Annotated in this window: 56 protein-coding genes, 1 other RNA gene and 1 riboswitch (2 of these 58 cut by a window edge); of the genes, 28 read left to right on the plus strand and 29 right to left on the minus strand. The window is 61.7% G+C overall.

The annotated features are described in order from the left end of the window. Positions 1-116, minus strand: partial view of a pyridoxine 5'-phosphate synthase gene (locus FHX06_RS02325; RefSeq protein ID WP_183877946.1) — the 5' portion only. The gene continues 637 nt to the left of window position 1, outside the view; the window shows 116 of its 753 coding nt (coding positions 1-116); the start codon lies at positions 114-116; its stop codon lies off the left edge, out of view. Positions 117-565: 449 nt separating this feature from the next. Between FHX06_RS02325 and FHX06_RS02330 the strand changes: the two genes are divergently transcribed. Continuing rightward, positions 566-1258, plus strand: coding sequence for a MerR family transcriptional regulator (locus tag FHX06_RS02330; RefSeq protein ID WP_018115643.1), 693 nt, complete (start codon positions 566-568; stop codon positions 1256-1258). Between the two features lie 74 nt (positions 1259-1332). On the opposite strand, the gene FHX06_RS02335 is transcribed toward FHX06_RS02330, so the two are convergent. After that, the gene (locus tag FHX06_RS02335) at positions 1333-2460 is read right to left on the minus strand and encodes an ATP-dependent RecD-like DNA helicase (RefSeq protein WP_007817773.1); all 1128 of its coding nucleotides are present in this window, start codon (positions 2458-2460) and stop codon (positions 1333-1335) included. Between the two features lie 59 nt (positions 2461-2519). Next, on the minus strand, positions 2520-3827 hold the full coding sequence (locus tag FHX06_RS02340; protein WP_183877948.1) for a bifunctional folylpolyglutamate synthase/dihydrofolate synthase: 1308 nt from the start codon (positions 3825-3827) through the stop codon (positions 2520-2522). Between the two features lie 30 nt (positions 3828-3857). Next, positions 3858-3938: riboswitch (ZMP/ZTP riboswitch) on the minus strand. Positions 3939-4109: 171 nt separating this feature from the next. Between FHX06_RS02340 and FHX06_RS02345 the strand changes: the two genes are divergently transcribed. The 4 genes from FHX06_RS02345 (at position 4110) to FHX06_RS02360 (ending at position 6921) form a co-directional block, all read left to right on the plus strand. Beyond that, entirely contained in the window at positions 4110-5141 is a 1032-nt protein-coding gene (locus tag FHX06_RS02345; protein ID WP_112546775.1) for a sensor domain-containing diguanylate cyclase, read from the plus strand. A gap of 91 nt (positions 5142-5232) precedes the next feature. Continuing rightward, a complete protein-coding gene (locus FHX06_RS02350) occupies positions 5233-5613 on the plus strand; it encodes a hypothetical protein (protein WP_112546774.1) in 381 nt (126 codons plus the stop codon). A gap of 10 nt (positions 5614-5623) precedes the next feature. Then, entirely contained in the window at positions 5624-6139 is a 516-nt protein-coding gene (locus tag FHX06_RS02355; RefSeq protein ID WP_183877950.1) for an RNA polymerase sigma factor, read from the plus strand. Continuing rightward, a complete protein-coding gene (locus FHX06_RS02360) occupies positions 6136-6921 on the plus strand; it encodes an anti-sigma factor family protein (RefSeq protein WP_183877951.1) in 786 nt (261 codons plus the stop codon). The genes FHX06_RS02355 and FHX06_RS02360 overlap by 4 nt, the downstream gene beginning before the upstream one ends. 21 nt (positions 6922-6942) lie before the next feature. Here FHX06_RS02360 and FHX06_RS02365 read toward each other — a convergent pair whose 3' ends face one another. The 3 genes from FHX06_RS02365 to nthA are packed head-to-tail and all read right to left on the minus strand — an operon-like array spanning position 6943 to position 8631. Then, entirely contained in the window at positions 6943-7314 is a 372-nt protein-coding gene (locus tag FHX06_RS02365; protein WP_112969300.1) for a nitrile hydratase accessory protein, read from the minus strand. Then, on the minus strand, positions 7301-7960 hold the full coding sequence (gene nthB / locus FHX06_RS02370; protein WP_183877953.1) for a nitrile hydratase subunit beta: 660 nt from the start codon (positions 7958-7960) through the stop codon (positions 7301-7303). The genes FHX06_RS02365 and nthB overlap by 14 nt, the downstream gene beginning before the upstream one ends. Continuing rightward, positions 7957-8631 carry a nitrile hydratase subunit alpha gene (gene nthA / locus FHX06_RS02375; protein WP_183877955.1) on the minus strand — a complete coding sequence of 225 codons (675 nt, stop codon included), beginning with the start codon at positions 8629-8631 and terminating at the stop codon, positions 7957-7959. Before nthA ends, nthB begins: the two co-directional genes overlap by 4 nt. 256 nt (positions 8632-8887) lie before the next feature. Here nthA and FHX06_RS02380 point away from each other — a divergent pair, with 256 nt between their 5' ends. The 3 genes from FHX06_RS02380 to FHX06_RS02390 all read left to right on the plus strand — a co-directional run bounded on the left by FHX06_RS02380 (position 8888) and on the right by FHX06_RS02390 (position 11422). Further along, the gene (locus FHX06_RS02380; protein ID WP_112969297.1) at positions 8888-9580 is read left to right on the plus strand and encodes a hypothetical protein; all 693 of its coding nucleotides are present in this window, start codon (positions 8888-8890) and stop codon (positions 9578-9580) included. An 88-nt stretch (positions 9581-9668) separates the two neighbouring features. Then, on the plus strand, positions 9669-10952 hold the full coding sequence (locus tag FHX06_RS02385) for an SDR family oxidoreductase (RefSeq protein ID WP_183877956.1): 1284 nt from the start codon (positions 9669-9671) through the stop codon (positions 10950-10952). Further along, positions 10952-11422, plus strand: a complete 471-nt coding sequence (locus FHX06_RS02390; protein WP_183877958.1) for a DUF2269 family protein — start codon at positions 10952-10954, stop codon at positions 11420-11422. Before FHX06_RS02385 ends, FHX06_RS02390 begins: the two co-directional genes overlap by 1 nt. On the opposite strand, the gene FHX06_RS02395 is transcribed toward FHX06_RS02390, so the two are convergent. Then, complete coding sequence (locus FHX06_RS02395; protein WP_018115656.1) at positions 11414-12007, minus strand: LysE family translocator; 594 nt, start codon at positions 12005-12007, stop codon at positions 11414-11416. The two genes, FHX06_RS02390 and FHX06_RS02395, sit on opposite strands and share 9 nt — an antisense overlap. Positions 12008-12160: 153 nt before the next feature. Here FHX06_RS02395 and FHX06_RS02400 point away from each other — a divergent pair, with 153 nt between their 5' ends. Beyond that, a complete protein-coding gene (locus FHX06_RS02400; RefSeq protein ID WP_183877960.1) occupies positions 12161-13006 on the plus strand; it encodes an aldo/keto reductase in 846 nt (281 codons plus the stop codon). An 81-nt stretch (positions 13007-13087) separates the two neighbouring features. Here the strand turns inward: FHX06_RS02400 and ilvN are convergent, their stop codons facing one another. Beyond that, positions 13088-13660: an acetolactate synthase small subunit gene (ilvN, locus tag FHX06_RS02405; RefSeq protein ID WP_018115658.1), complete on the minus strand. Its 573-nt coding sequence runs from the start codon at positions 13658-13660 to the stop codon at positions 13088-13090. A gap of 27 nt (positions 13661-13687) precedes the next feature. Then, entirely contained in the window at positions 13688-15481 is a 1794-nt protein-coding gene (locus FHX06_RS02410; RefSeq protein WP_183877962.1) for an acetolactate synthase 3 large subunit, read from the minus strand. Positions 15482-15821: 340 nt separating this feature from the next. Here FHX06_RS02410 and FHX06_RS02415 point away from each other — a divergent pair, with 340 nt between their 5' ends. After that, entirely contained in the window at positions 15822-17852 is a 2031-nt protein-coding gene (locus tag FHX06_RS02415; protein ID WP_018115660.1) for an ATP-binding protein, read from the plus strand. A gap of 127 nt (positions 17853-17979) precedes the next feature. On the opposite strand, the gene miaA is transcribed toward FHX06_RS02415, so the two are convergent. Then, on the minus strand, positions 17980-18876 hold the full coding sequence (gene miaA, locus FHX06_RS02420; RefSeq protein WP_183877964.1) for a tRNA (adenosine(37)-N6)-dimethylallyltransferase MiaA: 897 nt from the start codon (positions 18874-18876) through the stop codon (positions 17980-17982). Between miaA and serB the strand changes: the two genes are divergently transcribed. Continuing rightward, positions 18875-19765, plus strand: coding sequence for a phosphoserine phosphatase SerB (gene serB / locus FHX06_RS02425; RefSeq protein ID WP_183877966.1), 891 nt, complete (start codon positions 18875-18877; stop codon positions 19763-19765). The genes miaA and serB overlap by 2 nt on opposite strands. Before the next feature lie 79 nt (positions 19766-19844). Here the strand turns inward: serB and FHX06_RS02430 are convergent, their stop codons facing one another. From FHX06_RS02430 to FHX06_RS02455, 6 genes are all read right to left on the minus strand, one after another. Then, positions 19845-21614 carry a Do family serine endopeptidase gene (locus FHX06_RS02430; protein WP_112969289.1) on the minus strand — a complete coding sequence of 590 codons (1770 nt, stop codon included), beginning with the start codon at positions 21612-21614 and terminating at the stop codon, positions 19845-19847. A 103-nt stretch (positions 21615-21717) separates the two neighbouring features. Next, positions 21718-21903 (minus strand): DUF2065 family protein, encoded by a 186-nt coding sequence (locus FHX06_RS02435; RefSeq protein ID WP_183877968.1) that lies wholly within the window; start codon positions 21901-21903, stop codon positions 21718-21720. Between the two features lie 11 nt (positions 21904-21914). Next, positions 21915-22877 (minus strand): protease modulator HflC, encoded by a 963-nt coding sequence (hflC, locus tag FHX06_RS02440; protein ID WP_018115665.1) that lies wholly within the window; start codon positions 22875-22877, stop codon positions 21915-21917. 3 nt (positions 22878-22880) lie between these two features. After that, positions 22881-23978 (minus strand): FtsH protease activity modulator HflK, encoded by a 1098-nt coding sequence (gene hflK, locus FHX06_RS02445; protein WP_183877970.1) that lies wholly within the window; start codon positions 23976-23978, stop codon positions 22881-22883. A 144-nt stretch (positions 23979-24122) separates the two neighbouring features. Then, on the minus strand, positions 24123-24644 hold the full coding sequence (locus tag FHX06_RS02450; RefSeq protein WP_018115667.1) for a dihydrofolate reductase: 522 nt from the start codon (positions 24642-24644) through the stop codon (positions 24123-24125). A 107-nt stretch (positions 24645-24751) separates the two neighbouring features. Continuing rightward, positions 24752-25546 carry a thymidylate synthase gene (locus FHX06_RS02455; RefSeq protein ID WP_112541303.1) on the minus strand — a complete coding sequence of 265 codons (795 nt, stop codon included), beginning with the start codon at positions 25544-25546 and terminating at the stop codon, positions 24752-24754. A gap of 114 nt (positions 25547-25660) precedes the next feature. Here FHX06_RS02455 and ssrA point away from each other — a divergent pair. The 4 genes from ssrA to FHX06_RS02475 all read left to right on the plus strand — a co-directional run bounded on the left by ssrA (position 25661) and on the right by FHX06_RS02475 (position 27226). Continuing rightward, positions 25661-26037: a transfer-messenger RNA gene (gene ssrA, locus FHX06_RS02460) on the plus strand. A 130-nt stretch (positions 26038-26167) separates the two neighbouring features. Then, positions 26168-26680 carry an SspB family protein gene (locus tag FHX06_RS02465; protein ID WP_018115669.1) on the plus strand — a complete coding sequence of 171 codons (513 nt, stop codon included), beginning with the start codon at positions 26168-26170 and terminating at the stop codon, positions 26678-26680. Positions 26681-26731: 51 nt separating this feature from the next. Further along, positions 26732-26920 (plus strand): DUF4169 family protein, encoded by a 189-nt coding sequence (locus FHX06_RS02470; RefSeq protein WP_018115670.1) that lies wholly within the window; start codon positions 26732-26734, stop codon positions 26918-26920. A gap of 84 nt (positions 26921-27004) precedes the next feature. After that, on the plus strand, positions 27005-27226 hold the full coding sequence (locus FHX06_RS02475; protein WP_018115671.1) for a ribbon-helix-helix domain-containing protein: 222 nt from the start codon (positions 27005-27007) through the stop codon (positions 27224-27226). Positions 27227-27252: 26 nt separating this feature from the next. Here FHX06_RS02475 and FHX06_RS02480 read toward each other — a convergent pair whose 3' ends face one another. The 3 genes from FHX06_RS02480 to FHX06_RS02490 all read right to left on the minus strand — a co-directional run bounded on the left by FHX06_RS02480 (position 27253) and on the right by FHX06_RS02490 (position 33616). After that, positions 27253-30960 carry an AsmA family protein gene (locus FHX06_RS02480; RefSeq protein WP_183877972.1) on the minus strand — a complete coding sequence of 1236 codons (3708 nt, stop codon included), beginning with the start codon at positions 30958-30960 and terminating at the stop codon, positions 27253-27255. A gap of 89 nt (positions 30961-31049) precedes the next feature. Continuing rightward, positions 31050-32462: an FAD-binding oxidoreductase gene (locus tag FHX06_RS02485; protein ID WP_018115673.1), complete on the minus strand. Its 1413-nt coding sequence runs from the start codon at positions 32460-32462 to the stop codon at positions 31050-31052. 101 nt (positions 32463-32563) lie between these two features. Then, positions 32564-33616: an aldo/keto reductase gene (locus tag FHX06_RS02490; RefSeq protein ID WP_113210702.1), complete on the minus strand. Its 1053-nt coding sequence runs from the start codon at positions 33614-33616 to the stop codon at positions 32564-32566. 91 nt (positions 33617-33707) lie between these two features. On the opposite strand from FHX06_RS02490, the gene FHX06_RS02495 reads away from it, so the two are divergent. Together FHX06_RS02495 and FHX06_RS02500 are read left to right on the plus strand one after the other, a co-directional pair. Next, positions 33708-34610 carry a LysR family transcriptional regulator gene (locus tag FHX06_RS02495; protein ID WP_113210703.1) on the plus strand — a complete coding sequence of 301 codons (903 nt, stop codon included), beginning with the start codon at positions 33708-33710 and terminating at the stop codon, positions 34608-34610. Positions 34611-34759: 149 nt separating this feature from the next. Next, positions 34760-35854 carry an AbrB family transcriptional regulator gene (locus FHX06_RS02500; protein ID WP_183877974.1) on the plus strand — a complete coding sequence of 365 codons (1095 nt, stop codon included), beginning with the start codon at positions 34760-34762 and terminating at the stop codon, positions 35852-35854. Between the two features lie 31 nt (positions 35855-35885). Here FHX06_RS02500 and FHX06_RS02505 read toward each other — a convergent pair whose 3' ends face one another. Continuing rightward, a complete protein-coding gene (locus tag FHX06_RS02505; RefSeq protein ID WP_113210704.1) occupies positions 35886-36284 on the minus strand; it encodes a VOC family protein in 399 nt (132 codons plus the stop codon). Positions 36285-36371: 87 nt separating this feature from the next. Here FHX06_RS02505 and FHX06_RS02510 point away from each other — a divergent pair, with 87 nt between their 5' ends. Both FHX06_RS02510 and FHX06_RS02515 read left to right on the plus strand, forming a co-directional pair. Continuing rightward, positions 36372-37079 carry a helix-turn-helix transcriptional regulator gene (locus tag FHX06_RS02510; protein ID WP_113210705.1) on the plus strand — a complete coding sequence of 236 codons (708 nt, stop codon included), beginning with the start codon at positions 36372-36374 and terminating at the stop codon, positions 37077-37079. Positions 37080-37230: 151 nt separating this feature from the next. Beyond that, on the plus strand, positions 37231-38151 hold the full coding sequence (locus tag FHX06_RS02515; protein WP_113210706.1) for a LysR family transcriptional regulator: 921 nt from the start codon (positions 37231-37233) through the stop codon (positions 38149-38151). 1 nt (position 38152) lies between these two features. Here FHX06_RS02515 and FHX06_RS02520 read toward each other — a convergent pair whose 3' ends face one another. Both FHX06_RS02520 and FHX06_RS02525 read right to left on the minus strand, forming a co-directional pair. Further along, complete coding sequence (locus FHX06_RS02520) at positions 38153-39106, minus strand: NmrA/HSCARG family protein (protein WP_113205635.1); 954 nt, start codon at positions 39104-39106, stop codon at positions 38153-38155. 188 nt (positions 39107-39294) lie between these two features. After that, positions 39295-40182 (minus strand): AraC family transcriptional regulator, encoded by an 888-nt coding sequence (locus FHX06_RS02525; RefSeq protein ID WP_183877976.1) that lies wholly within the window; start codon positions 40180-40182, stop codon positions 39295-39297. A gap of 32 nt (positions 40183-40214) precedes the next feature. Between FHX06_RS02525 and FHX06_RS02530 the strand changes: the two genes are divergently transcribed. Then, positions 40215-40622 carry a DUF2000 family protein gene (locus FHX06_RS02530; RefSeq protein WP_113115170.1) on the plus strand — a complete coding sequence of 136 codons (408 nt, stop codon included), beginning with the start codon at positions 40215-40217 and terminating at the stop codon, positions 40620-40622. A gap of 68 nt (positions 40623-40690) precedes the next feature. On the opposite strand, the gene FHX06_RS02535 is transcribed toward FHX06_RS02530, so the two are convergent. Continuing rightward, a complete protein-coding gene (locus FHX06_RS02535) occupies positions 40691-41356 on the minus strand; it encodes an OmpA family protein (RefSeq protein ID WP_018115683.1) in 666 nt (221 codons plus the stop codon). A 160-nt stretch (positions 41357-41516) separates the two neighbouring features. Then, a complete protein-coding gene (locus FHX06_RS02540; protein ID WP_018115684.1) occupies positions 41517-41927 on the minus strand; it encodes a winged helix-turn-helix transcriptional regulator in 411 nt (136 codons plus the stop codon). A gap of 77 nt (positions 41928-42004) precedes the next feature. Between FHX06_RS02540 and FHX06_RS02545 the strand changes: the two genes are divergently transcribed. Next, the gene (locus FHX06_RS02545; RefSeq protein ID WP_018115685.1) at positions 42005-42592 is read left to right on the plus strand and encodes an NADPH-dependent FMN reductase; all 588 of its coding nucleotides are present in this window, start codon (positions 42005-42007) and stop codon (positions 42590-42592) included. Positions 42593-42653: 61 nt separating this feature from the next. Here the strand turns inward: FHX06_RS02545 and FHX06_RS02550 are convergent, their stop codons facing one another. The 5 genes from FHX06_RS02550 to FHX06_RS02570 all read right to left on the minus strand — a co-directional run bounded on the left by FHX06_RS02550 (position 42654) and on the right by FHX06_RS02570 (position 50008). Next, positions 42654-43652, minus strand: coding sequence for a flagellin (locus FHX06_RS02550; protein WP_113204758.1), 999 nt, complete (start codon positions 43650-43652; stop codon positions 42654-42656). Positions 43653-43935: 283 nt separating this feature from the next. Next, positions 43936-47088: an efflux RND transporter permease subunit gene (locus tag FHX06_RS02555; protein ID WP_183877978.1), complete on the minus strand. Its 3153-nt coding sequence runs from the start codon at positions 47086-47088 to the stop codon at positions 43936-43938. After that, on the minus strand, positions 47085-48299 hold the full coding sequence (locus tag FHX06_RS02560; protein WP_113115172.1) for an efflux RND transporter periplasmic adaptor subunit: 1215 nt from the start codon (positions 48297-48299) through the stop codon (positions 47085-47087). The genes FHX06_RS02555 and FHX06_RS02560 overlap by 4 nt, the downstream gene beginning before the upstream one ends. 247 nt (positions 48300-48546) lie before the next feature. Then, positions 48547-49365 (minus strand): helix-turn-helix transcriptional regulator, encoded by an 819-nt coding sequence (locus tag FHX06_RS02565; RefSeq protein WP_246715468.1) that lies wholly within the window; start codon positions 49363-49365, stop codon positions 48547-48549. 160 nt (positions 49366-49525) lie between these two features. Then, complete coding sequence (locus FHX06_RS02570) at positions 49526-50008, minus strand: VOC family protein (RefSeq protein WP_018115690.1); 483 nt, start codon at positions 50006-50008, stop codon at positions 49526-49528. Between the two features lie 328 nt (positions 50009-50336). On the opposite strand from FHX06_RS02570, the gene FHX06_RS02575 reads away from it, so the two are divergent. The 7 genes from FHX06_RS02575 to FHX06_RS02605 form a co-directional block, all read left to right on the plus strand. Then, positions 50337-51026 (plus strand): hydrolase, encoded by a 690-nt coding sequence (locus tag FHX06_RS02575; RefSeq protein ID WP_183877980.1) that lies wholly within the window; start codon positions 50337-50339, stop codon positions 51024-51026. A 69-nt stretch (positions 51027-51095) separates the two neighbouring features. After that, positions 51096-51365 (plus strand): XapX domain-containing protein, encoded by a 270-nt coding sequence (locus tag FHX06_RS02580; protein ID WP_018115692.1) that lies wholly within the window; start codon positions 51096-51098, stop codon positions 51363-51365. A gap of 27 nt (positions 51366-51392) precedes the next feature. Continuing rightward, positions 51393-53279 carry an amidohydrolase gene (locus FHX06_RS02585; protein WP_183877982.1) on the plus strand — a complete coding sequence of 629 codons (1887 nt, stop codon included), beginning with the start codon at positions 51393-51395 and terminating at the stop codon, positions 53277-53279. A gap of 10 nt (positions 53280-53289) precedes the next feature. Further along, entirely contained in the window at positions 53290-53718 is a 429-nt protein-coding gene (locus FHX06_RS02590) for a DoxX family protein (RefSeq protein WP_183877984.1), read from the plus strand. Positions 53719-53845: 127 nt separating this feature from the next. Then, a complete protein-coding gene (locus tag FHX06_RS02595) occupies positions 53846-54667 on the plus strand; it encodes an alpha/beta fold hydrolase (protein WP_029868989.1) in 822 nt (273 codons plus the stop codon). A 38-nt stretch (positions 54668-54705) separates the two neighbouring features. Next, positions 54706-55587, plus strand: a complete 882-nt coding sequence (locus FHX06_RS02600; protein ID WP_183877986.1) for a glyoxalase — start codon at positions 54706-54708, stop codon at positions 55585-55587. 30 nt (positions 55588-55617) lie between these two features. Continuing rightward, a protein-coding gene (locus FHX06_RS02605) for a YoaK family protein (RefSeq protein WP_112541282.1) crosses the window boundary here: on the plus strand, positions 55618-55902 show its start. 393 nt of this gene lie beyond the right edge of the window; 285 of the gene's 678 nt are visible here — the first part of the coding sequence; its start codon is at positions 55618-55620; the stop codon falls past the right edge of the window.

The raw sequence follows: 55902 nt of genomic DNA on the forward strand, positions 1-55902 counted from the left end.
GAAGCGCCGGCCTGTAACGCGATGCGCCCGAGCCCTTCCACGCTTGGCCAGGGCAGGTCGCGCCGGTTGCGCAGCATGGCGATTGCATTGAGGTTCACGGAGAGTTTGGCGGGCATGGCGATATCCGTCTGGGGTGGGGACTGGCCCTGCTTTTAAGCCAAGGCGGCAGCGAAGGCCAATCAGATTCGCGTATGCATTCATGCCTGGCCTTGATGGCCACGCCTCCCATGACGACCGGCATCATCAGCGTACCGGAAACAGTAATTTCCGTTCCCTTCGAAGATCATTCGTGAATGGCGGAAAACACTGTGGTTCCTCTATACCACACACCGGAGCAAGAGGTGGACCGGGATGCCCTGACATTGCTATCCCATTTAAAAACGGTTATTTTTAGCACTTACAAAAGAAACCGTCCGCGCATAAAGTGGGCGCTGCGTAAACGAGTCAAGTACGCCGAGTACTGCTTCTTCCAACGATAAGAACGCTAGAGGAAACCCCACTCGCCGCGCTCCGGAAGCAACTGGCAAAGCCGCATGAGGTGCAACTACCTGCCCCAGGAGGGTTCATGCCAGACGGTTCCAAACGTTTGTTTGCTGCCGCCGGTATTGCTTCGGAGGCCCGGTCGAAATACCGGTTCCTGCCTTCGGCTGCTTTGCCGCCGGATATTCCACAAGGTCCCGTTGCCATCGCCGATATGGCGAACGCTTTCGGCGTCACGCACAGGACATTGCATTTCTACGAAGAGAAGGGCCTGATTTCCGCAAACCGCATCGGCCTGATGCGCGTTTACGATCAGGATGACGTCATGCGCATGGCGGTCATCACCGTTTGCCGCGAAACCGGCATGCCGATCGCGGTCATCCAGGAGCTGATGGAGGTCCTGCGCAGCGCAGTCTCACAGGAAGAGGCCGAGTCGATCTTCCGCGAGGCCCTTTCCCAGCGCAAGCGCGAGCTGACGGCCGAGATGTCGACCTTGCACCGGCAGTTGCAGCAAGTCAGCGATCTTCTCGAATATGACAGCAGTCTCGACTTGCCGCCGATCAACGACAACAGGGATCCGGCAAGCCTGACCGATCAGGAGCGCCAGTGCCTGGAGCTGATGTCAGAGGGCTATTCGACGCAGCGCATTGCCCGCGCCCTCGACCTCAAGCATGAGGAAGCGCGCGGACTGGAAGCCAACATCATTCTGAAATTCCATGCCAACAACCGCTTCCAGGCCATCGCCAAGGCGGTTCTCCTCGGCATCGTTCAGGCTTGATTCTCCCCACACCGGCTGCGGCCGCCACCGCATCCCGCACGACCGTGATCGCGAAACTTTAGGGAACGCCAAGTTTAGCGGACAATTGTCAGTGTTTCTGCTGCACGTGTAATCGCGGTGTAAAGCCAGCGCTCGCGCGTATCGCGGAAAGCCCAGCTTTCGTCGAACAGCACGACATTGTTCCACTGCGAACCCTGTGCCTTGTGCACCGTCAGCGCATAGCCGTAATCGAACTCGTCATAGCGCTTGCGTGTGTTCCAGGGAATCTCGCCTTCCACATTCTCGAAGGCCTGTTTCAGGAGCTTGATCTTGGCAGCCCCCCGATCCATGTCGTCATCTTCGGGGCGCACCAGCAGATTGATGCCCGGCTTGGTCGTTTCCTTGGATGAGGTCATGACCTGCCAGAGCGAGCCGTTGAGCAGGCCCTTTGCCGGGTCGTTGCGCAGGCAGACCAGCTTGTCGCCGGTCTGTGGATGTTCGGTCGTAAAACCCTTGAGTTCGCGCAGGCGCTGGTTATAGCGCCGCCGCGTCTTGTTTGTGCCGACAAGCACCTGATCGGCATCCATCACCAGCGGCTGCGTCACCTCGTTCTTCGAGATCACCTGCGCCTTGCCGTAGTCGCCATACATGATCTCGTTGCCCTCACGCACCTGCATGGCGAGCTTGATGATCGGATTGTCGCGCGCCTGCCGGTGGATGTCCGTCAACAGATAATCCGGTTCCTGGTTTGTGAAGAAGCCGCCACCCGTGACCGGCGGCAGCTGGCCGGGATCACCGAGCACCAGGATCGGCGTGCCGAAGCTCATCAGGTCCTTGCCGAGCGCCTCGTCCACCATCGAGCATTCGTCGACGATGATCAGGGCAGCCTTGGCAACCGGGCTCTGGCGGTTGATGGAAAACATCGGCGCGATCGAAGTCTTGCCGGTTTCCTCGTCCTCCACCTCTTCCTCGCCGCGCGGCCGATAGATCAGCGAGTGGATGGTCTTGGCATTTGACGCCCCGCGCGAGCGCAGTACCTGTGCGGCCTTGCCGGTGAATGCAGCAAACAGCACATCGCCATCCACATGCTCGGCAAAATGCTTGGCAAGCGTCGTCTTGCCCGTTCCGGCATAGCCGAACAGACGGAAGAGCGGCGACCTTCCCTCCTTCAGCCAGTTCGAAACGGCCTTCAGGGCTTCATCCTGTTGCGGGGCGAATTGCATGGAAGCGACTTGGCAGGATTCGCCTCGCATAGGCAAGGCGGAATTTTCCCTGAGGCGAGCTAGCTCTTCACCGCCTCGTTGATGACCCGCTCGCGCAGCAGGCCGACGAGATAGAGCGATCCCGTCAGGATTACCCAGGCGCCGGAGCTGGCTGCCCGTTCGAGCGCCTTTTCATAGGCAGTCTGCGGATCCTCGATCACGTCGCTCGCGAGACCGATCTGACCGGCAAGCCTCTGCAATTCGGCAGGAGAACGGAAACGATCGGAGACCGAGGTGAAGATCGGCGAGACACCATGGCGGCCCATCACCTCGAGAAGCCCCGCTGCATCCTTGTCGGCCGCGATCGCCACGACAGCAATGCCAGATCCGGCAAATCCTTCCATGCCGGAGAGATCGTCGAGCACCGCTTCGAGATTGAACGGCACATGTGCCCCGTCGAGCGCAACGGCAACATTGCTGGCCGCGGCACGGCCCGGGACAGGCACGGTAAATCGCTCCAGCCGCCCCGGCAGCTGCGATTCCCGCTCGGCCTCGGCATCAACAAGCCATCCGCCGACCGCTTTGCCCTCGCGCGCCCTGACGCCGAGTTCACCGAGCACATCGAGCGCGGCACCCGCGACTGCGGCATTGCGCCGGGCAATCGTTGACGCTTGCGAAAGATCCGGCCGGATCAGACGCGCATCGATCTCGGCCGCCCGCCTGGCTATCACCGCCCCCGCCTCGTCATCCGCTTCAAGCGGTGTCACGACAGTCGTATGCGGCTTGATGATGCCGGCCTTTTCGAAGGCAATCGCCGCCCGCGTCTTGCCCAAAATCTCCGTATGTTCGAGGCCGATATTGGTGACGATCGAAACATCGCTGTCGACGATATTGGTCGAATCCAGCCGGCCGCCGAGCCCTGTCTCGACAACGGCCCATTGAACGCCCGCATCGCGAAAAATCAGGAAACCCGCCGCTGTCAGTATGTCGAACCATGTTGCAGCCTCGGCTGCCGTCCCTTCCGTCCTTGCTTGCCTGAGCGCATCAAGGCCCAGGAACAGCGCCCCGGCGAGCACGGCCTCCTCGACCGGCTGGCCGTTGACGCTGACGCGCTCGGAAATATGCTCCACATGGGGCGAGGCATAGCGCCCGACGGAAATGCCGGCATGGCGTAGCCCGGCTTCCAGCAGCGCGCAAGTCGAGCTTTTGCCCTTGGTGCCCGCCACGTGGATCGAGCGGAAGGCGCGGTGCGGATTGCCGAGACGCGCCGAGAGATCGAGGATCGGTTCAAGCCCGACGCGCATTTCGCCGCGCGGGCGTTGTTCCCAATTGGTGAGCTGATCAAGTTGCGAAAGGGCTTCGATAAGGCGGGGATTCTGGTTCTGCATGGGGCATGGCACAGGTTACAGGAGTTACTATCTTGGTGCCCAGGCGAGCGGCAGCGTCAGCCTGCGCTTCCCGATGGTTCTCCATCTGTCTCGCCAGTCACGCAGGCAAACCGACACTAGAACCTTTCCATCGCCCTGCCTAGCCTCGCTAGCGTCATCGGCATCGCCCGCCGCGACGCCGCCCGCGGCAACTGCCAGTTAACGCTGGCGAATTTTAGCCCTTGCCGAGATTTTCAATTGGGCCATCTCTATCCCCTGTCTTTGACAGAGACGGAGATCCGAGTGGGGCAGACGATCCGAATTCCAGTCAACGAACCGCAGCGACTGCTTGCCGTGCGCTCGCTGAGCGCCATCAGCAGCAGCCCGACGCCGGAGCTTGCAGCACTTGCCGAGCTCGCCAAGAATGCATTCGCAATGCCCTATGCCGCCGTCAACATCGTCGATGAGGACTGGCTGCGCATTGCCGGCGAAGCGGGCATGCAGCTTTCCGAATGCCCGCGCGACCTTTCCTTCTGCACCCGCGTCGTCTTCGCCAACGACATGGTCGTCGTTCCCGATTTGGAACAGGATGCGGAACTCAGCACCGCACCCTACGTGACAGGCCCGCCGCATTTCCGTTTTTATGCCGGTGCACCTCTGGAACTTGAAAGCGACCTGGCAATCGGCGCGTTCTGCATCCTCGATCAGAAGCCGCGGCTCTTCACCGAACAGGAGGCCGCCAATCTTCGCCGTTTCGCCCGTGTGGCCAGCGCGCTTCTGCGGCTGCAGAAGGCGAATTTCGTCATGGGCCTTGCCGAAAACAGCCTGCGCACCGCCGCCATGACCGATCCGCTGACAGGCTTCCTCAACCGATCGGCGCTCGATGCCATCGTCGACCGGGCGCTGGAAGCAGCCCTTGCCTCCGGCCAGACCTTCGGCGCCCTCTATCTCGACATGGACGGCTTCAAGTCGATCAACGATACGCTCGGTCATCATATCGGCGATGAAGTGCTGCGCGAAGCGGCAAGCCGCATTCGCTCGGTCATCCGCTCCGGCGATATCGTCATCCGCATGGGCGGCGACGAATTCGCGATCTTCGTTCCGAACCCGCCGAACACCGAAGCGCTTGTTGCCGTCTCCGAACGTCTTCTCGCGACCTTCCGCAGCCCCTTTACCATCGAAGGAAACATCATCCGCGCCCGCCTGAGCATCGGTGCGGCACTTGCTCCGCTGGGCGGCCGCCGCCGCGCCGAATTGCTGCGTAACGTCGATAACGCCCTCTATCGCGCCAAGGCGGCCGGACGGGACTGCCATGTTGTTTTCAATCCGAACTGACGTTTGAAAAACAGACGGGAATAAAACCAAGCCCTGACGTGTCTCATGTCCGGTATCGCAAAAATGCGTGCCTAACCCGAGGAGAGAGACCATGAAGTCCGTGAAATTCCTGTCCGTGCTTGCAGTCGTCGCTGCCACCGCCACTGCAGCCTTCGCCGCCCCCGCCGTCACCGAGGTCGAAACGGCCAAGGGCAAGGTCCTCGCCGGCGAAAAGGGCATGACGCTCTACACCTACAAGAAGGACGAAAAGGGCGTCTCGAATTGCTACGACAAGTGCGCAACCAACTGGCCGCCTTTCCTCGCTGCTAGCGATGCCAAGGCCGATGGTGCATACTCGCTCGTCGAGCGCAAGGATGGAAAGAAGCAGTGGGCCAAGGACGGCATGCCGCTCTATTACTGGGTGAAGGACACGAAGTCCGGCGATATCACCGGCGATGGCGTCGGCGGTTCCTGGGATGTCGCAAAGCCCTGATGAGGCCAGCGTGAAGACGCCCCCACCCGATACGTTCGAGGGCCAGATCCTGGCCCTCCTCCCCTCGCTCCGCCGCTATTCCCGCAGCCTCACCCGCTCGGATGCCGAAGGCGAGGATCTGCTTCAGGATTGCGTGGAAAAGGTCCTGGCCCGGCGCGGCCAGTGGCGCGGCATCAACATGCGCGGCTGGGTCCTGACGATTATGACCAACCTTTACCGCAACGCCCGCCGCGCAAGCCCCCGCGACCGGCTGGTCGAACTCGATGCCGCCGAGGATATCGCCAATTCCGATACTCAGGCCGATCCGCTGGAGCGCCTGCGGCTGGAACAGGCTCTCGACAGCCTGTCGGAGGACTACCGCTCCGTACTGATGCTCGTGGTCATCGAGGGCTACAGCTACAGCGAAGTCGCCGCCATGCTGGAGATCCCGATCGGCACCGTCATGTCGCGCCTGTCGCGCGCACGCCAGCGCATGAGCGAACATATGAAAGCCGACAACGTGATTACGCTTCGGAGACCGAAATGAACGAAACCAATCGAGCCGTGACCGAAGCGGACCTGCACGCCTACGCCGACGGGCAATTGCCGGAGGCTGCCCGCGCCCGCGTGGAAGCCTACCTCGCGGAAAACCCGGAGGAGGCGGCCATGGTCGCCGGTTGGCAGACGCAGAATGCCGGCATCAAGTCGCTGTTTGCAGGTTATGAGAAGAGCCGCGATGCCGATCTCCGGATGGTGACATCGGTAGTTCAGCCAACCTCTCCCTGGAAGATACGCTCGGCATTCGCCGCAGCCGCCGTGATCCTCTTTGCGCTTGGCGCCGTCAGCGACCGCTTCATCCCGCCGCTCTTTGAGCGCCCACCGCTGCAGCTTGCCGAATCCGAGACCCTGCCGAAGCAGGCCGAAACCGCCTTCCTTGTCTATGCGAGCGAAGTGCGCCACCCGGTCGAAGTCTTCGCCAATGAGGAAGCCCATCTGGCGACCTGGCTCGGCAAGCGTCTGGCGATCCCCGATCTCAAGGTTCCGGACCTGAAATCCCTCGGCTTCCACCTTGTCGGTGGTCGCCTGCTACCGGTCGACGACAGGCCGGGCGCCATGTTCATGTACGAGGATCAGGGCGGCGAGCGCCTGACGGTCATCGTCGGCCGCAATAAGGAAAACAGGACGACGAGCTTCCGCTTCGCCTCGGCCAAGGATGTGGAAACCTTCTACTGGATCGACGGCGAACTCGGCTATGCGGTGACGGGCGAAATCTCCCGCGACATGCTGCGCAAGGTGGCAGAGGAATGTTATAGGCAGTTCCCATCCTGAGCTGGGAACTGCATCTGAAACTCAGCGCAGCGGATCGTTCGCAAGCTCGATCGGCTTGCCGTGCGGCGTTGCTTCCGCTGCCCTTTGCCAGCTCTTCTGCAGGTCGAGGATCACGGCGGCATCCGCAACGCCACGGCTGACGAGCAGTTCAGAAAGAGCAGCCACCCAGCAGTCGAAATAGTCGCTGCCGTCTTCGGCGCGGCCGGGTTTGTGCAACTCCTTCGACAGGGTCTCAGCCCATTCGTTCCAGGCAAACAGCCCCTTCTCATGCAGATGCACGGTCATGGCAAAGGCCTCCGCAGCCCAGGGCTCCGGGAAAACCGGATCGCCTTCCGGTGACTTCGGCAGGCTGGGCGATTGGGCCAGTTGAGACGGCACCTCACACACGCTCAAGATAGCTCTCCCACGCATCGATCGAGACCGTCAGCGACGGGTCTGCCCCCTCGCCCCAGATCTCGCCACCATCGAAGACCACGGTATAGAGCCATTGCGGGTTCTCGCCCTTGCCATGCGCATTGTCATCAGGGAAAACGAAGGAGCCCTGCACCGCCTCGATGGTGCCGGTCTTGGCGCGGGCATAACGCGGCAGCCGGGTATGGGTGGCCGGATTGAAATTCTTGGTCTTTACAGTTTCGCCGACGACGAAGAGCGGCGCCGCCTCGACAGGCCGGTCGCAAGGCCCGCCCTTGCCGAGCACGCCGGCGACCATGTCGGCCTTCAGCACTCGCTTCGGCACCGAGCCATCCTGCAGCTTCGAGCCGGACAGCAATTCTTCGCGGTTCGCAAAGCCATGGCGCTCCAGAAGCATGTCGATGCCGCGGATCCAGATCTCGTAATAGCTTGCCGCAAGATAATCGGCCGGCGGAATGCTTTCGCGCGCATGCCGGCTCTCGTCGATCGTCCAGGCACCGAACGCGCCACAGGAGAGCGTGATGCCGAGCGCCCGCTTCTCCCATTCGGCATGGAAATAGGGTTCGTTGACTTCCGGCGCGACGGGGCCAAAGCCCATCTGGCCACCGAGATCGTGTGGGCCGTTCATCGGGCCACTTCCCGGTTGCCGGCGCCCGAAATTTTCGGGCTTCCCGCAATTGCAGTGCCGATCATCGCATCGCGGCTGACGAGATCGGCAAGCGCCTCCTCATCCATGCCCTCCGTTCCCTCGGGCCGCTCGGGGATGACGAGATAACGCAGCTCCGCCGTCGAATCCCAGACGCGAACCTTCTTGCTCTCAGGCAGCGTCACCCCGAATTCAGCCAGCACGCCGCGTGGATCGATGACGGCACGCGAGCGATAGGCGGGAGCCTTGTACCAAACCGGCGGCAGGCCGAGCACCGACCACGGATAGCAGGAGCAAAGCGTGCAGACGACGAGGTTATGCGTGTCAGCCGTATTGAAGACGGCGCGCATGTGCTCGCCCTGCCGACCAGTATAACCGAGGCTCGCAATCGCAGCCGTCGCGTCCCGCTTCAGCCATTCGGCAAAGTCGGGATTGCTCCAGGCTTTCGCAACAACACGCGCACCATTGCGCGGCCCGACCTTTGTCTCATAGGTTTCGACAATCGCATCGATCGCCGCCGGATCGATCAGCCCCTTCTCCGTCAGCAGCGATTCCAGCGCTTTTACACGCGCCTGCATGTCCGAATAATGGTTGTCGTGGTGATGATCATGGTGATCGTGGTCATGATCTGCGTGGTCGTCTCTGTGCCGCATGGCGCTCTCCAGGCTAGAGCGCTCGATCTTATGCGGCGATCGGAGGACCGCCAAGCGCATTTCTCGTCAAGAAGTGTCCCAAATGAATGCCGTCGGCGATGACTGAAGATGGAGCTAATTAAGCAACTCCTTATTTTTCGCCGTGATCCTAACCAAACGTTAACGGCTTCATCTCAACATCGCACACATGAAACTTCCGACATTCGGCCGCAGCACCAGATCACCCGCGCCTCCGTCCGCGCCTCCGCGAGACGAGATGGAGAGCCTTGCCGATAGCTCGGCCTCTGTCGATCCGCGCCGGCAGGAGACCGAAGATACTGTTCAGAGCCCAGGACTGGTTGCACGCGCCCTGCTGGATCATGTCATTCAGGAGATGGCAACGGACGGCCATGTTCAGCCGATCGATCTGTTTGGAGCCCTGGGATCGATTGGCGGTTTTTCGTGCGTCCTCACCGCCTTTGATATTGCTTCCGCAGGAGATCTCAGCGACGACGCTGATCTCATCGCCATGGAAGCCGAAGACGGCTCCCGCTATTATACCGGCAACCTGCCCAACGCCTTCCTTCTGGAAAGCCACGATTCCCTGCTCAACCTGACGTATGGCGCGGCGAGAAGGTCCGGAGCCCTGATCTCGCAAGAGATGGCGATGGAAACGCTTCGTTACGTGGTCTCAACAATCGGACATCCGCAGTTCGGAATACCGCGATTGACGGATGAGAACCGTCCAGCCGAGACGCCCGTTGCCTACGTTCGCCGCCTGTGGCCGAAGTTGGCCGATGCCCTCGATCGAAATCGCGTACCCCTCAGCAGGCGACCTTTCGCGATCGGCCTGGCGCTGGAACTTGCCTTCTTCCACGTCAGGCCGCCGCTTGACCCGTCTCTGGCGGCCCGGATCGTCACCGAATGCGCTATTCCCATGGCGAGACTCGATCCCCGCCTTATCGCTTGAGCTATCCGGCATGAAAGGCAGACAATTTCTTGCAGGCGTTATACCGCCCGCCCCTGCCCGACATGCCGTTTTTGGGTAGTCTCCCATCATGAACATCCTGATTCTCGGTGCCACAGGCTTCATCGGCTCGGCAATCGCAGCGCGGCTGCTTGCGGAGGGCTGCACCGTGACCGGGCTAGCCCGCAATCCCGACCGGGCGCGGGTTCGCCAGCCCGCTATCCGCTGGATCAGGGCCGACCTGGAGAAGATGACCAATGTGGCCGACTGGGCCTCCGTGCTGGAGGGCCAGGACGTGGTCGTCAACAGTGCCGGCGCCCTCCAGGACGGTCTTTCTGACAATCTCGCGGCCACCCAGCAACGCGCAATGATCGCGCTCCAGCAAGCGGCGCGACCGGCCGGCGTGACGCTCATCGTCCAGATATCCGCCCGAACGGATGGCGCCGGCAGCGACTTGCCCTTCCTCGCCACCAAGCGCGCTGCCGATATCGCGCTTGCGGCATCCGGCCTGCCTTATGTCATCCTTCGCCCGTCCCTCGTGCTCGGCCGCAATGCCCATGGCGGCACCGCACTTCTGCGCGCACTCGCATCCTTCCCGTTTGCCCTGCCGCTCATCCATGCCGACAGCCCGGTTGAAACGGTCGCTGCTGAAGATGTCGCCTCTGCAGTCTCGGCTGCGATTTCAGGCACGCTTCCCTCCGGCAGCGACATCGAACTGGCTGCTACCGAACGGCACACGCTGACAAGCCTCGTCAAACTGCATCGTTCCTGGCTTGGCCTGCCGGATGCGCCTGTTATCTCTATCCCGCCGGCACTCGCACGGCCCGTCTCATGGCTTGCCGATCTCGCCGGCCATCTCGGCTGGCGCTCGCCGCTGCGCTCCACCGGCATGACCGTCATGTCCGAGGGCGTCAGGATGGACCGCCCCGCCCGGCAGGGTCTGCCGACGCTTTCGGCCGCAGAGACGCTTGCCGCGAACCCCTCCGGCGTTCAGGATCTGTGGTTTGCCCGCCTCTATCTCCTGAAGGCGCCCATCATTGCCGGCCTGTCGCTCTTCTGGCTGCTATCGGGCCTCATCCCGCTTCTGGCACCTGAACAGGCAAGCGCCCATTTCCTGCCCTTCATGCCAGCCGATGCGGCCATGGCGATGACAATCATCACCTGCCTGATCGATATCGCGCTCGGCGCCGCAGTCCTCGTGCGCCCCTTCGCCCGCCGCGCCCTTGCCGGCATGCTCATCGTCTCGCTTGCCTATCTCGTCGGCGGCACCATTCTGGAGCCGGCGCTCTGGCTCGATCCGCTCGGGCCGCTGGTCAAGGTGCTGCCGTCGCTGCTGCTGACGCTTGCGGCACTCGCCATCCTGGATGAACGCTGATGCTCGCGGAACTGCTGCTTCTTGCCCATGTGGTGGGTGCCGCCGTGCTCTTCGGCACCGGCGCCGGCATCGCCTTCTTCATGGTGATGGCCCATCGCACCCGTGATCCCGGGCTTATCGCACATGTCGCCGGCACTGTGGTCGTTGCCGACACGATCTTTACCGCCTCCGCCGCCATTCTGCAGCCGGTGACAGGCTATCTTCTCGCCCGCATCATCGGCTGGGACCTGACGGAAAGCTGGATTGCGCTCTCGCTGTTGCTTTATGTCGTGACCGGCATGTTCTGGCTGCCGGTCGTCTGGATCCAGATCCGGCTGCGCAATCTGGCGCGGGCCGCAGCGGCTTCGGGCGCCGCCCTGCCATCGGCCTATTTCAGCCTTTACCGCGTCTGGTTCGCTTTCGGCTTCCCGGCTTTCTTCGCGGTAACAGGCATTCTCTGGCTGATGCTCACGAAGCCGACGCTATTTTAGCATCGGCCAGAGGCTGAGAACGAGCAGCAATGCCATGGTGATATTGAACCATTTCAGCCGCACCGGATCGGACAACCACTCCCGAAGCGCCGAGCCGAAGCCAGCCCAGGTGGACACGGAAGGCACGTTGACCGCCGCAAAGGCGAGGCCGACGAGCAGGACGCTGATCATATAGAGCTCAGGATTGGTATAGGTCGCCATGGCCGTGACCGCCATCACCCAGGCCTTCGGATTGACCCACTGAAAGGCCGCGGCACCAAGGAAGGACATCGGCTTCACGCCGCTCGTGCCCTCGCCCAGCGAGCGCGACGTTCCGATCTTCCAGGCGATCCAGACGAGATAGGCGCCGCCTGCGAACTTCAGCGCGGTATAGACCGCCGGCACCATATGCAGCAGCGCTCCGAGCCCAAGGCCGACGCCAAGAAGCAGCGACAGGAAACCTGCCCCGATGCCGAACATGTGCGGGATGGTGCGACGGAAACCGAAATTCACGCCCGAGGCAAACAGCATCATATTGTTCGGCCCCGGCGTGATTGACGTCGTGAAGGCAAAGAGCAACAGAGCCAGAAACGTATCCAGCGGCATGAAACCTCCCGGAAAGCATGTGTCGATGATGTGGCCGACTTATTGGATTTAGGTCAGCATAACTGCCCTAAACCCCTGTCACCATAACATGATTGTCACGGTGACAGGATTACCTGATAGTCTGCCGGAGAGACGCAAAGGACCAGAACCGTCATGGACGACCCGATCCCCACCATCACTTTCCCCGATGGCACCGAAGTTCCCGCGCTCGGCCAGGGAACCTGGGGCATGGGCGAGGATGCCGGCCACGGGAGGCAAGAAATCGCAAGCCTCAAGGCCGGCCTCGATCTCGGCATGACGATGATCGATACCGCCGAAATGTATGGTGACGGCGGCGCCGAAGAAATCGTCGGACAGGCGATCAAGGGCCGCCGTGAGGAGACCTTCATCGTCAGCAAGGTCTATCCCTGGAATGCCAGCCGCACCTGCACGATTACCGCCTGCGAAAATAGCCTCGACCGCCTCGGCACCGACCGCATCGACCTTTACCTGCTGCACTGGCGCGGCAACTATCCGCTCGCCGAGACCGTCGAGGCCTTCGAAACGCTGAAGGCTTCGGGCAAGATCCGCGCCTGGGGCGTCTCCAATTTCGATACCGACGACATGCAGGAGCTGCTGTCTGTTCCCGGAGGAAAGAACGTCGCCGCCAATCAGGTCCTCTACAATATCGCCCGTCGCGGTATCGAATACGATCTCCTGCCCTGGTGCCAGAGCCGCAATATCCCCATCATGGCCTATTCACCGATCGAACAGGGCCGCATCCTGCATCATCCGGACCTGATCCATATCGCCAAGGCCTATCAGGCCACCCCGGCGCAGCTGGCGCTTGCCTTCGTGCTCGAACGCGACGGCGTCTTCGTCATACCCAAGACCTCCAACATCGAGCGCGCCCGCGAAAACCGCGACTGCGTCTCGCTCGACATCACCGACGAGGACTGGGAAGCGCTCGATGCCGCCTTCCCGCCACCGGCAAGGAAAACGCCGCTGGAAATGCTCTGATCTCCAACGGCGCAATTGTTTTGCTATTGTGTTGCAGTTTCTACATGCCCTGGCTGTAGTTTCTACATGCCCGGGCTGTTCCTACATGCCCTGCGCGCCGCGGTTCATCGCGGCAATGCCGGTGCGGCAGACTTCGATGAGGCCGAGCGGCTTCATGATCGCGATGAACTGGTCGATCTTCGAAGACTTGCCGGTGATTTCCAGGATGAAATGATCGATCGTTGCATCCACCACCTTGGCGTGGAACGCATCGGCAAGGCGCAGCGTCTCGGCGCGGGTCTCACCGCTGCCGATCAACTTGAGAAGCGCCACTTCCCGTTCGATCGGCCGGTCCTGGCCGAGTTCACGGGCACGCACCGTCAGGTCCACCACACGATGAACAGGCACGATGCGCTCCAGCTGCGCCTTGATCTGCTCCAGCACCTGCGGCGTGCCGCGGGTCACGACGGTGATGCGCGACAGATGCGCTGCATGCTCCGTCTCGGAAACCGTGAGGCTTTCGATATTGTAACCGCGGCCGGAAAACAGGCCGATCACGCGGGCGAGAACGCCCGGCTCGTTATCGACGAGCACCGAGAGCGTATGGTTCTCGACGGCAGCCGTTTCCGGAGAGATGAAATAGGCAGAGCCGGTGGGTTGAAGGTGTGCGTTCATGATCCTGGGGTTCCTACCTATCTGTTTTTATACGAGCTGACGGCCCTTGGCGTCGATCGCATTGGCGACCGCCTCGTCCGTGGCTTCGTCCGGCAGCAGCATTTCATTATGGGCCTTGCCCGATGGAATCATCGGGAAGCAATTGGCGAGATTGGCGACGCGGCAATCGACGATGACCGGCTTCTTGACATCGATCATCTCCTGGATCGTCGCATCGAGATCGTCAGGCTTTTCGCAGCGCAGGCCAACCGCGCCATAGGCTTCGGCGAGCTTCACGAAGTCGGGCATCGCTTCCGTATAGGAGTTGGACAGGCGGTTGCCATGCAGGAGCTGCTGCCACTGGCGCACCATGCCCATGTACTGGTTGTTCATGATGAAGATCTTGATCGGCGCATTGTGCTGGATCGCCGCCGACATTTCCTGGATGCACATCTGGATCGAGGCATCGCCGGCAATGTCGATGACGAGGCTCTCCGGATGGGCGATCTGGACGCCGAGGGCTGCCGGCAGGCCGTATCCCATCGTGCCGAGGCCACCCGAGGTCATCCAGCGGTTCGGCTGCTCGAATCCGTAGAACTGGGCTGCCCACATCTGGTGCTGGCCGACTTCGGTCGTGATGTAGGTGTCGCGATCCTTGGTCAGTTCATAGAGACGCTCCAGCGCATATTGCGGCATGATCACGTCGTTGCTTTTCGTGTAGGCGAAGGAATTGCGCGCGCGCCAGCGGGCAATATCGGCCCACCACGCATCCAGGCGCCCCTTCTCCGGCTTCTTCGGCAGCGCCCGCCACAGGCGGATCATGTCTTCCAGGACACTGCCGACATCACCGCGGATGCCGAGGTCGACGCGTACGTTCTTGTTGATCGAGGACGGATCGATGTCGATATGGATCTTCTTGGAATTCGGCGAGAAGGCATTCAGGCGGCCGGTGATACGGTCGTCGAAGCGCGCGCCGATGCAGACCATGACGTCGCAATCATGCATCGCCATGTTGGCTTCGTAGGAGCCGTGCATGCCGAGCATCTTCAGCCAGTTCTTGCCCGACGCAGGATAGGCGCCGAGGCCCATCAGCGTCGAGGTGATCGGGAAATCCGTCAGCTCGACCAGTTCGCGCAGCATGCGGGATGCTTCCAGGCCGGAATTGACGACGCCGCCGCCGGTGTAGAGGATCGGCCTGCGGGCATTGGCCATCAGCTCGATTGCTGCGTGAATCTGGTTAATGTCGCCCTGAACCTTCGGCTGGTAGCTCTTCTGGATCGCGTGATCGGCCGGCGGCGTGTAGGTGCCGGTGGCGAACTGAACATCCTTCGGAATATCGACGACGACGGGACCGGGGCGGCCGGACTGCGCAATGCGGAAGGCTTCATGGATGACGGCGGCGAGCTCGTTGACATCCTTGACCAGCCAGTTGTGCTTGGTGCAGGGGCGCGTGATGCCGACGGTGTCGCATTCCTGGAAGGCGTCCGAACCGATGAGCGAGGTGGGAACCTGGCCTGAGAGGCAGACGAGCGGAACCGAATCCATCAAGGCGTCCTGCAGCGGTGTCACGGCATTCGTGGCACCCGGACCTGACGTGACCAGCATGACGCCGACTTTGCCGGTGGAGCGGGCATAACCTTCGGCCGCATGGCCGGCACCCTGCTCATGGCGCACGAGGATATGCTTGATCTCTTCCTGCTGGAAGATCTCGTCATAGATCGGAAGAACCGCACCGCCGGGATAGCCGAAGATGTGCTCGACACCATTATCCTTCAGCGCGCGGAGAACGATTTCCGCTCCCGTCATTCGATTGCTGTCCGCTTGATTGTCCGTGCTCGCCATGTATCTGTTCCGTTTGATGCTGAGGAGTTGAGGTTCGTGCCGGAAGCCCTGATTTCGGGCATAAAAAAAGGCCCCTGAGGAGCCTTCGTCTTGCGCATGGGTGGCTACCGCCGGATGGTTACACCATCCTGCCCATGCGCTTTCCCACCACGATAAGAACGTTCGAAATTGTCATGGGCGGAATTGATAGACAGAAAATTTCGCAGCGTCAACGCATTCCGCAATAAAAAATCCGCGGCCGGCCAACCGATCAACCCTCCCATAGCCCGTCCAATTCTGGGGCTGAAGGATTTATTAAAGGATCGGTCATATCCTGTCCTTTACTGCGGGGAGTAACCCTTTGCTGAACAACGACATGATGACGACAGGCAAGGCAGGCGAACAGGATCGCCGCGATAGCCTTACGCCGGGGAACCGTTTCCTCGGGCGTGTCGTTGCGTGCAGCGGTTCGCGCGCCACTATCGCCGCCGTGGCGGAAGCCGGTGGCACCGATCTCACCGAACTATGGTCCGTCGGTCGGCTGATTTCGATCAGCGTCGGCAGGAATCGTGTCGTCGCCCTCGTCTTCTCCATGAATACCGGCAACCAGGGCTGGGGCGAAGGCCAGGACAATGTCTTCCGCATCGAGACGGAACTGCTCGGCGAAGTCCGCGTCGACGAAGACGGCCGCGAGGAATTCTCGACCGGCATTTCGTGTTATCCCCATCTCGGCGCCATCGCCCATCGTATCCGCGCCGCGGACCTGATGCGCATCTATGATGCCGGCAAGGGCGCCACCGCCGTCATCGGCAACCTGACACAGGATGAAAGCATCGAAGCGGCGATCCATGTCCCCTCGATGCTGTCGAAGCACTTCGCCGTGGTCGGCTCGACCGGTGTCGGCAAATCGACTGCCGTCTCGCTGCTGCTGCACAAGGCGATCGAGGCCGACCCGAAGCTGCGCGTGCTGATCCTCGATCCGCACAACGAATTTGCCGCCGCCTTCCCGAAACACGCCGTTACCATCGATACCGATACACTCGACCTGCCCTTCTGGCTGATGCGGCTCGAGGAGTTCGCCGAAGTGGTCTTCCGCGGCCGCCCGCCGGTACCGGAAGAGCTCGACATGCTGCGCGATATCCTGCCGGAGGCCAAGCGCGCCTTCCGCGGCAGCGACAGTTCGCTTGTGCGCCGACAGACGGAAAAGAGCTCGATCACTGCCGATACGCCGGTGCCGTACCGCATCGCCGACCTGCTTGCTCTCATCGACGAGCGCATCGGCCGGCTGGAAGGCCGCACCGAAAAACCGTTCCTGCGCTCGCTGAAGATGCGCATCATCGCCGCGATCAACGATCCGCGTTACCACTTCATGTTCTCCAACAACACGATCAGCGACACGATCACGGAGACCATCGCCCAGATCTTCCGCATCCCGGGCGACAACAGGCCGATCTGCACCTTCCAGCTCGCCGGCATCCCCTCCGAAGTCGTCAATTCGGTCGCGTCCGTGCTCTGCCGCATGGCCTTCGAAATCGCGCTCTGGAGCGAAGGGGCCATTCATATGCTGGTCGTCTGCGAAGAGGCGCATCGCTATATACCCTCGGATCCGAACCTCGGCTTCGTTCCGACCCGTCAGGCGATTGCCCGCATTGCCAAGGAAGGCCGCAAATACGGCGTCTCGCTCGGCATCATCACCCAGCGCCCGGGAGAGCTCGACCAGACGATCCTGTCGCAGTGCTCGACACTCTTTGCCATGCGCCTTGCCAACGACCGCGATCAGGAAATCATCCGCTCGGCCATCCCCAATTCCTCGATCTCGACGACGAGTTTCATCTCCTCGATCGGCAATGGCGAGGCCATCGCCTTCGGTGAGGCGATCCGCGTGCCGATGCGCATGCGCTTCCTGCGCGTCGATGAAACCCTGCTGCCGAAGGCCCATAGCGCCACCAGCAAACATGCCGAGGAAGACCCGGACACCGTCGACCTGCGCCGCATCGTCACCCGCATGCGGGCGATCACATCAGGCCCCGATATTTCCACCTTCCAGCAGAGCTACAGCTCCGCGATGACGGATTACGAGCCGGACGAGGATTTCGAGGACGAGGACGCCGCCCAGCCCTACGCCGCTCCGTCGGCAACCGAGGCGCCGCTCGAGCCCTATCGGCCAGCACTCCTGCCACAGACCCGGGCCCCACTGCCCGAGCCTCCGCCGCTCTCGCCGCAAACCTCTATCGACGCGCGCCTGGAAGCGCTGCGCCGGGAAATGCGCCGCGACGAGCAGCCGAAGCCGGCCTTCGGCGAACAGACATCACAGCCACGCCGCGAGGGTGGCATGTCACTGCGCGAAAGCATCCTGAAGAAGCCGCTGAGCAGCCTCTACAATAAGGATTGAGTGCTGCACGGGCGCGCGAACGACTGGCTTTAGCCGCAGCCATCTCTGATAGTCGAACGAAACGCCGCCACAAATGCCTTGCCCCCGCCTGGGACAAGAGGGAGCAAGACGCACGCTCGTCGCGCCCCTAGACGGTCAACCGTTCCCAGCTTTCATCCATCTGGTTGCGGAACCATGTCATCTGCCGCTTGGCATATTGCCGCGTGGCGGCTGCCCCGCGCTCGATCACCTCGTTGCGACTCATCTCACCGCGCAGCATCGCCGCGATCTGCGACACACCGATCGCCTTCATGACAGGCATCTCGGCGGGAAGATCGAGCGCCAGCAGCGCCTTCACCTCTTCCTCTGCTCCCTGCTCCAGCATCTTCTCGAAACGGCCATTGATGCGCTGGTGCAGTACGGCGCGATCCGGCAGCACGACGATCTTGCGCGCCGTCTCGGGATCGACGATGACTGGCCCCGCCTGCCCCTGGAATTCGGCGATCGACTGGCCCGTCGCCTCGAAGACTTCAAGCGCCCGCACGATTCTCTGCCCGTCCTGCGGATTGAGGCTTCCGGCGACGGCGGGATCGGCCTTGGCAAGGTCCGCATAGAGAACTTCCGGCCCCTCCTGCAGCAGTCGGCCCCTCAGCCGCTGGCGGATCGCCTCGGGGATGACAGGCATCTCCGAGAGCCCGCCTGTCAGCGCCTTGAAATAGAGCCCCGTGCCGCCGACGAAGACCGGCAGCTTTCCCTCGGCGCGGATGCGCGGCAAGAGCGCCGTCACGTCCCGTAGCCAGGCGCCCGTCGAATAGGCCTGCCCCGCCGGCACATGACCGTAGAGATGGTGCGGCACGCCTTCCATATCTTCTTCCGAAGGCCGCGCCGTCAGCACCCGCAGCGTGTCATAGACCTGCATGCTGTCGGCGTTGATCACCACGCCGCCATGCTGTTTGGCCAGTTTCACAGCGAGCGCGGACTTGCCGCTGGCAGTCGGCCCGGTTATCAGGATCGCATTCAAAGTGCTCAGAAGGTTTTCCATCATGGCCCTCGTTGCCACGCTTGTTGCCAATCCGTCAAACCCCGTTCTTTCGCCCGCGATCGCCGAGCGCGCCGCCGACGCCGTCAAGTCATCGGGGCTCTACTGGCTGGCGGACGGTATTGCCTGCGATATCGTGCTCGCGGACGGCTCCGACGGCCAGGTGGCCGAAGCCAGCCTGCACGCCGTAATCGCCGGCAACCCGATCGATCTCGTCATCCAGGAGCAGGAAACCCGCCGCAAGAAGCTTTTGATCGCCGATATGGATTCCACCATGATCGGCCAGGAATGTATCGATGAACTCGCCGCCGAAGTAGGCCTCAAGGACAAGGTCGCGGCGATCACCGCCCGCGCCATGAACGGCGAGATCGCCTTCGAGCCGGCATTGCGCGAACGCGTCGCGCTCCTGAAGGGCCTGCCGATATCGGTCGTCGATGAAGTCATTGCCAAGCGCATCACGCTGACCCCGGGCGGCCTGGAACTGATCGCCACCATGAAATCGAAGGGCTATTACACCGCCCTCGTCTCCGGCGGCTTCACGGTCTTTACCAGCAGCATCGCCGCGACCCTCGGCTTCGACGAAAACCGCGCCAATATCCTGCTTGAGGAAGGCGGCGTCCTCTCCGGCTACGTCGCCGAACCCATTCTCGGCAAGCAGGCCAAGGTCGACGCCCTGAACGACATCGCCGCCCGCCTCGGCATCTCCCCTGAAGACGCCATTGCCGTCGGCGACGGCGCCAACGATCTCGGCATGCTGCATCTGGCCGGCTCCGGCGTCGCCTTGCACGCCAAACCGGCTGTCGCCGCTGAAGCAGGCATGCGGATCAACCACGGCGACCTGACGGCGCTGCTCTATATCCAAGGCTACCGCAAGACGGATTTCGTAACGGCTTGAGCGCAGCGAGCCACATCTGAAAACAGAAAAGGAGCGGCTAACCGCTCCTTTTTGATCTTCGGAACCGTATTCGAAGCCCTTACTCCATCGGCACGGCTACGAAGCGCAGATCGCCATTGGCAGCGGCGACCATCATCTGCGCATTGCGCCGGCCTTCCTGCTTCAGCGTCTGCACTTTCGTGGCAACCGCATCCGGCGACTTCATGAATTCCTGCGCCACTTCGACGATCACGTCGCCGGGCTTGAGACCCTTTTCGGCCGCAGCAGAACCCGGAGCGACCTCGGTCACGACGACACCGTCGACGCTTTCGGCGATGCCGAAGGCCTTGCGGGTTTCGGGGCTGAGCAGCGAGAGCGACAGGCCGAGCACATGCTTTGGCGTAACCTGGCCTGGTGTCGCCTGATCCTGCCCCTTTTGATTCTGGCCCTTTTGATCTGGGCCTTTCTGATCCTGTCCTTGATCCTGCTGGTGCGGGTCCTGGCCGTCCGGCGCGGTCTGCCCCTGATCGCCGCCCTGATCCGGTTCGTCCATATCGTTGTTTTCGCCGGGATCGGGATTGATGACGCCGTCATCGCCGGAATTGTCGCCGGCAGCAGCCGCCTGGTCGCTGTCTTCGAGACGGCCGAGCGTCACCTTCACGGTCTGCTCCTTGCCGTCGCGCAGCACGATGACATCGACCTCCTTGCCGACAGGGCTTTCGGCGACCACGCGCGGCAGGTCACGCATCTCGCTGACGACCTTGCCGTCGAATTTCAGGATCACATCACCGGCCTTGATCGAACCGTCGTCGACAGGTCCGCCCTTGATGACCCCGGCAACCAGAGCGCCCTTGGCGCTGTCGAGGCCGAGACTGTCGGCCACCTCGTCGGTGACGGGCTGGATGCGTACGCCGAGCCAGCCGCGGCGCGTCTCGCCATATTCACGAAGCTGATCGACGACGCCTGAAGCGAGTTCCGACGGCACCGAGAAGCCGATGCCGATCGAGCCGCCCGAGGGAGAAATGATCGCCGTATTGATGCCGATCACCTCACCCTTCATGTTGAAGAGCGGACCGCCCGAATTGCCCTTGTTGATCGCCGCATCCGTCTGGATGAAATTGTCATAGGGGCCGGCATTGATGTTGCGGCCGCGGCCCGAAATGATGCCGACCGTGACCGATCCGCCGAAGCCGAACGGGTTGCCGATCGCCATGACCCAGTCGCCGATGCGCATGACGCTGGAATCGCCGAACTTGACGGATTTCAGCGGCTGCTTCGGCTCGACCTTCAACACCGAAAGATCGGTCTTGGTATCCGTGCCGATCAGCTTGGCCTTGAGCTTGGAGCCGTTGGCGAAATTGACCTCGATGTCGTCGGCGCCTTCGATCACGTGGTTGTTGGTGACGATATAGCCGCTGGGATCGATGACGAAACCGGAACCAAGCGAGCTGACATTGTGGTTGGGACCGCGATTGCCCTGCTGCTTATTGAAGAAATCGTTGAAGAATTCCTGGAACGGCGAGCCATCCGGCGCGCGCGGAGCCGGCCCGGCCCCCTCGTCATCCTTCACGTTCTGCGAGGTCGAAATATTGACCACGGCATCGAGCAGTCCCTCGGCGAGATCGGCAACGGAAGCCGGCCCGTTGCCCGGCGCCGTCATCTGCACGGGCGGAGCCGCGGGTGCGACCGCAGCAGGAGAAACCGCTGGTGCTTGAGGCGCCGCAGGGGCCGGTGCTGCCTGTTCAGGTGTCGCTGGTGCGGGAGCGGTTTGCGCATGCGCAACACCGCTTGCGCCGACATTTGCCAGAAGGGCGGTGCCGGCCAGGAGCGCGAGCGTTCGTCTGAAGGGCGAGCGATTCGTGGGGGCCATCAAGCTTCCTCTGCTGGGGTAAAGGCGCACATACAGCATCAGCATACGGCGGAATGATGGAGGGCGAAATCACCTTTTCGCGAAATCCCCTTCCGAATGTGACCTACCCTCGCAAAAGCCAGACCCCTCCGACGCCAAGCGCCGCCGCTGCCAGGCCGAAGGCTCTCAATTGCCACTCTGGAATGCTGGGAAGAAGCTTCGCCATCCCGACAAGAAAACGAGGGGCCAGTGCATAGACCAGCCCCTCGATGATGAGGAAGAATGCAAGTCCCGTCAGGAAATCCTGCATTCTCTATGTCGTCAGTTCGCCGCCGGAGCAGGCGCAGGCTGCGCGGCCGGCGGCGGCACGAGGCCACCCGTCTGGCCGGGTACTGCAGGCTGATTGCCGTTCGAATTTTCGAAGTAGCGGAAGAACTCCGAACTCGGCGACAGAACCAGCGTCGTATCCTGCGAGGACATGGCCGTGGAATAGGCCGACATCGAGCGATAGAACTCGAAGAAGGCCGGATCCTTGCCGAAGGACTCTGCGAAGATGCGGTTACGATCCGCGTCACCCTGACCACGCAGGATTTCCGAGTCACGCTGGGCATCCGCGGTGATCTCGACGACCTGACGGTCGGCGACGGCCCGGCGGCGCTGGCCTTCTTCGTTACCCTCGGCGCGAATACGCTCGGCCTCGGCCAGACGCTCGGAGCGCATGGCGTTATAGGTATTCGGAGCCACTTCCGGCGACAGGTCGGTCCGGCGAATGCGGACATCGTCGATATGCAGGCCGAGATTTTCGGCGTCGGTGCGCAGATCGTCCCGGATTTCGAGCATCATCGCCACGCGCTCTTCCGAAAGCGCGGCATTGTAGTCGCGCAGACCGTAGACGCGGCGAAGCGAGGAATCGAGTTGCGCGCGCAGACGTGCCTCGGCAGCGTCACGATCACCCGACACCGTTTCGCGGAAACGGCGCACATCCGAGATGTTGTAGATCACGAAGGCATCGACATCGAAGGTCTGGCCGTCCTGAACCTGAACGCGGATATTGTCGAGGTCGAGCCTGAGTGCGCGCTTTTCGACATACTGTACCCGATCGGCATCCATGAAGCCGAAGGGCAGCTTGAAATAGAGGCCCGGTTCGCTCTTGACCGACTGGATCTGACCGAAGCGGACAACGATTGCCTGCTCACGCGCATTGACCACGAAGATCGACGAATAAAGAATGGCGAGAATGATCGCGAGCCCGATGAGGATTACGGGAAGTCTGTTGGATAGCATGGTTCAACCTCCCTGCCGTGCCGGTGCCGCCGGTCGATTGATCTCGTTGAGCGGCAGGTAGGGCACGACGCCCTGCTTGTCGTCGATCACGACCTTCTTGGAGTTCTTCAAGACCTGTTCCATCGTTTCCAGGAACAGGCGCTTGCGCGTCACGTCGGGAGCTTTCGAATATTCGTCATTGATGGCGGTAAAGCGCTGGGCCTCACCTTCGGCTTCCTTGACGACGCGATCCTTGTAGGCGGCTGCGTCTTCGCGGATACGGGCGGCATCGCCTCGCGCCTGGCCGAGCTTCTGGTTCGTATAGCGGTTGGCGTCCTCGATCGTGCTGTCGCGGTCGCGGCCGGCACGCTGCACTTCTTCGAAGGCATCGGCGACTTCACGCGGCGGCGCCACGTTCTGGATCGTCACACCGGTCACGGTGATGCCCGCGCCGTAGCGGTTCATCGTATCCTGAACGATGTTGAGGACCTGTGTCTCGATCGGCTGACGATTGCTGCGGAACGCATCCTGTGCCGGACGGCGGCCGACGATCTCGCGCATGGCGCTGTCGGAAACCTGCTGCAGCGTCTCGGCTGGATTCTCGACGCCGAAGAGGTAGGCCTTCGGATCGCTGATCGTGTAGAAGACGGCAAACTGTACGTTGATGACGCTCCTGTCACCCGACAGCATCAGCCCGCTCGAAGAGCCGGCCGTGGTGGCGCCGATATTCTGCTGCTGCACCGTCACCTTGACCATATCGACGGTTTCGAACGGCCAGAAGTGGAAATGCAGGCCCGGCATGGAAATTTCTTCCTTGGGCTTGCCGAAACGCAGCTCCACGCCGCGCTCGTCCGGCTGGACGACGTAAATGCATTGGAAAAGCCAGAAGATCGCAATGACCGCGACGATGATCGCAACGACACCGCCGTTGAAACCACCGGGAACGATGCCCCGCAACTGATCCTGTCCGCGACGGATGATATCTTCCAGATCGGGCGGACCGCCCTTGCCGCCGCCACCGCCGCGTGGACGGTTCGGCCCCTGCCCCCATGGTCCCTGATTGTTATTTCCGCCGCCGCCGCCCCAAGGGCCGCCGCCGCCATTCTGATTGCTCCAGGGCATCAAAACCTCGTTGTTCGTTACGTCATACATCCGACCGCCGTGGGGGCTACCGGCGGATGCGATGGGACCGTTATAGGTATCACCGCATCTGCTTTCAACGCGGCGTCAGAAACTTGGTCAATTTAATTGGAAAATAGTTCCTTTTCAGGCATCTCGACGTTCATAAACGACGAAACGCGTGGGATAGGTATCCCTCTCCCCTGCCGGAACATCAAGACTTTCGGTCGCCACCCAGGCGGCCGCATCGATGGCCGGAAAAACAGTATCGCCATCCACATCGGCCTCGACATGCGTGATGCACATGCGATCGACGAAAGCGATGGCCTGCGCGTAGATCTGCCCGCCGCCAAGGATGGAGATTTCGTTTTCGCCCTGCTTGCGGGCGAGCGCCTCGGCCATTGTGATCGCTTCGTCGAGCGAGCGGGCCATATGAACATCGGGATGGTCGATATCGGCATCCCGCGAGATCACCACGTGCTGGCGTCCCGGCAGCGGCTTTCCGCCGAAACTCTCGAAGGTCTTGCGGCCGACGACGACGGGCTTGCCCACCGTCATCGCCTTGAAGCGCTTGAGGTCTGTCGAAAGCCGCCAGGGCATGTCACCGTCGCGGCCGATGATGCCGTTGCGCGCAACGGCGACGAAGATGGTCTTGCGGATATCGGACATCGGCCTTCCCGGCTTGGAGCACGCCACGCAAACCTATGAAGCGGTCTGCGGTAACGACATGCGAAACAGAAACCTGAAGCAGGCGATCTGAAAGATCGCGACACGCTTTAGACGGCGATCGGCGCCTTGATACTGGCATCGGCCTCATAGCCGACGAGCTCGAAATCCTCGTAGACGAAGCCGAATATATCCTTGACGTCGCGCTTGATCACCATGCGCGGCAGCGCATGCGGCTGGCGCGTCAGCTGCAGTTTCGCCTGCTCGAAATGGTTGTGGTAGAGATGCGCATCGCCGAGCGTATGGACGAATTCGCCATACTTCAGCCCTGTCACCTGCGCCACCATCATCGTCAGCAGCGCATAGGAAGCGATGTTGAAGGGGACACCAAGGAAGATATCGGCCGAGCGTTGGTAGAGCTGGCAGGAAAGCTTGCCGTCGGCCACATAGAACTGGAACAGGCAGTGACAGGGCGGCAGCGCCATCTCGTCCACTTCGGCCGGGTTCCAGGCCGAGACGATGTGACGGCGCGAGTTCGGATTCTTCACGAGGCCTTTGACGAGATTGTCGATCTGGTCGATATGGCCGCCATCCGGTGCCGGCCAGGAGCGCCACTGGGCACCGTAGACCGGTCCGAGATCACCGTTCTCGTCGGCCCATTCGTCCCAGATGCTGACGCCGTTTTCATGCAGGTAGCGGATATTGGTCTCGCCCTTGAGGAACCACAGGAGCTCGTGGATGATCGAGCGCAGGTGCAGCTTCTTCGTCGTCAGCACCGGAAAGCCGGCATCGAGATCGAAGCGCATCTGGTGACCGAAGACCGAGCGCGTGCCGGTACCCGTACGGTCGCCGCGGTCGGTGCCGTTTTCCATCACATGGCTCAAGAGGTCGAGATATTGCTTCATGGTCGCCACCGATTCCTTTTGCGCCTAATTTAAGGGGAAAACGGCCGCAAACCAATGCGCGTTACTGATTATCCAAGCAAAATCGCTGGAGAGCACGAAGCTTTTGTGACGTATCCCCTTTCCTTGCGATCACAAAAACACTATATCACCCGTGCCGGCTTTCGGGCCGGCTATGGCGATAAACGGGCGATGGAATAAGCCTATTGGACCCGGGGGCGGTACCCGGCGCCTCCACCAAAAACAGACGGCTTCCCTGATGGGAAAAGGACTGCTTTTGATGGGGGCGAAATAGGATCGACAAGGGTGTAAAGATCGACTTTTTGCTCGGCATGATACCGCCGTTATCGGGTCACAAGTGTAGTTGCAAACGACAACAACGCTAAGGAATACGCTCTCGCTGCCTAATGGCGGTGTGAGAATTCCGAACTAAGCCCTTACGGTTAGCCCCGTAAGGCGGGGTCCGAAGGCACCTGGCAACAGAAGCCTTCACCTTCTCCCCTTTTTCGACGAAATCATGTATGCTGATGGGTGCATGAATCGGCTTGCGCCTTTCCCAAAGCGGCCGGACGTGCCATAGAAGTTCGTGAAAAGACTTCCAAACCGACGAAAGACAGGAAAAGCATGGGGCAGGATCATATCCGCTACGACATTCTGGCACAGGACGCGTTGCGCGGTGTCATCCGCAAGGTCTTGACCGAAGTCGCAACGACGGGCCGTCTGCCCGGCGACCATCACTTCTTCATTACGTTTCTGACCGGTGCTCCCGGCGTGCGCATCTCGCAGCACCTGAAGTCCAAATATCCCGAGCAGATGACCATCGTCATCCAGCACCAGTTCTGGGAACTGAAAATTACGGAATCCCACTTCGAGATTGGCCTGTCCTTCTCGGACGTGCCGGAAAAGCTCGTCATTCCCTTCAATGCCATCAGAGGCTTCTACGACCCCTCGGTCAATTTCGAGCTGGAGTTCGATGTGCCGCTGAGCGATGGCGAGGAACTGCCGGCAGCCGAGATCACCGCCTATCCTGTCGATGCAGCCAAATCCGAGGATGCGGCGGCAAAACCTGCCGTGGAAGGCGAGGAAAAGAAACCGGGCTCGGTCGTTTCACTCGATTCTTTCCGCAAGAAACAGTAATGCCAAGGGAGGCGAAAGCCTCCCTTTTTCTTTCATGACGGAGGCAACCGCATGAGCGCCGAAATCGTCAACCTGCGCCAGTTCCGCAAGCAGCAGGCTCGCTCCGAAAAGGAGAAGCAGGCAGAGCAGAACCGTATCTCGCACGGCCGTACCAAAGCTGAAAAGCAATTGACCCGTGCCCTCAACGAGAAAGCCGAAAAGGTGCTCGATCAGGGCCGGATCGAAGACGACAAGACCTGATCGCCGACGCCTGAAAGGCTTGGGCGATCAAGCAGATGCGATTCCTTACTGAATCACTTTCTCAATCAAGACGAAGCAGGGCCGATGATCCGCAAACATTCGGCGACGTTGCACGGGCACCGCACCAGTTTTTCGCTGGAAGATGAGTTCTGGACCGAGTTGAAGGCGATTGCCGCGAGCCGCTCCATGCCGCTCGCGGCACTGATATCAGAGATCGACGATAACCGCATGCCCGACAGCAACCTCTCCTCGGCATTGCGGCTGCACGTCTTGTGCTGGCTGAAAAATGCCGCGGCGAACGCCTGATTGGGCGTGTTTGACCGCCGCCCTTTTTACTGCGCCTGAACGCCTGGCAGCTGATCGAAATTGAGCTGGCCGGGCGGCGACGGTCGTTCGGTCCGGCGGGCAGCCTCGGCCTCCGACGCAGCCCTCGCCTCCGCCTCCGCCTTGGCACGCGCCGCTGCTTCAGCCGCTGCCTTCGCCTCGGCTTCGGCCTTGCGCTGAGCCGCATCCTGCGCCAGAGCCCGCAGCCGCTGTTCTTCTGCCTGCCGCTGCCGCTCGATCTCGGCAGCTGCAACCCGCTGGGCGTCATTGAAGCGATAGAGCGCCACCTCGCGCCGCAGCCGCTGCTTCTCCAGCACGTTGGCCTGCAGGCGTTCGACGCGCCGCCGCTCGCGCTCGAAGGCACGCAGCGAAAGATAGCTGGTAATGTCGGTCACATCCATCGTCTTGCCGGGCGAAGCCAGCAGGCCGGAGAAGTTCAGGCGGATACCCGGCTCCGCGCCTGAAAGCGCCTCGGCGCCAGGGTTGAAACCGATGCCGAGCGTTGCGCTGATACGCTGCTGCGGCAGCTCGATCTGCGCATCGGCGCTCAGATGCGCCAGATCGTTGGAGACACTGACGTTCTGGATACGCAGCGTACCGTCGGTCACGTTGAAGGGAATACCGAGTGGCGGCAGTTTTGCCTCGCCGTTGTTCAGCAGCGTCTCGACGATCGGATGCACCTTGCCCGCATTGATCTGGTCCTGCATCGGATCGGTCGCGGCCAGAAGCGGCGCCAGGATCGCAAGGTTCAGCCCGCGAACGCTCGTTTCGCCAAGCCGGATTTCACCCGAGCCGTTCAGCGAACTCGCAATCTCCGAAACCGTCTTGCCCGAGGCTTCGAGCGCCAGCGACATGCCGAATTTTCCGTTGGCGACAGGTGCGCCGTCGCGCAGCCAGATGACGCCGCCGAGATCGGAATCGGCAAGTGCCAGTCGCGACTGCAGGAAGCCCGTGCCATTGGCATTGGTGAAAAGCAGGTTGCCGGAGAGTGTGCCGCCGTCCCAGTTGCCCGCAATGTCGTTGAGCTGCAGCTCATCACCCTTGTAGGCAACATTCGAGCTGAAATCGTTCACCGCCGTGTTGAAAACACTCGGCCAAAACTGCTTGGCTGTGAGCTTCAGATTGACGTCGAGATCGCGGAAGAGCGGCATGCCAAGGGCTGCCGTCGTCAGCTGGCCATTGGCGGGATCATCGATCTGCCCGAACACGGCCTCCCCGAGCCAGCCGAGATCGGCCGTGGAAAGCGCAAGCGCGCCGCTCGCCGTAGTCTTTGCCGCCTTGCGATCGAAGGTCAGCGCACCGGCAAATTCGTTGTCGGCCGCGTGCCCGTTGAGATCGGCCAGCACCACCTTGTCGGCATCGATGGTCGCATTGGTCTGCAGCTTGAAAGGCAGCCCGGTGCCGAGCTCGGGCAGCGCAATGCCGTTCATGACCAGATACGGGTCGAGATCGGCACTTTCGAGCGACACGGCGACCTTGCCGTTCATGAAAGTATCGGGCCGCACGTCGACCTTGCCGTTTGCCGTAAACGAGGTCCGGTCGGTCGCAAAGGTCAGCGCGGCGTCGGCGGGATCATTGTCGGTCGCCGTCACCTTCAGCGTCATGCGGCCATTGGCGCCGGCATCGACCGGCAGCGGATCGAGGCCCGCCTGCCCGAACAGGATCGACGGCACGGCATTGTCGAGCGTTGCCTCCAGCGTCGTCGTGCCGTTGCCGGTCAGCGCCAGCAGGTCGGACATGCGGTAGTCGAGATTGACGCGGCTGCCGTTCGAAACGCCCGCGAGCGTCACCGCCAGCGCATCGCCATCGTCGCCGCCGAGCGTAAGCGCGCCGCGCAGCGCCGTATTGCCATACCATCCCGCATTGCGCACCAGCCGGTCCATGACCGGATGATGCGGCAGATGCTCGCGCAGCATGGCGAAGAAGGCGCCGGGATCGGCAGCCTTGAAGGTGATCTCGCCGGTGCCCTTATAGTCGAGCAGCGATCCCTCCGCCTTGCCCGTCGCCGTCAGTTCGGCGCCCGCAAGGTTCTTGATCGACAGCCGGTCGACCGAAAGCGCCCCGTCCGCGAGCGTGAAAGTCGTTTCGACATTGTCCGCCTGCACGCCGAAGGCGGTGAACTTATCGGCCTTGAGTTGCGCGGCGATCCTGTGATCGAGCACGTTGTCACCGGCATCCTGGCCGGTAAAGAGGCCGGTCAGCGCCCTCAACGCATCGAGATCGAGTGAATCACCGTTAAGCGCAACGGAAAGCGACGGTGTCTGGCCGTTGGTCGCCTGCCGCTCCAGGCGCCCCTTCAGCGTCGCGGCACCGATCGCGATCTCCAGATTCTCGAAACGCTGCAGATCGTGCGTCAGGCTGACATTGGCGGAGAAACCCGCCTGCCTTAGTTGGCGGATCGCGGGATCGACCGAACCTGCCAGCCAGGAAGCAAGCCCGGTCGGCTGGTTGGAGGCAACCACCATCTGACCGTTGAAGGACGGTTCGCCCGTAAGCGTCAGCTTGCCCTTGCCTTCCACCTGCGTGCGGCCGGGCAGCGTGCCGACAGCACTGTCGATCATCCAGCCGTTGCCGGCAGGCTCCAGTTCAAGAGCCACGTCGCGGATCGTCGTATCGCCCGCAACGATCGCCGGCAGGCGCACGGTCGCCTTGCCCGGCACCTGCGGGATCGGTACCTGGCCGACAATTTCAAGCAGCGAATTCAATCGCTGACGTGCCGAAACCGCCGGGTCGCGGTTGGTCTTGCCGGCGGCACCCTGATTGCCGATACGGTTGACGTCGATCTGCTGGCCATCGGCGGTCAGCAGGAATTCCGGCGCCTTTCCGGTATCGAGCGTCGCCTCGCCGGTGATCACATAGGGGTCACTGGTGGAGCCGACCTCCATGCGGTATTCGGGAATGCGGATGCGGTCGTTGGTAAGCTCGAAACGACCCTTGAGGCGCGGCGGCGCCTCCCCTTTTTCAGTCTTGCCCTCGCTGCTCTCGATCGCGGCCGAGAGCGTGCCCTGGTAATTCGGCCGGCTGTCGACGAGCTTGAGTTCACCGTCGAGATCGATGCTGACGGGATGTTTGTCGGGCGCAAGTCGGGTGCGCACGCGCAGCACGCCGTTTTCGTCCGGCTGGTTGCTGGCAATCGAGAAGCTGCCATGCTCGCCGTCAAGCGCGCCGTCGCCCTCGATGCGCCATGGACCGGCGAGCGACTTTGCCGACATCTCGGCATTCAGCCCCGTTACGTGGCGCGAACGACCGGATTGATCATCGATGAACTCGATCTCGCCGCCGCTGACATGCACATTTTCCAGAACCACCGTCTTGGCTGGAATTTCCGGCTGGCTGCCGCGCATCCAGTCCAGCGAACCGTCTTTCAGGAGCCGCAGCTGCACCTTGGGATTGACCACGCGCATGTCGAAGATCAGCGCTTCGCCCGAAAGGAAGGGCGCAAGCTCGGCATCCATGGAGAACTGCTCGACCTGCACGACCGGCGTGCCGTCTTCCTCCTGGCCGACGCGCACGTCATGCAGCGTCACAGAGGGAAACGGCAGCAGCCGGGCATCGACCGTGCCATGCACAGTCACCTTCTTGCCGATGATGCGGCTTGCCTGATCCTCGAAATTCTTCCGGAAATCCGTCCAGTCGATGAATAGCGGTGCCAGCAGCGCCACGAAGAGCACTACGACGATCACTCCTCCTAGAAAGACGAGGAACCGGCCTATCAAGTCAGGGATTCTCCATTCGGGATTCTGTTGCCGACACTAGCGCTATTCATGCCGGGGGCAAGGGCCAAGATCATGAGATTGTTCCATTTTCAGCCCAGATGAAAAATCTTGCCGGGATTGAGGATATTGTCCGGGTCGAGCGAGCGCTTGATCTGGCGCATCAGATCCACCGTACCCCCGAGCTCCTGCTCCAGAAATGCCATTTTCCCCTGCCCGATCCCGTGTTCGCCGGTGCATGTCCCGTCCATTGCCAGCGCCCGCGCGTTCAGCCGGGCAACGAATTCCTCGGCCGTCGCGATGTCAGCGGCGCTCTTGTCGTCGAACAAAAGCTGCACATGGAAGTTCCCGTCGCCCGCATGGCCGACGATCGGCGCCAGCAAACCATTTGCCTCGATATCCGCCTGCGTTTCGGCAACGCAATCCGCAAGCCGGGATATCGGAACACAAACATCGGTCGAAAGTACGGCAAGCCCGGGCGCCAGCGCCCGCACCGACCAATAGGCATCGTGACGCGCCTTCCAGAGCTTGGTGCGCTCCTCCGGGCTCGACGTCCACTTGAATTCACCGCCGCCGCATTCGGCCGCAATCTCGGCAAAGGCGGTCGATTGCAGCGCCACCGTCTCGTCCGTGCCATGGAATTCAAGGAAGAGCGCCGGGCTCTCCTCATAGGGAAGATTGGCATAGGCAATGCTGGCGCGCATCTGCAGCGCATCGACAAGCTCGATACGCGCCACCGGAATGCCCATCTGGATCGTCATGATCACGGCGTCGCACGCCGCTTTCACGCTCGGGAAGGCACAGACACCGCCGGCGATCTTCTGCGGAATGCCGTGCAGCCGCAGCGTCACCGAGGTCAGAATACCGAGCGTACCTTCCGCCCCGACGAAGAGCCGCGTCAGATCGTAACCCGCCGACGACTTGCGGGCGCGGCGCGCCGTGCGAATTTCCTCGCCGGAGGCCGTCACTGCCGTCACCGCAAGCACATTGTCCTTCATCGTTCCATAGCGCACGGCATTGGTGCCGGAGGCCCGCGTCGAGGTCATTCCGCCGATCGAGGCATTGGCGCCGGGATCGATCGGGAAGAACAGGCCGGTATCGCGCAGATGGGTGTTCAGCGCCTCGCGCGTGACGCCCGGTTCGACCGTGCAGTCGAGATCCTCGGGATTGACTTCAAGCACTCGATTCATGCGGTTGAAATCAATGGAAATGCCGCCATTCGGCGCGTTGACCTGCCCTTCGAGCGAAGAGCCGGTGCCAAACCCGATGACCGGCACCTTATGATCGGCGCAGGCCCGCACAGCGGTCTTCACATCGTCGGCCGTCTCGGCAAAGAGGACTCCGTCGGGCAGCTGGGCGGGAATATAGGTGGTCGTGTGCGCATGCTGGGCGCGAAAAGCCTGGCCGGTCTGGAAGCGCTCTCCGAAGCGTTGTTTCAGGATACCGGTGACGGCCTCGATACCCGCCTCGTTTCGCATCCCAGCCTTCGCGTCGCGCAGTGCCATGCCCTTGATCTCCCTGCATTCCACAGCCTGCTACAGCATCTGTAGCAGGCCGGGTATGAGGCAAGTCAAAGCGGCTGTCCAGCCAAGATTCAGGGAAGATCTCATCCCATCCTTGTTGTGGGGATCGCAGGCGGGTTCAGCCGCGCAAAGCCCTCCTGCCGATAATAGGGGAAATAGGGATAGGGCGGTGTCACGGCACTGACGGCATCCAGCCGCCCGATCTGTTCCGGCGTCAGGCTCCAACCGACCGCACCGAGGTTTTGGCGAAGCTGTTCCTCGTTGCGTGCGCCGATGATGACGCTTGAAACCGTCGGCCGGCCGATCAGCCAGTTGATGGCGATCTGCGGCACCGTCCTGCCGGTCTCGGCGGCAATCTCGTCCAGCACGTCGACGATATCGAAGAGCCTTTCGTCATCGACAGGCGGGCCGTATTCCGCCGTCTGATGCAGGCGGCTTCCCTCGGGCAAAGGCGCGCCGCGACGGATCTTGCCGGTCAGCCGCCCCCAGGCGAGCGGGCTCCAGACCAGGGCACAGACCTGCTGATCAGCGGCAAGCGGCATCAGTTCCCACTCGTAATCCCGCCCGGCAAGCGAATAATAGACCTGGTGGGCAACGTAGCGCGGGTAGCCATAGCGCTCGGAAAGCCCGAGCGCTTTCATCAGCTGCCAGCCGGAGAAATTGGAAACACCGATGTAGCGAACCTTGCCGGCAGCCACGAGCCCATCGAGCGTCGCAAGCACCTCTTCGACAGGCGTCGAGGCATCGAAGGCATGAAGCTGCAACAGGTCGATATAGTCAGTGCCGAGCCGGCGCAGCGCATCCTCGGTCGCGCGGATCAACCGCACCCGCGAGGTGCCCCAATCATTCGGCCCCTCGCCCATCGGCAGCGCCGTCTTGGTCGAGATCAGCACGGAGTCGCGCTTTCCGGAAATCGCCTGCCCCAGCACCTCCTCTGAAGCACCGGCCGAATAGACGTCCGCCGTGTCGAACAGCGTCACACCCGCCTCCAGGCAGATATCCACCATCCGCCGCGCCTCTTGCGCATCCGTCGTGCCCCAGGCACCGAAGAGTGGACCGCTGCCGCCAAAGGTGCCGGCCCCGAAGCTCAGCACCGGCACTTTCAAGCCCGATGCGCCCAGATTTCTGTATTCCATGGTTCGATCTCCTGTTTCCCAAAGAGATAGACCCGGCCGGAACGATGATATAGATTGCCTTAGAGCATATCATCTGTGATTTGAATTCATCATGAGCCGTCAGGACATCAATCGATCGGGCGAAATGGAAGTCTTCGTCAGCGTCGTCGAACGCGGCGGTTTTTCCGCTGCCGCGCAGGCGCGGCGCATGACGCCATCGGCCGTCAGCAAGCTGGTCGCCCGGCTGGAGACAAGGCTCGGCACCCGCCTCGTCAACCGCTCGACGCGCAAGCTGCAGCTGACACCGGAGGGATGCGCCTTCTATGAGCGCAGCGTGGCGATCCTTGCCAACATATCGGAGGCGGAGCGTTTCGCTTCGGCGGGAGAACAGGCGGCCGGCCGCATCAGCATCAACACCAGCGGTTCCTTCGGCAATCATGTTCTGGCCCCGCTCGTCCCCGCCTTCCTCGCCGGGCATCCGGGGGTGACGCTCGATATCACCCACACCGACAAGGTCGTCGATCTGCTGGAAGAGCGTGCCGATGTGGCGATCCGCGCTGGACCGCTGAAGACATCGAGCCTGATCGCGCGCAAGCTCGGCGCCGCCAGGAAGATCATCGTCGCCTCCCCCGATTATCTCGCGCAATATGGCGAACCGCATTCAGCCGCCGAACTCCAAAACCATCGCCGCATCGGCTTTTCCTATGCTCGGGCGCTGGAAGGCTGGCCGATCCTGGAGAACGGCGGGGAAATCACCATTCCCCTTACCCCGGGCCTGCAGGTCGGCGATGGCGAGGCCATGCGTTATCTGGCGCTCTCGGGCGCCGGCCTTGCCCGCATGACGGAATTCACCGTGCGCGCCGATATCGCCGCCGGGCGGCTCGTTCCCCTGCTGGAAGATCTCAATCCCGGCGATGTCGAGGAATTCTACGCAGTTTATATCGGCCAGGGCGGGCCACTGCCGGCCCGTGTTCGCGCTCTGCTCGATTTTCTCGCGAAACATACCCGCCTTTAGGAGCAAAGGGCCAGATTCCGCAATTGACCCTTTGGCTGCTGCGTGCCTATACCGGGTCTGCGCTTGCCGGCTCTCAGCCGGCCTCTTCATGCTGCCGGGGCTTCCTCCCACCTCCGCCTTCGGGCTCGCTCCGGTCGAAAAGTTCGGGGATGACAATTTTGGACGCAAGCAGCTTCCAGCAGAAAGCGAGCCTGCCCAAATGGGCATTGCTGCTCGCCTTGTCCGCCATTCTTGTGCTGTTCCTGGAACTCTTCACCCTGCCCGCCTCGCTGCTGATCGGCCCGATGGTCGCGGCAATCGTTCTGGCCCTTACCGTCAGCAAGGGGCAGTTGCGCGTCCCCTACTGGCCGCTGCAATTCGGCCAGGTGCTGGTCGGCCTCCTGATGGCGCGCAACATCACGCCCGATATCCTCGGAACCATGGCCAAGGATGCGCCGCTCTTCTTCGTCTTCATCGTCTCTGTGGTCGCCATTGCCGCCGGTCTCGGCTGGCTTTTGACACGTTGGCAGGTTCTGCCCGGCACGACGGCTGTCTGGGGCTCCACGCCCGGCGGCGCCTCGGCCATGGTCATCATGTCCGAGGCCTACGGGGCGGATGCCCGCCTCGTCGCCTTCATGCAATATCTGCGCGTTGTCTTCGTCGCCGTCGGCGCCTCCGTCATCTCCCGTCTCTGGGCCGCCGCCGATGGGCAAGAGCCGCCGCCGGTCATCTTCTTCCCGCCGGTCGACTGGCCGGCCTTCGCGATCACGATCAGCTTCGCCGCCCTTTGCTGCTACGGCGTCTTCCGCTTCCGCATCCAGGGCGGCAATATCGTCATCCCGCTGATCGGCGGAGCCGTTTTGCAGGGCTTCGGCCTGCTGAAGATCGAACTGCCGACCTGGATCTTAGCGCTCAGCTACGCGCTGATCGGCTGGAGCATCGGCCTGCGCTTTACCCGCTCGATTCTCGAACACGCCGCCCGCGCCCTGCCCCGCGTTTCCGCCTCCATCATCATCCTGATGGCGCTCTGCGGCTGCATGGCCGTCGCCCTCCACAAATTCGCCGGTATCGATCCGCTGACGGCCTATCTCGCCACCAGCCCCGGCGGCGCCGATTCCGTCGCCATCATCGCCGCGTCGAGCGATGTCGACGTGCCTTTCGTCATGGCCATGCAGACCGGCCGTTTCATGATGATCCTGTTGATCGGCCCGGCAGTCGCCCGCTTCATCGCCCGCCGCTCCGGGCTCGCGGAAAACGCTGCTTGAGCGACGAAACCCTCGGCAGCCCGCAGGCCAGTCAACGGCCGCTGAAGCGTTGCCTCGCGGCCTCGGTAACGGGTGTATAAAGCGCCACGCGGGTTCCCTCCGGGTCCGAGAACTGGACCGTGCGATTTCCCCACGGCATATCCCTGGGCTCATGCACAACCTCGACATGGTCCTTGAGCCGAGCGAATTCAGCGTCGACATCAGACACCATGAATTCAAGAATGGCGGTTCTATTGGCGCCTGGCTCCGCACTGCCCTCTTTGAACAGGGCGACCGTCTCAGTGCTCCCTATCGCCACGACGGCCCCGGGTGTGACGATCTCGGCAAAGACCGGAGCAAGCCACTCCGCGCGATAGCCCGTCACGAGCTCATAGAAGGCCACCATGCTTTTAATATCCGAGGCGACAAGACGGGTGGATGCGAGCTTCATCATTTTCTCCTTCAGGCGTAACGATCTCTTTGCCCGCTCTTGTGACATAGTCATCCTGCCAGCGTTGTGGCAGCAGGAGTCACCAGCATGCGAAAAGCGGAACGGCTTTTTCAGATCATCCAGATACTTCGAAGGTCAAACCGTCCGGTCACCTCGGCGCAGCTTGCCGATGAACTCGAGGTGGCGCGACGCACCGTCTATCGCGACATCGCTCATCTGATCGGCCAGCGTGTTCCCATAGAAGGGGAAGCGGGGTTCGGTTACGTCCTCGATCCGCAATACGACATGCCGCCACTAATGCTGACACCAGAGGAAATCGAAGCCGTTCTGCTCGGCGTTCAGATGGTTGCAAAACTGGGTGACCCGGCGATCACCAATGCCGCCAGAGATGTCATCGCCAAGATTACCGACACGGTACCCGACGACCTCCTTCCGTTCATCGCCGAACCCGCAGTCGGCCTGAAGCCCGAGGAGGTCACCAACAGCCCGACGTTCGACACCCGCCCGGTCAGGCGGGCGATCAGGGAGGGGCGAAAGATCGATCTCGAATATCGCGCGGCCAGTGGCGAGGTAAGCCACCGCATCGTGTGGCCGGTGCTTCTAGGCTATGCAGACACGCATTGCCTCCTGATCGCGTGGTGTGAATCAAAGCAGGCCTTCCGCCATTTTCGCACCGAACGCATCCTCGACTTCGAGGTTCTCGAGGAGACTATCGGCGTATCCAGAGGCAGGTTGAGACAGCAATGGCTGCACTGGCGTGAAACCGAACTATCCCGTTTGCGCGCTGCTCCGTGACTGGCGGTCTGCGGAAAACGCCGTTTAAATGCGGGGACCCATCAAACTGCGTGGCCTTCGAAACAGCCTCTGAATTGTTCTGCCTATGCCTGACTAGCCGCAGGCCTGGTTATTCCCTAGACTGGCTCAATGAACATCACTGTGCTGAAAAATGGATAACACCGGACTGTCTCTCGACCGAATGCGCACCTTTGTTCGCGTTGCCGAGCGCGGCAATCTGTCTTCTGTGGCAAGGGAGCTCGGTATCGGTCAATCAACCGTGACGCGGCACCTCAATGAACTCGAAGACGCAGTCGGCGTAGCTCTCCTCAGCCGAACCACGCGTCGCGTCATCCTTACCGACGAAGGCAGCCGCTATTATACCAGCTGCCTTCAGGTGTTACGCCTGGTCGAGCAGGCTGCCGAGGAAGCCAGGAATGCCCGTCGGGCGGCTGCAGGCGCTGTCAGGCTTTCATGCACTGCAGCGCTTGGCGTGATGCACATCACCCGCCTCATCTTCGAATTTCAGGACCGGCATCCTGATATCAGCGTCGATCTCAACCTGACCGACGAGCGCATCGATCTGGTTCGCGAGGGCGTTGACGTGGCACTGCGGCTCGGACCTCTCACCGACAGTTCCATGAAGCTTCATGCGCTCGGAAAAAGCCATCGGCTGATGGTCGGCGCTCCCGCTTACTTCTCCATCCACGGACGGCCGGAGCGACCGGACGATCTCTCACGATACGAAACCGTCATAATGTCCAATGTGGCCGGGAGCGATCAGATTGCTCTCTCCTCCCGCCATGGCGCGAATGTGACGGTTCCAGTCAACGGGAAGCTGCGCGTCGATCACGGGCTTGCGGCGCGCGAAGCCTTGGCCGCAGGACGCGGCATCGGTCCCGCTCACCTTTGGCTGGTCCACGATCTCCTGGATAGCGGTCGGCTCGAGGTCGTGCTCGAAGACTATCGTCCGGCGCCGGTGCCGCTGAGCCTGCTCATCGTGCCCGAGCGTTCAGCCATTGCCCGTGTCCGCCTTCTCACCGACTTTCTTGTCGCCGAGATTCCCAAACTGCCGGGAATCCGCCCATCATGACTCAGAGCCCGAAAGATTTCTTGTCGCCGCGCCAGCCCGTGGTGCGAAGATACTGCTCCCAGTCGAGTGTATCGGGATCCAGTCGGCGGCTCCATTCCAGGTCATGCTCTTTGCCGAAATAGCCGTATTCGACAGCGTACTCGACCATGCCGACAAGCTCTCGCACGAGGAATTCGTTGGCGGCAAACTCCGGAAAATACTGCAGCAGGCCATCCCTGGTGAAAGCGTTTCGATATTCTGCCCTGAGGCCGGTTACCGCTCGGAAAGTCTCGACCATCTCCCGGGGCGAGATGATATCGCCGACAACAGGCAGCGTTTTCCCGTTGTATCGCTCGGGATTTGAGAAGATTTCGAGCACGGCCGGCCCGGTCGCCGTCAGTGGATCGACGAAAGGCGCCCGGAAATCTTCCGGCAGATAGATCGGCAGCACGAGCGTGTCGCCTTCCATCCGCGGCGGATAATATTCGAGAAGGTTCGTGTAGAAGAATGCCAGCATGACGAAGGAATGCGCGATCGGCAGACCGCGAATATAATCTGCAACGCGCGCCTTGTCGGTGAAGTGCGGAGCAAACTTCGTCCCGCCCGAGATCGCATCGACATTTTCGAGCGTGCTGAACACGATATGTCCGACGCCTGCCTCAACCGCGGCATCCGCCAGCTGGCGGCCGATAGGAGCCTCTATCGTTGCCGGCGGTGTAACGGGCGGCGTCATCAGGAACGCCCCGTCCGCGCCTTCGAAGGCAGCGACAAGATCCTTCTGGAAGCCAATCTGGAGAGGGACCGTTACAATTTCAGCTCCAAGTTTCTCCAGACTCAAAGCCTCGGGTGAATCCTTTTGTCGGGTCAGGGCGCGCACGCGGAAACGCCCGCTGCGAAGGAGCGTCGCCGCGACGCTGCGACCCTGTTTGCTGGTTGCACCGACAATTGCGATAAGTGGCTTATCATTTACAGACATAGTTGCGCCTTGAACCTTTTCCCTGTCGCTGGCTGCCGCCAAGCGTCATTTCGGGGAGAGCATTCGGCCGATGCCGCTAGCTCCAACTCGGGAGCAAGCTATCGCATCGAGCTTTCTTGCTGTAGGCATGCGCAATGCATATGATAATGCCGTTTTCTGGATAAATGCCACGGCTTCACACGTCAGTATCAGCGGCTGAACGGTCCGGTCTCTGTCGTATAAAGACGTTGAAGCCCCGCCCATCGCCCGGGCGTTACCCCATAGGCCTTCTTGAAATGCCGGATGAAATGCGCCTGGTCGGCAAAGCCGGTAGCCGCCGCTACATCGGCAAACCCCTCGCCCTCGCCCATCAGCGTCTTTGCCTGCTGCAGCCGCCGCATCAGCATGTAGCGATGCGGACTGGTGGCAAAGGCCGTGCGAAAATGCCGTGACAGCGTGAAGCGGTCGAGGCCGGTAACGCTCTCCAGCTCGCCGGAGCGTACCGGCCGCAGCGCATGCGCTTCCAGATAATCGCGCGCTGCCCGCACCTGTTTCCACGCAACCGCGCCCAGCGCCCGGCGGCGCACCTGAGAATGCCGCGACAGACCGCCCGCCACGCGGCTGACGAAGTCGTCGACGAAGAGGTCGTCCAGCTCCCGGTCAAGCTCGCCGAGTGCGGCAAGCAACACCTGCGCCAGTGCCCCATCGGCAATGACCGGCTGGTCGACGAAGGGAAGGCCGATCTTCTCTGCCGCCAGACACTCCATCAAGAGCGCCGGCTCCATGTAAAGCATGCGGTAATGAAGGCCTGCCTCGGTCGCTGCCCCGCCGTCATGTTCCTCGTCCGGATGCAAGACGATCACCTGGCCTGGCATGCTGAAGCGCCGCTCGCCGCGATAGGTGAAGGTCTGCACACCATGAAGCGTAACGCCAAGGGCATAGGTATCGTGCCGATGCGGCTCGAAAACATTGCCCGAAAACTGCGCCTCGATACGCTCGATGCCCGGAAAGGCCGGCGCGGTCAGAATGCCGCTGTCCGCGGGCGCGCACAAACGTTCAAGACCCTCGAAGACCTGCGGCGTTAGATCCTGGCTCAACGCGTTTCAATACCCTGATGAGAGAGACTGAGATGTTTGATACCAAAATTGCGATCGTCCTGCGAAACAATCTTGCCGGCTGGCAGAAGCTGAATGTCACGGCCTTCCTCTCGACAGGCATTGCCGGGCAGTATCCTGACATCATCGGCGAGCCCTACAAGGACCGCGCCGGCAACCTCTACAACCCGCTATCCATCCAGCCGATCATCGTCTTGTCGGCCGACGAAGCGACGATATCGACGATCCATCGCCGCGCGCTGGAGCGCGACGTGACCTCCTCCGTCTTCATCGAAGAAATGTTTGCAACTGGCCATGACGTAGCCAATCGCGCTGTCTTCGCCGAATACGCCCCCGATGACGCCAAGGTGGTCGGCATCGCCCTGCGAGCCGACAAGAAGATCGTCGACAAGATCACCAAGGGCGCAACGATGCAGCACTGAGGCAAACGGCGGAAACGAAAAAAGGCCGGGCGATGACCCGGCCTTTTTTGTCGTCTGAAGGCGACCGATCAGCCCTGCGTGATCGGCGCGATCTGGATTTCGACGCGGCGGTTCTGCGCGCGGCCGGCTTCGGTCGCGTTGGAAGCGACCGGCTGCGACGGGCCGAAGCCGACGGCCGAAACGCGGCGCTGGTCGATGCCCTGGCTGCCGAGATAATCGGCGACGGACAGCGCGCGGCGCTGCGACAGGTCCTGGTTATGCTGCAGGCTGCCGGTGGAGTCCGTATGACCGTTGATGTCGATGAGCGTCCGGTTGAATTTGCGCAGCACGATCGCCACCGAATTCAGCGTCGGATAGAAGCCCGCCTTCACCGCATCCTGGTCGACGTCGAAGGTGATGTTCGACGGCATGTTGAGAATGATGTTGTCGCCCTGGCGGGTGACCGAAATGCCGGTGCCTTCGAGCTGGGCACGAAGCTCGGCTTCCTGCTGGTCCATGTAGTTGCCGATCGCGCCGCCGGCGAGCGCGCCGATGCCGGCGCCGATCAACGCCGCGTTGCGCTTGCCATGGCCGCCGCCGCCGACGGCGACACCGACGAGAGCACCGCCAAGCGCGCCAAGGGCAGCACCGCCAGCGGTATTGGATACCTTCTGCTCACCAGTATAGGGATCGGTCGTCGTGCAAGCTGAGAGGTAACTCGCCGCAACGGCCAGAAGGATGAATTTCTTGATCATGGACAGGAGGTTCTCCGTTCGAAGCTGGTGCGAGCAGATATTAGGGAATGCGGCAACAAGATGAAGATACCAATCTGATAAGCCAAATTCCCCATGGGAAACATCGGTCTGTTGCAGCCGCGCACCGATATCACCAGCTTTATTGGCAAACCGCAGGACTTCAGTCGAGGCCGCGACGTTTGGCATAGGCCGCCCGTGCCTCGTCCATGCGTGCGGAGTTTGTAACGACCCACTCGGCAAGCCCCCGAACCGGATCCAGGAACTCCCGGCCGAGATCCGTCAGCGCATACTCGACCTGCGGCGGTGTGGTGGGCGTGACGGTCCGGGAAACGAAGCCGTTCTCCTCCAGCTCCCGCAATGTCGATGCCAGTACCTTCTGGCTGATTTCGCCCACTTCGCGACGCAAGGCGTTGAAGCGGAGCGGACCGTGACCCAGCACGCGCACCACCAGCAGGCTCCACTTGTCGCTGATGCGCGCCAGCATGCGGCTGATGTGGTCGCAGGCGTGAACCTGCCCGCAGTCTTCGGCGCCCTCGCAGGCGGCGGTTTCCTCGTGGTTATCTGGTTTCAATAAAGTGCCTCCTTGTGCTGCTCCACGAACCATCCGTAATCTGGTTACCGTTGGAAACCAGCATACAGGAGGTTACTATGAATTCTAAGCCCCGTATCGCCGTTATTATCGGCTCGACCCGCCCCACCCGTTTCGCCGATGCCCCGGCACAATGGATACTGAAACAAGCTCAGGCACGTGACGACTTCGACGTCGAACTGGTCGACCTGCGCGATCACCCGCTCCCCTTCTTCGAGGAAATGGCATCGAACTTCTGGATGCCGAGCCAGAATCCGGAAGCAGTGCGCTGGCAGGAAACGATCGGGCGTTTCGACGGCTATATCTTCGTCGTCGCCGAATACAATCATTCGATCACCGGCGTTCTCAAGAACGCGCTCGACCAGGCCTACAAGGAATGGATGCGCAAGCCGTTCACCGCGATCGGCTATGGCGGCACGGGTGCCACGCGCGCGGTCGAACATCTGCGTGGGATCGGCGTCGAGCTCCATATGGTCTCGACCCGCAGTGCCGTGCATATTGGCGGCAGCGACTTCATGTCGATCCACCCGGCCTTCGGCAACAAGCCGATCGATGAGATCGAGGCGAACCTGCTGCCGACAGCAAAGGCAGCCCTCGACGAGCTGGTCTGGTGGGCCAAGGCAACGATGGCTGCCAAGGCTGCGTGAAGCCAAAGAAAACCGCGCGGCGAGCGTCGCTTGCCGCGCGGCCGGCACTACAAAACCGAAATCAGAAATTCTGGAAGAGCTGACGAACCGTGTCGTAGGATGCGTTGGCGATATTCAGCGATTGCAGACCGAGCTGCTGCTGGGTCTGCAATGCCTTGAGTTTGCTCGATTCCGTCTCCATGTCGGCATCGACGAGGCGGCCGATACCCGTGGTAAGATTGTCGGACAGGTTCTTGGCGAATTCGTCCTGGATGCTGATGCGCTTTTCCAGTGCGCCGAAAGCCGAACCGACGGTCGTCAACTGTCCGAGCGCGGCATCGACGACGCTGATCATCTCGTTCAGGTCCTGTTTGCTGGTACTTGCCGTCAGGCCGATTTCCACCTGGCCGGCCGTATTGCCGTTCTTGCTCTTCGTCAGCACCCAATTCTGCGCCGCGCCCAGTTCGCTTGCGAAGAAGTCGGAAGTCAGAACACCATATTCGCCGGTGCCGCCCGCCCGGTCGTCGATCACATAACGTGCATCCTTGGAGGATGTCGCGCCGCTTGGCGGAATATCGATATGATAGCTCAGCATGCCGACCGATACCGTCCCGTCCGAATTGCGGATGAAGGAGGCCGGGATCTGGCGCGGCTGCGTCGGCGTCGTCGTATTGTCGAGGATGATCCAGTTGTCGTTGTTGAAGCCTGCACCCTCGGAAACGCTGCGCAGCTGCGCCTTCAACTGATCGAGCTCTTCGCCGATCTTTGTCTTGTCGACGCCCTGCTCGGTTGCCGCGACAAGCTTTGCCTTGATCTCGGTGACGACGTCGACGACGCTGTCGACGCCCGCCGATGCTGTACCCATGGTGGCAGCCGCCATGCCGAGGGCATCCTGAATGGCGGAAAGGGCCTTGTTGTCGTGGCGAGCTGTCGTCGCAACCGACCAATAAGCGGCATTGTCTTTTGATTTTTCGACGCGCAGACCTGTCGTGACATGGTTCTGCGTCACCGTCATGTTCCGATTAATATCACGCAGCACATTAAGCGCCGCATCCACGGAGGTGCGCTGATAAATACTCACGGTACGAACTCCAAAAACACAACAAGACGCAACAGAACAGGATGTACCGAAATCAAGCGGACGCTCATGTCCGCCGTCGCTGGAAAAGCAGCGCAGTGGCCTTCGGAAAAACTGGGGAAGACCGGCCGGTTACTGATCGCGATCATTGCCGCTTATGCTTAATAAACGGCTAAAGTTCAGAAGTAATTTATCTTATTTCACAAGACTTCATACACCATAGAAACGCCTGCCGGAGAGATACGGCAGGCGTTTTCGAAAGTATTAAAAAAGCTTGTTTGCCCTCTTACTCGGCAGCCTGAAGCTGCTGCGGATCCGGCTTCGGACGCGTCGCATGCTTCATTTCCTCGTGCAGGCGCGCTTCCTCATGGGCATGCGGCTTGGCGAACCGGGCAATCAGGAGATAAGCGACGGGCGTGATGAACAACGTCACCAGCGTCGCGAAGCCGAGGCCGCCGACGATGACCCAGCCGAGCGCCACGCGCGCTTCCGCACCCGCACCATGCGCGAAGACCAGCGGAACGCCCCCAAGAATGGTCGCGATCATCGTCATCATGACCGGGCGCAGGCGAAGTGCACAGGCCTTCTCGATGGACGAGCGTACGTCCTCGCCGCGGTCACGCAGCTGGTTGGCGAACTCCACGATGAGGATGCCGTTCTTCGCCATGACGCCGACAAGCAGCACCAGGCCGATCTGGCTGTAGATGTTGAGACTGGAGCCGGTGATGACAAGCGCGAAGACCGCGCATGCAAGACCGAGCGGCACCGTCGACATGATGATCAGCGACGACAGCACGCTTTCGAACTGTGCCGCGAGCACCAGGAAGATGATGACGATCGCAAAGCCGAAGGTCAGCGCCATGCCGCTGGAATTCTCCTCCAGCGTCGCAGCTTCTGCGAGCGGCAGCAGGCGCGCGCCGGCCGGCAACAGCGGTGCTGCCATTTGCGTGACGTTCTTCACGGCGTCACCAAGCGACATACCGTCCTTCAGGCCGGCGGTGATCGCCACCGAGGCGAGCTGCTGTTCACGGTTGAGCTGCGGGGCGACCGAGCCTTCCTTCAGCGAAGCGATGACCGACATCGGCACGATCTTGCCGTCACCGGTCTTCAGGAAGACGTTTTCAAGATCGGTCGGGTCGTCGATCGGCCGCATCGTCGAGGTCAGAAGCACCGGATAGGATTCGCCATTGACGAAGACGTCGACCACTGAGCGTCCTTCGAGCAGCGACTGGATGGCGGTTGAAAGCCCGGTGATATCGATACCGAGATCGGAGGCCCGTTCACGATCGATTGCCACGGAGACTTGCGCCTGCGACGGTTCGTTGGTCAGGCGTGGCGTATCGTACTGGCCGCTGGCATCGAGCTGCTGCACGAGCTTGGCGGCCGCCGCCGTCAGCGCCTCGTGGTCATTGCCGATCAGCGCCATCTGCAACCCGCTGCCGGCGCCGCGAATACGCAGGCTGTTCGACGAGATCGCATTTCCGCGCAGCGCCGGCACCTTTGACGCAGCCTGGTTGATGTCGCGGACGATATCGGCCTGCGTGCGGTGGCGCTCGCCCCAGGGCGCCAGAGTCAGCACCATGAAGCCGCTGTTGGAAGCGCCGCCCTGGCCGGAGATCGAGAAGACGTTCCTGATATCTCCGCTGTCGACGAGCGGCTGCAGATATTCTTCCACGAGCTGCAGCTTGTCGCGCGTATATTCGAGGCTGGAACCCTGCGGCGTCGTCAGCCGCATCATCACCATGGCGCGGTCTTCCTCCGGCGTCAGTTCGCTCTTGACCGTGCCGAAAGCGACGACGGCTGCACCGCCGAAGATAAGTGAGAAGACGATGACGACGACAGGCGCGTTCAGGCAGGCATGCAGCGCCCATTTGTAGAGGCCGGCGAAAGCCTCGCCGAAGCGGCCGAGCAATCCGTGGTCCTCGATCATCGGCTTGGTCAGCATGCGAGAGGCGAGCATTGGACACAGCGTCAGTGCCACGATCGACGACAGGCCGACCGAGAAGGCAAGCACGAAACCGAATTCGCGGAAAAGACCACCCACCTGCCCCGGCAGGAAGGACAGCGGAATGAAGACGGCGGCAAGTGTGGCCGTTGTCGCGATGACGGCGAAGAAGACTTCGCGCGTGCCGAGCACGGCCGCCGCGCGCGGTCCCATGCCCTCCGAGCGTCGGCGCACGATGTTTTCGAGCACGACGATGGCGTCATCGACCACGAGACCGGTCGCCAGCACGATCGCAAGCAGCGTCAGGATGTTGATCGAGAAGCCGACCATATAGATCGCCGCCAGCGTGCCGATCAGCGCCACCGGCATCGAGACGGACGGGATCAGCGTCGCGCGCCAGTCGCGCAGGAAGAGATAGATGACGACGGTGACGATGACGGCCGAAAGCAGCAGCGCCAGCACCACTTCATGGATCGCGCCCTCGATGAACACGGCGTCGTCGCTGGTGATTGCGATCGTCGTGCCCTTCGGCAGCGTCTTAGAAAGCTGGTCGACGGCAGCGTGAATGCCGGTGGAAATATTCAGCGTATTCGACTGCGCCTGGCGGATGATGCCAAGACCGATGCCCGGTTTGCCATTGGAACGCAACGCCGTCTCACCGTCGCGCGGCCCGAGCGTCACGGTCGCAACATCGCCGAGACGCACATTGTGCTGCAGGATGACGTTCTGGAAGTCCTCGGGTGTCTGCAGGCTGGCGGTGGCGCGCACCACGATATCCTGCATCGGGCTCTTCAGCGAACCGGCCGGCACGTCGAGCGCGGCATTGTCGAGCGCCTTGGTGAGATCGCCGATGGTCAGTCCGCGGCTTGCAAGCGCGCCCTGATCGACATCGACACGGAAGACCTTTTCCTGATCGCCGTATTCTTCAACATCGGCAACGCCATCGACAGAGGCCAGACGGTCGACCACCTCGTTCTCGACGAGCAATGTCAGATCGTCCATGTTGAGCGTATCCGACGTCACCGCGAGGCGCATGATCGCCGAAGAGTCAGAATCCGCCTTGACGATCTGCGGCGCATCCGCCTCATCGGGCAGGTTCTGGGCGATGCGGCCGATTGCGTCACGCACGTCATTGGCGGCAACGGCCAGATCGATGGAATCGGAAAATTCCAGCGTGACGCGGCTCTGGCCGAATTGGGAACTGGAAGAGATGGACTTGAGACCGCTGACGCGCGCAACCGCGCCTTCGATGACCTTGGTCAGTTCCTGGTCGATCGTCTGCGGCGAAGCGCCGTCGAATGTCGTGCGCACGGTCACGACCGGCCGGTCGACATCGGGCAGCTCGCGCACTTCGACGCCCACGTAGGCCGCAAGGCCCGCCACCACCATCAGCGTATTGAAGACCAGCGCCAGGATCGGCCGGCGCACGAAGAGTGCGGTGAAGGTCGCCTTGCCGGATTCCGGTTTGTCCTGGTGGATCTCGGTCACGCTCATTGGGCGGCGACCTTGTCGTTGGCGGCGACATCGGTCGCCGTGCGCACAGCGCCGTTCTCGCGTACGCGCTGCAGGCCCTGGGTGACGATCTGATCGCCATCCTTCAGGTCAGCCTTGACCAGCACATAGTCCGGATTGCGCTGCACGACCGTGACCCGCACCTTGTGCGACTTGTCGTCGGTCACCCGCCAGACGAAGGAGCCTTGGGCATCCCACTGGACGGAAAGCGGGTTGACGGCTGGATATTTATCGCCGGCAAACTTCATGCTGACAGCGAAGGACATGCCCGCGCGCAGCTCGTCCGAGCTGTTGTCGATCCGGCCGCGCAGACGCAGCGTCCGGCTTGCCGCGTCGATACGGTTGTCGACCGCTTCAAGCACGCCCGAAAAGATTTTGCCCGGCCGCGCCACAGACGTTGCCTCGACCACCTGGCCAACGGAAACCGTATTGGCGAAACGCTCCGGCACCCAGTAATCGACGAGGATTTCGGTGCGATCGTCCAATGTCACGATCGGTGTCGACGTGGTGACATTGTCACCGATATTGACGGGCACGATGCCGACGATGCCGTCGATGGGGGCCACGATATTGCGTCGCTGGAGATTGAGATCGGCGGCCTGCAATTGCAGCCGCGCATTCTGCTCGGCGATCTCGGAATCGAAGACATCCATGCGCGAAACGCTGGACTTGATATTGTGGTAGAGGCTGGATTTCTCGAGCGCGCTATTCAGCGCCACCTGCGCCTGCCCCTGGGCAATGACCTGCTCCTCGCTGTCGAGCTTGGCGAGAACCTGCCCCTGCTTCACCATATCGCCTGACTTGATCAGAATCTCGCGGATCGTACCCGTCGCCTGCGGCGTGACCGCAACGGAGCGGATCGCATCACCCGTGCCGATCGCATTCAGCCGGTCATTGACGACGCCCTGCACCACGGCCTGGGTGACGACAAGCACCGCGCCATTGCGTCCGCCGCCACCGCCGCCATTGCGGCGGTTCTGCCCCTGTCCCTGCCCTTGCGCTTGGCCGCCTTGAGCCTGCCCCGCGCCGGCATCGGCTGCCTCTTCGCTCTTCGGTGAGATCCTGGAAACGATGCTGTCGGGAATACCGGCATTGCGCATCGTCTCGCCAGCGCCGGGCACAAAATAGACCCACGCGGCAAAGCCGGCGATAATGACGACAAGGCAAAGTACAAATTGCTTCCAAAAGGGCATTCACGTCTCCGGAGGGACTCGAGGTTGTCCAGGGTCGGTCGAAAGAGGCGCGCGAGACAAAAAGTCTCACCTGGTGCGACAATATCGCACCTTTCCCCGGCCGGCAGCAAGCACAACCACCCGTCATTACCGATTTGTAATATCAGCAAACTTTGAAAATAACCCGTGCGCTCACTTTTACTTGAACAACGCTAAAGCAGTGCCGGCAAAACGCTTACCGATTTTCCGTCCGGCACCGCGCCAGGCTTCAGATGCGCCTCTCCCGTCGCCATGTTCCGGGCGAAACCCCGTGGAGTGCGGTGAAGATACGCGTCAGGTGGCTCTGGTCGGCAAAACCGCAGGTAACCGCGATCTCGGCAATGGAGGCGGTGCCAAGCAGCATCTGTCGCGCTTTCTCCGCCCGATATTCGAGCAGCCACCGGTGCGGCGTGCGGCCGGTCGATTTCTTGAAGGCGCGAATGAAATAGCTGGTCGAGAGCCCGCATTGCGCCGCGACATCCGAGATCGTCGCCTCCCGCGCCGTCAGCGAAGCAAGGAAAGCTGTCGCCATGTTGAGCTGACGCCCCGAGAGCCCGCCGCTACGTTCAGCCGGCAGGTTGATCTTCCCATAACGCGTCACAAGATGCGCCTGCAGCGCCAGCAGGATGTGATCGATGAAGAGAGCGCTCGCATGCGCCGGCTGGCTGAGCGCCGGAAGCAACGCCGTCGCAAGCGCCTGCACGACAGGATCAAGCTGACCCTGCCCGCAATCGAGCCCATTGAAGCCCGACCGTCCCGCCTCGTAGCTGAAATCGGCAAGCCCCTGCCGGGAAATATTGAAGCGCATATTGTCGAACGAGGAGCGATGGTGGCAGCGCCACTCCTCCCCGAGATCGGTGATCGCCAGCGCGCCTGCCGAATGGCCGCCGTCGTGAACGAGCTTGCCGCCGCGCCAGAGGCGATGGTTGTCGAAAGGTTTCAACTGGGCGATGACGCTGAAAGCCTCCGCCTGAGGAATCGGCCCGCTTTCGTCATGGTCGGCGCTGGTGCTGCGCATGCGCACGATCGAGACTGCACCGGCTTGCAACAATGAAACCTTTGGCCGAGATGCCAATTCAATCACCCCCGTTTTCGAATTGCCTCCCATTGTCATAATCGCATTATTTGCTTTCGAAATCCACCTGGCGAAATCGAAACGGCAGCCCCTTCGAGGCTGCCGTCCGCTCGCGTCGCATCGATTCCTGGTGTCAGGCGGCTTCCTGAAACGCCTGCTCCAGGGTAGCGACGTCGATCTTGATCATCTTCAGCATTGCTTCGGTCATCTTCTTGGCATTGCCCTTGCGCGTGCCGCTCATCATCTCGGCCAGCGCCTTGGGCACGATCTGCCAGGAGAGACCCCAGCGATCCCTGAGCCAGCCGCAGTGTTCGGCCGTTCCGCCATTGGCGAGGAAGCCATCCCAGATGCGGTCGAGCTCCGCCTGATTCTCGCAGACGACCTGCACCGAGAAAGCATGGTTGAACTGCTCGAACGGCCCGGCCTGCATGGCGATGAAATTCTGATTGCCGAGCGTGAACTCCACGATCTCGACGCTGCCGGGAGGCCCGCTCGGGGTTTCAGATGGCACTGTCGTGATATCGCCGATCGAAGAATCGGGAACCAGCGAGACATAGAATTCGACCGCTTCGCGCGCCTGTTCGGCAAACCAGAGAAAGGAAATGACCTTGACCATGAACTGTCCTCCTTGAGCTGTTGGTCACTATGGCCCTAGGACGCATGGGCATGGCCTCTCCCGACAGGACGGCGCAATTTTTTCTCGAATAGCGATTTTTCAACGTCTCCGGGGCCTTCCGCGGAGCCTCTTCAGCCGAGAGCAATTTTCGACAAAAGAGGGTCAGAACCGACAATCGGATTTGCCGTTTGCCAAGTAGGTTCGCCGTCAATTCGCAGCCTCGCTCTTGCGGGGAAGCGATGCCGACCGACGCCCGCCAGCCTCTTTTGGCGACAGCCCGGCAGCCCGTTTATTGGCCGCAAGGCCCCACGACCAGGGAGAACGCTCAATGTCCAGATATCTCGAAGTCCTGACGCCGCAGAACAGCCAGCTGATCTTCATCGACCAGCAACCGCAAATGGCCTTCGGCGTCCAGTCCATCGACCGCCAGGCACTGAAGAACAATGTCGTCGGCCTCGCCAAGGCAGCCAAGACCTTCAAGGTTCCGACCACCATCACCACGGTCGAGACCGAAGCTTTCTCGGGCCACACCTATCCGGAGCTGCTCGCCGTCTTCCCCGAAAACACGATCCTCGAACGCACTTCGATGAATTCCTGGGATGATCAGAACGTTCGCGACGCACTGGCGAAGAACGCCGCCGACGGCCGCAAGAAGGTCGTCGTCTCAGGCCTCTGGACGGAAGTCTGCAACACCAGCTTCGCGCTCTCCTGCATGCACGACACCGATTACGAGATCTACATGGTTGCCGATGCCTCGGGCGGCACCTCCGCCGAGGCCCACAAATACGCCATGGACCGCATGGTCCAGGCCGGCTGCGTGCCCGTCACCTGGCAGCAGGTGCTGCTCGAATGGCAGCGCGACTGGGCGCACCGCGAAACTTATGATGCGGTGACGGCTATCGTGAAGGAACATTCCGGCGCTTACGGCATGGGCGTCGATTACGCCTATACCCATGTCCACAAGGCGCCCGAGCGCATCGCGCATGGCAAGCGCATCGGCCCGAACCCGGCCAGGTGAGTTCTCTTCGGGGAGCGGCTTCATCGCCGCTTCCCCGTTGTCGCATGCCGAAATGAATCGAGGCCCCAAATGAAAATCTATCTCCTCTCCCTCGGCGCCGGCCTGCTCGTCGGCATTGTCTATAGCCTTCTCAATGTCCGTTCGCCTGCGCCGCCGGTCGTGGCCCTCGTCGGCCTGCTCGGTATCCTCGTCGGCGAGCAGGTCATTCCTTTCGCCAAAACGCTCATCAACAAGGAACCGGCAGCGGTCTCGTGGTTGCATCAGATCAAGCCGCACATGTTCGGCCACATGCCGAAGGGCAGCACGCCTTCCGACGCCAAGCCCTCCGACAAGGCTTGATAGCGCTCGCGCTCGAGGACGAAGACCATGGAAAACACGACCGCCAACCTCATCCTGCATCACGGGCTGATCACCACGCTCGACCGCTCCAACCCGGCCGCGACCGCCGTTGCCGTGAAGGACGGCAGGTTCCTCGCCGTCGGCCACGACGCCGAGATCATGGCGCTCAAGGGACCGGAGACCAGGATCGTCGATCTCAAGGGCAAACGCGTCCTTCCCGGCCTGATCGACAATCACACCCACGTCGTCAGAGGCGGTCTGAATTTCAACATGGAGCTGCGCTGGGACGGCGTGCGCTCGCTCGCCGACGCGATGAAAATGCTGAAGCGCCAGGTGGCCATCACACCTGCGCCGCAATGGGTGCGAATCGTCGGCGGTTTCACCGAACATCAGTTCGCTGAGAAGCGGTTGCCGACCATCGACGAAATCAACGCCGTCGCGCCCGATACCCCGGTCTTCATCCTGCATCTTTATGACCGCGCCCTTCTGAATGGCGCCGCGCTGCGCGCCGTCGGCTATACCAGGGAGACGCCGAACCCGCCCGGCGGCGAGATCACCCGCGATGCCCAAGGCAATCCGACCGGTCTGCTGCTTGCCAAGCCCAACGCCGGCATTCTCTATTCGACGCTATCAAAGGGGCCGAAACTGCCCTTCGACTATCAGGTCAATTCCACCCGCCACTTCATGCGCGAGCTGAACCGCCTGGGCGTCACAGGCGTGATCGATGCCGGCGGCGGTTTCCAGAACTATCCCGATGACTATGCCGTCATCCAGAAACTCGCCGATGACGGCCAGATGACCGTCCGTCTCGCCTACAATCTCTTCACCCAGAAGCCGAAAGCGGAGAAGGAGGATTTCCTGAACTGGACGGCGTCGGTGAAATACAAGCAGGGCAACGACTATTTCCGCCACAACGGCGCCGGCGAAATGCTGGTCTTTTCCGCCGCCGATTTCGAGGATTTCCGCCAGCCGCGTCCGGATATGCCACCGGAAATGGAAGGCGAGCTGGAAGAGGTCGTGCGCGTGCTTGCCGAAAACCGCTGGCCCTGGCGTCTGCACGCCACCTATGACGAGACGATCAGCCGCGCGCTCGATGTCTTCGAGAAGGTCAATCAGGATATCCCGCTCGAAGGCCTCAACTGGTTCTTCGACCATGCCGAGACCATTTCCGAACAGTCGATCGACCGCATCGCAGCCCTTGGCGGCGGCATCGCCGTGCAACACCGCATGGCCTACCAGGGCGAATATTTCGTCGAGCGCTACGGCGTGGGCGCCGCAGAAGCCACCCCGCCCGTTGCCCGCATGCTGGAAAAGGGTGTGAAGGTTTCGGCCGGCACTGATGCCACGCGCGTTGCCTCCTATAATCCCTGGGTCTCGCTCTCCTGGATGATCACGGGCCGCACCATCGGCGGTTTGGCGATCTATCCCCGCCGCAATTGCCTGGACCGCGAAACGGCACTGCGCATGTGGACGGAAAACGTCACCTGGTTTTCCAATGAGGAAGGCAAGAAGGGCCGCATCGAAAAGGGCCAGTTCGCCGACCTCATCGTGCCGGACAAGGATTTCTTCGCCTGTGCCGAAGAGGAAATCTCCTTCCTCACCTCGGAGCTCACCATGGTCGGCGGCAAGATCGTGTACGGATCAGGCACTTTCGCCAGTCTCGACGAAAACCCGGTTCCGCCGGCCATGCCCGACTGGTCGCCGGTGCGCAGCTTCAAGGGATATGCCGCCTGGGGCGAACCCGAAGGTGCCGGCAAGAACTCGCTGCACCGCCGCCTGATCTCCGCCTGCGGCTGCGCCAATGATTGCAATGTCCATGGCCATGCCCACGCTGATGCCTGGGGTTCGAAGGCGCCAGTCTCCGATCTCAAGAGCTTCTGGGGTGCGCTCGGCTGCGCCTGCTGGGCCGTTTGAGGATAGATGCATGCATGCCTTTGAAATCCGGCTTGCATCCTTCGTCCGCCCTCTTTTCGGGGCAGCGTGGATGCGCTTCATCGCCTATCTCTGCCTCTGCGCCGCCTATCTGCAGGGCGGCCTCAACAAGCTTACGGATTTTCCGGGCGCGATCGGCGAAATGACCCATTTCGGCCTGTCGCCGGCACCAGTCTTTGCGGCGATCGTCATCATTATGGAGCTTGCCGCCTCGCTCATGATTGTCGCCGGTTTCCTGCGCTGGCTTGGCGCGCTCGCGCTCGGCGGCTTCACGCTGATGGCCACTTTCCTCGCCCTGCGTTTCTGGGAATTGCCCGTGGGAATGGAGCGCTTCATGGCCGCCAATTCCTTCTTCGAGCATCTCGGTCTCGTCGGCGGCTTCCTGCTCGTCGCCTGGCTCGATCTCGGGCAAAAGGCATAGGCAACCTACACCAAAGGATCGCTTACACGGCCATTTGAAACATGTTTCCTGATCGCGTCACGCACCACGGTGCAGAAAATCGCGCCAGCAGGCGATACCTCCCAACCCCAAGCATAGGACAGAGACGATGCCGACGATCACCACCAAGGATGGAACGACGATCTATTATCAGGATTGGGGCAATGGCCAGCCGATCCTCTTCTCCCATGGCTGGCCGCTCTCGGGCGATGCCTGGGAAGTGCAGATGCTATATTTCGCCCAGCAGGGCTACCGTGTCATCGCTCATGACCGCCGCGGCCACGGCCGTTCCTCCCAGCCGTGGAACGGCAACAATATGGATCAGTATGCCGATGACCTCGCCGAGCTCATCGAGAAGCTCGATCTGAAGAACCTCGTCATGATCGGCCACTCCACCGGCGGCGGCGAAGTCGCCCACTATATCGGCCGCCATGGCACGAGTCGCGTCGCCAAGGTCGTGCTCGTCGGCGCCGTGCCGCCGCTGATGCTGAAGACCCCTGCCAATCCCGAGGGCACGCCGATCGAAGTCTTCGACGGCATCCGCAAGGGCACGGCCGGCGACCGTTCGCAGTTCTACCGCGATCTGACCATGCCCTTCTACGGCTTCAACCGCGACGGCGCGAAGGTCAATGAGGGCCTGCGCGAAACCTTCTGGCTGATGGGCATGGCCGGCGGCATCAAGGGCCATTACGACTGCATCCATGAATTCTCCGAGGTCGATTACAGCGACGACCTCAGGAAGATCGACGTCCCGGCGCTGCTCATTCACGGCGATGCCGACCAGATCGTGCCGATCAAGGCCGCCGCCGAAAAGGGCATCAAGCTTCTGAAGAACGGCACGCTGAAGGTCTATCCGGGCGCCCCGCACGGTCTTGCCCAGACCGAAGCCGACAAGTTCAACGCCGACGTTCTCGCCTTCATCAAGGCGTAATCCATGAGAGCGGCCGGCCGGGCCGAAGGAGATCATACATGCTTCGTCTATCGTTAGCCCTTGTTGCCCTTCTCGGCCTGACCGGCGCTCCGGCCCTTGCCGCCTCGCCACAATCAGGCGTCGGCGCGCAATATGATACGACCCATGTCTATGTCGCCCCTGGCGACGTGGACGCCTTCGCCAGGAGCTTCCTCGCCACCTTCGGCGGCACCAGCACCAGGCAGGTGACGGCAACGGTGACGCCGACGCCAAGCAGCACCACGTCGCAGCTCCTGCAGACACCGGTTGGCACCGTCTCGCTCTTCGGCTTCAAGACGCCGATCCCCTACCCGTTCGGCAGCGAGCGCACCGGCTACCTCGTCACCGATCTCGACAAGGCCGTAGCCGCCGCCAAGGCTGCCGGCGCCGACGTGATCGTCTCAGCCTTCCCCGACCCGATCGGCCGCGACGCCGTCATCCAGTGGCCGGGCGGCATCAACATGCAGCTTTACTGGCACACGACCACGCCAAATTATCCGGCCTTCACGACAGTCCCGGAAAACCGGGTCTACGTGTCGGCTGATCGCGCCGCGGCTTTCACCCACGCCTTCCTTACCTTCTCGCACGGCAGGGTCGTTTCCGATGAAGAGAAGGCGCCGGGTATCGAGATCGGCCTTCCGGATCAGACCTTTCACCGCTTGCGCATCGAATCCGTCTTCGGCCGCATGACCGTACTGGTCACCGACGGCCATCTGCCCTTCCCCTACGGCCGCGAGATGACCGGCTATGAGACGGCCGATCTTGATGCGACGCTCCAGAAAGCCAGGGACAGCGGTGCTGAAATCCTCGTCGAGCCCTATCAGTCCGGCGAGCGCCGAGCAGCCATGGTGGAATTTCCGGGCGGCTATATTGCCGAAATCCACGCCGTCTCGGCACACTGACGAACGAATATACAGAGGGGGAAAAGACCGATGCGCCCAGCCCTGCCCGTGCTTCTGAGCTTTACCGGTGGTTATGTCGATACAGCAGGCTTCCTGGCACTTGGAGGTCTCTTTCCCGCCCATGTCACCGGCAACTTCGTCACCCTTGGTGCAGCGCTGACCCACGGCACGTCGGGCATCATCGCCAAGCTTCTGGCGCTGCCCGTCTTCTGCCTGACGATCCTCCTGCTGCGCTACCTCACCTACAAGGTGCCCGCCGGTGACGAGAAGGGTTTGCGCATCCTGCTCGTCATCAAGCTATTGTTCCTGATCGCT

Origin of the sequence: Rhizobium sp. BK512 (assembly GCF_014194915.1) — a bacterium.
GTDB lineage: Bacteria > Pseudomonadota > Alphaproteobacteria > Rhizobiales > Rhizobiaceae > Rhizobium.

What these genes read in the sequence shown, in the direction of transcription:
- FHX06_RS02330 (WP_018115643.1), top strand. Translation starts at nt 566, where the DNA reads ATGCCAGACGGTTCCAAACGTTTGTTTGCTGCCGCCGGTATTGCTTCG.
- FHX06_RS02335 (WP_007817773.1), bottom strand. Translation starts at nt 2,460, where the DNA reads ATGCAATTCGCCCCGCAACAGGATGAAGCCCTGAAGGCCGTTTCGAAC.
- FHX06_RS02340 (WP_183877948.1), bottom strand. Translation starts at nt 3,827, where the DNA reads ATGCAGAACCAGAATCCCCGCCTTATCGAAGCCCTTTCGCAACTTGAT.
- FHX06_RS02350 (WP_112546774.1), top strand. Translation starts at nt 5,233, where the DNA reads ATGAAGTCCGTGAAATTCCTGTCCGTGCTTGCAGTCGTCGCTGCCACC.
- FHX06_RS02360 (WP_183877951.1), top strand. Translation starts at nt 6,136, where the DNA reads ATGAACGAAACCAATCGAGCCGTGACCGAAGCGGACCTGCACGCCTAC.
- nthB (WP_183877953.1), bottom strand. Translation starts at nt 7,960, where the DNA reads ATGAACGGCCCACACGATCTCGGTGGCCAGATGGGCTTTGGCCCCGTC.
- nthA (WP_183877955.1), bottom strand. Translation starts at nt 8,631, where the DNA reads ATGCGGCACAGAGACGACCACGCAGATCATGACCACGATCACCATGAT.
- FHX06_RS02380 (WP_112969297.1), top strand. Translation starts at nt 8,888, where the DNA reads ATGGAGAGCCTTGCCGATAGCTCGGCCTCTGTCGATCCGCGCCGGCAG.
- FHX06_RS02385 (WP_183877956.1), top strand. Translation starts at nt 9,669, where the DNA reads ATGAACATCCTGATTCTCGGTGCCACAGGCTTCATCGGCTCGGCAATC.
- FHX06_RS02390 (WP_183877958.1), top strand. Translation starts at nt 10,952, where the DNA reads ATGCTCGCGGAACTGCTGCTTCTTGCCCATGTGGTGGGTGCCGCCGTG.
- FHX06_RS02395 (WP_018115656.1), bottom strand. Translation starts at nt 12,007, where the DNA reads ATGCCGCTGGATACGTTTCTGGCTCTGTTGCTCTTTGCCTTCACGACG.
- FHX06_RS02400 (WP_183877960.1), top strand. Translation starts at nt 12,161, where the DNA reads ATGGACGACCCGATCCCCACCATCACTTTCCCCGATGGCACCGAAGTT.
- ilvN (WP_018115658.1), bottom strand. Translation starts at nt 13,660, where the DNA reads ATGAACGCACACCTTCAACCCACCGGCTCTGCCTATTTCATCTCTCCG.
- FHX06_RS02410 (WP_183877962.1), bottom strand. Translation starts at nt 15,481, where the DNA reads ATGGCGAGCACGGACAATCAAGCGGACAGCAATCGAATGACGGGAGCG.
- serB (WP_183877966.1), top strand. Translation starts at nt 18,875, where the DNA reads ATGGCCCTCGTTGCCACGCTTGTTGCCAATCCGTCAAACCCCGTTCTT.
- miaA (WP_183877964.1), bottom strand. Translation starts at nt 18,876, where the DNA reads ATGATGGAAAACCTTCTGAGCACTTTGAATGCGATCCTGATAACCGGG.
- FHX06_RS02430 (WP_112969289.1), bottom strand. Translation starts at nt 21,614, where the DNA reads ATGGCCCCCACGAATCGCTCGCCCTTCAGACGAACGCTCGCGCTCCTG.
- FHX06_RS02435 (WP_183877968.1), bottom strand. Translation starts at nt 21,903, where the DNA reads ATGCAGGATTTCCTGACGGGACTTGCATTCTTCCTCATCATCGAGGGG.
- hflC (WP_018115665.1), bottom strand. Translation starts at nt 22,877, where the DNA reads ATGCTATCCAACAGACTTCCCGTAATCCTCATCGGGCTCGCGATCATT.
- hflK (WP_183877970.1), bottom strand. Translation starts at nt 23,978, where the DNA reads ATGCCCTGGAGCAATCAGAATGGCGGCGGCGGCCCTTGGGGCGGCGGC.
- FHX06_RS02450 (WP_018115667.1), bottom strand. Translation starts at nt 24,644, where the DNA reads ATGTCCGATATCCGCAAGACCATCTTCGTCGCCGTTGCGCGCAACGGC.
- FHX06_RS02455 (WP_112541303.1), bottom strand. Translation starts at nt 25,546, where the DNA reads ATGAAGCAATATCTCGACCTCTTGAGCCATGTGATGGAAAACGGCACC.
- FHX06_RS02465 (WP_018115669.1), top strand. Translation starts at nt 26,168, where the DNA reads ATGGGGCAGGATCATATCCGCTACGACATTCTGGCACAGGACGCGTTG.
- FHX06_RS02470 (WP_018115670.1), top strand. Translation starts at nt 26,732, where the DNA reads ATGAGCGCCGAAATCGTCAACCTGCGCCAGTTCCGCAAGCAGCAGGCT.
- FHX06_RS02475 (WP_018115671.1), top strand. Translation starts at nt 27,005, where the DNA reads ATGATCCGCAAACATTCGGCGACGTTGCACGGGCACCGCACCAGTTTT.
- FHX06_RS02485 (WP_018115673.1), bottom strand. Translation starts at nt 32,462, where the DNA reads ATGGCACTGCGCGACGCGAAGGCTGGGATGCGAAACGAGGCGGGTATC.
- FHX06_RS02490 (WP_113210702.1), bottom strand. Translation starts at nt 33,616, where the DNA reads ATGGAATACAGAAATCTGGGCGCATCGGGCTTGAAAGTGCCGGTGCTG.
- FHX06_RS02495 (WP_113210703.1), top strand. Translation starts at nt 33,708, where the DNA reads ATGAGCCGTCAGGACATCAATCGATCGGGCGAAATGGAAGTCTTCGTC.
- FHX06_RS02500 (WP_183877974.1), top strand. Translation starts at nt 34,760, where the DNA reads ATGACAATTTTGGACGCAAGCAGCTTCCAGCAGAAAGCGAGCCTGCCC.
- FHX06_RS02505 (WP_113210704.1), bottom strand. Translation starts at nt 36,284, where the DNA reads ATGAAGCTCGCATCCACCCGTCTTGTCGCCTCGGATATTAAAAGCATG.
- FHX06_RS02510 (WP_113210705.1), top strand. Translation starts at nt 36,372, where the DNA reads ATGCGAAAAGCGGAACGGCTTTTTCAGATCATCCAGATACTTCGAAGG.
- FHX06_RS02515 (WP_113210706.1), top strand. Translation starts at nt 37,231, where the DNA reads ATGGATAACACCGGACTGTCTCTCGACCGAATGCGCACCTTTGTTCGC.
- FHX06_RS02520 (WP_113205635.1), bottom strand. Translation starts at nt 39,106, where the DNA reads ATGTCTGTAAATGATAAGCCACTTATCGCAATTGTCGGTGCAACCAGC.
- FHX06_RS02530 (WP_113115170.1), top strand. Translation starts at nt 40,215, where the DNA reads ATGTTTGATACCAAAATTGCGATCGTCCTGCGAAACAATCTTGCCGGC.
- FHX06_RS02535 (WP_018115683.1), bottom strand. Translation starts at nt 41,356, where the DNA reads ATGATCAAGAAATTCATCCTTCTGGCCGTTGCGGCGAGTTACCTCTCA.
- FHX06_RS02545 (WP_018115685.1), top strand. Translation starts at nt 42,005, where the DNA reads ATGAATTCTAAGCCCCGTATCGCCGTTATTATCGGCTCGACCCGCCCC.
- FHX06_RS02555 (WP_183877978.1), bottom strand. Translation starts at nt 47,088, where the DNA reads ATGAGCGTGACCGAGATCCACCAGGACAAACCGGAATCCGGCAAGGCG.
- FHX06_RS02560 (WP_113115172.1), bottom strand. Translation starts at nt 48,299, where the DNA reads ATGCCCTTTTGGAAGCAATTTGTACTTTGCCTTGTCGTCATTATCGCC.
- FHX06_RS02570 (WP_018115690.1), bottom strand. Translation starts at nt 50,008, where the DNA reads ATGGTCAAGGTCATTTCCTTTCTCTGGTTTGCCGAACAGGCGCGCGAA.
- FHX06_RS02575 (WP_183877980.1), top strand. Translation starts at nt 50,337, where the DNA reads ATGTCCAGATATCTCGAAGTCCTGACGCCGCAGAACAGCCAGCTGATC.
- FHX06_RS02580 (WP_018115692.1), top strand. Translation starts at nt 51,096, where the DNA reads ATGAAAATCTATCTCCTCTCCCTCGGCGCCGGCCTGCTCGTCGGCATT.
- FHX06_RS02585 (WP_183877982.1), top strand. Translation starts at nt 51,393, where the DNA reads ATGGAAAACACGACCGCCAACCTCATCCTGCATCACGGGCTGATCACC.
- FHX06_RS02590 (WP_183877984.1), top strand. Translation starts at nt 53,290, where the DNA reads ATGCATGCCTTTGAAATCCGGCTTGCATCCTTCGTCCGCCCTCTTTTC.
- FHX06_RS02595 (WP_029868989.1), top strand. Translation starts at nt 53,846, where the DNA reads ATGCCGACGATCACCACCAAGGATGGAACGACGATCTATTATCAGGAT.
- FHX06_RS02600 (WP_183877986.1), top strand. Translation starts at nt 54,706, where the DNA reads ATGCTTCGTCTATCGTTAGCCCTTGTTGCCCTTCTCGGCCTGACCGGC.